The sequence below is a fragment of the Acinetobacter sp. WCHA39 genome, from assembly GCF_002165385.1.
Taxonomy (GTDB): Bacteria; Pseudomonadota; Gammaproteobacteria; order Pseudomonadales; family Moraxellaceae; genus Acinetobacter.
Genome location: NZ_NHRP01000023.1, coordinates 1 through 50,064, shown reverse-complemented (window position 1 = coordinate 50,064; position 50,064 = coordinate 1). Strand labels below are relative to the sequence as shown.

47 protein-coding genes and 2 pseudogenes are annotated in these 50,064 nt (G+C 39.1%); 18 read left to right on the top strand and 31 right to left on the bottom strand.

Annotation, left to right across the window (positions count from 1 at the left end):
• Positions 1-89: 89 nt before the first annotated feature.
• Positions 90-791 (bottom strand): hypothetical protein, encoded by a 702-nt coding sequence (locus CDG56_RS12045; protein ID WP_087547997.1) that lies wholly within the window; start codon positions 789-791, stop codon positions 90-92.
• Positions 792-1,173: 382 nt separating this feature from the next.
• Positions 1,174-2,031 (bottom strand): hypothetical protein, encoded by an 858-nt coding sequence (locus CDG56_RS12040; RefSeq protein WP_087547996.1) that lies wholly within the window; start codon positions 2,029-2,031, stop codon positions 1,174-1,176.
• 136 nt (positions 2,032-2,167) lie between these two features.
• Here CDG56_RS12040 and CDG56_RS12035 point away from each other — a divergent pair, with 136 nt between their 5' ends.
• Positions 2,168-2,446 carry a pyocin activator PrtN family protein gene (locus CDG56_RS12035; RefSeq protein WP_004804403.1) on the top strand — a complete coding sequence of 93 codons (279 nt, stop codon included), beginning with the start codon at positions 2,168-2,170 and terminating at the stop codon, positions 2,444-2,446.
• On the opposite strand, the gene xerC is transcribed toward CDG56_RS12035, so the two are convergent.
• A complete protein-coding gene (gene xerC, locus CDG56_RS12030) occupies positions 2,433-3,572 on the bottom strand; it encodes a tyrosine recombinase XerC (RefSeq protein ID WP_004804402.1) in 1,140 nt (379 codons plus the stop codon). The genes CDG56_RS12035 and xerC overlap by 14 nt on opposite strands.
• Before the next feature lie 135 nt (positions 3,573-3,707).
• On the opposite strand from xerC, the gene dusA reads away from it, so the two are divergent.
• Positions 3,708-4,724 (top strand): tRNA dihydrouridine(20/20a) synthase DusA, encoded by a 1,017-nt coding sequence (gene dusA / locus CDG56_RS12025; RefSeq protein ID WP_087547995.1) that lies wholly within the window; start codon positions 3,708-3,710, stop codon positions 4,722-4,724.
• Positions 4,725-4,733: 9 nt separating this feature from the next.
• On the opposite strand, the gene CDG56_RS12020 is transcribed toward dusA, so the two are convergent.
• Positions 4,734-5,165 carry a GNAT family N-acetyltransferase gene (locus tag CDG56_RS12020; protein WP_087547994.1) on the bottom strand — a complete coding sequence of 144 codons (432 nt, stop codon included), beginning with the start codon at positions 5,163-5,165 and terminating at the stop codon, positions 4,734-4,736.
• Between the two features lie 335 nt (positions 5,166-5,500).
• On the opposite strand from CDG56_RS12020, the gene CDG56_RS12015 reads away from it, so the two are divergent.
• Positions 5,501-5,983 (top strand): CHAP domain-containing protein, encoded by a 483-nt coding sequence (locus tag CDG56_RS12015; RefSeq protein ID WP_087542852.1) that lies wholly within the window; start codon positions 5,501-5,503, stop codon positions 5,981-5,983.
• 30 nt (positions 5,984-6,013) lie between these two features.
• Here CDG56_RS12015 and CDG56_RS12010 read toward each other — a convergent pair whose 3' ends face one another.
• Positions 6,014-6,787, bottom strand: a complete 774-nt coding sequence (locus tag CDG56_RS12010) for a ThiF family adenylyltransferase (RefSeq protein ID WP_087547993.1) — start codon at positions 6,785-6,787, stop codon at positions 6,014-6,016.
• A gap of 147 nt (positions 6,788-6,934) precedes the next feature.
• Here CDG56_RS12010 and CDG56_RS17090 point away from each other — a divergent pair, with 147 nt between their 5' ends.
• The gene (locus CDG56_RS17090; RefSeq protein ID WP_171295157.1) at positions 6,935-7,090 is read left to right on the top strand and encodes a hypothetical protein; all 156 of its coding nucleotides are present in this window, start codon (positions 6,935-6,937) and stop codon (positions 7,088-7,090) included.
• Between the two features lie 22 nt (positions 7,091-7,112).
• Positions 7,113-7,418 (top strand): hypothetical protein, encoded by a 306-nt coding sequence (locus CDG56_RS12005; protein WP_087547992.1) that lies wholly within the window; start codon positions 7,113-7,115, stop codon positions 7,416-7,418.
• Here CDG56_RS12005 and CDG56_RS12000 read toward each other — a convergent pair.
• From CDG56_RS12000 to CDG56_RS11985, 4 genes are all read right to left on the bottom strand, one after another.
• A complete protein-coding gene (locus tag CDG56_RS12000) occupies positions 7,399-8,229 on the bottom strand; it encodes a TatD family hydrolase (protein ID WP_087547991.1) in 831 nt (276 codons plus the stop codon). The genes CDG56_RS12005 and CDG56_RS12000 overlap by 20 nt on opposite strands.
• On the bottom strand, positions 8,229-9,143 hold the full coding sequence (locus CDG56_RS11995) for an RsiV family protein (RefSeq protein ID WP_087547990.1): 915 nt from the start codon (positions 9,141-9,143) through the stop codon (positions 8,229-8,231). The genes CDG56_RS12000 and CDG56_RS11995 overlap by 1 nt, the downstream gene beginning before the upstream one ends.
• 108 nt (positions 9,144-9,251) lie before the next feature.
• Positions 9,252-10,079, bottom strand: coding sequence for a hypothetical protein (locus CDG56_RS11990; RefSeq protein ID WP_087547989.1), 828 nt, complete (start codon positions 10,077-10,079; stop codon positions 9,252-9,254).
• Positions 10,080-10,147: 68 nt separating this feature from the next.
• Positions 10,148-11,740: a peptide chain release factor 3 gene (locus tag CDG56_RS11985; RefSeq protein ID WP_087547988.1), complete on the bottom strand. Its 1,593-nt coding sequence runs from the start codon at positions 11,738-11,740 to the stop codon at positions 10,148-10,150.
• A 195-nt stretch (positions 11,741-11,935) separates the two neighbouring features.
• Here CDG56_RS11985 and CDG56_RS17335 point away from each other — a divergent pair.
• Positions 11,936-12,277 (top strand): annotated as a pseudogene (locus CDG56_RS17335) (transposase); the annotation flags it as partial.
• A 143-nt stretch (positions 12,278-12,420) separates the two neighbouring features.
• Complete coding sequence (locus tag CDG56_RS11975) at positions 12,421-14,760, top strand: TonB-dependent receptor (RefSeq protein WP_087547987.1); 2,340 nt, start codon at positions 12,421-12,423, stop codon at positions 14,758-14,760.
• Between the two features lie 94 nt (positions 14,761-14,854).
• Here CDG56_RS11975 and arsH read toward each other — a convergent pair whose 3' ends face one another.
• The 5 genes from arsH to arsC are packed head-to-tail and all read right to left on the bottom strand — an operon-like array spanning position 14,855 to position 17,876.
• Entirely contained in the window at positions 14,855-15,559 is a 705-nt protein-coding gene (gene arsH, locus CDG56_RS11970; RefSeq protein WP_087547986.1) for an arsenical resistance protein ArsH, read from the bottom strand.
• A gap of 5 nt (positions 15,560-15,564) precedes the next feature.
• Complete coding sequence (arsB, locus tag CDG56_RS11965) at positions 15,565-16,605, bottom strand: ACR3 family arsenite efflux transporter (protein ID WP_087547985.1); 1,041 nt, start codon at positions 16,603-16,605, stop codon at positions 15,565-15,567.
• A 7-nt stretch (positions 16,606-16,612) separates the two neighbouring features.
• Positions 16,613-17,086 carry an arsenate reductase ArsC gene (locus CDG56_RS11960; RefSeq protein ID WP_004955597.1) on the bottom strand — a complete coding sequence of 158 codons (474 nt, stop codon included), beginning with the start codon at positions 17,084-17,086 and terminating at the stop codon, positions 16,613-16,615.
• A gap of 7 nt (positions 17,087-17,093) precedes the next feature.
• A complete protein-coding gene (locus CDG56_RS11955) occupies positions 17,094-17,414 on the bottom strand; it encodes a metalloregulator ArsR/SmtB family transcription factor (RefSeq protein ID WP_004955595.1) in 321 nt (106 codons plus the stop codon).
• A 27-nt stretch (positions 17,415-17,441) separates the two neighbouring features.
• The gene (arsC, locus tag CDG56_RS11950) at positions 17,442-17,876 is read right to left on the bottom strand and encodes an arsenate reductase (glutaredoxin) (protein WP_143225714.1); all 435 of its coding nucleotides are present in this window, start codon (positions 17,874-17,876) and stop codon (positions 17,442-17,444) included.
• A 261-nt stretch (positions 17,877-18,137) separates the two neighbouring features.
• Between arsC and CDG56_RS11945 the strand changes: the two genes are divergently transcribed.
• Positions 18,138-19,286: an alpha/beta fold hydrolase gene (locus CDG56_RS11945; RefSeq protein WP_087542902.1), complete on the top strand. Its 1,149-nt coding sequence runs from the start codon at positions 18,138-18,140 to the stop codon at positions 19,284-19,286.
• Between the two features lie 109 nt (positions 19,287-19,395).
• Here CDG56_RS11945 and CDG56_RS11940 read toward each other — a convergent pair whose 3' ends face one another.
• The 4 genes from CDG56_RS11940 to CDG56_RS11925 form a co-directional block, all read right to left on the bottom strand.
• A complete protein-coding gene (locus tag CDG56_RS11940) occupies positions 19,396-21,456 on the bottom strand; it encodes an EAL domain-containing protein (protein ID WP_087547983.1) in 2,061 nt (686 codons plus the stop codon).
• Between the two features lie 581 nt (positions 21,457-22,037).
• Positions 22,038-23,054: a ketol-acid reductoisomerase gene (gene ilvC, locus CDG56_RS11935; protein WP_087536356.1), complete on the bottom strand. Its 1,017-nt coding sequence runs from the start codon at positions 23,052-23,054 to the stop codon at positions 22,038-22,040.
• A gap of 104 nt (positions 23,055-23,158) precedes the next feature.
• Positions 23,159-23,650 (bottom strand): acetolactate synthase small subunit, encoded by a 492-nt coding sequence (gene ilvN, locus CDG56_RS11930; protein WP_005162601.1) that lies wholly within the window; start codon positions 23,648-23,650, stop codon positions 23,159-23,161.
• Positions 23,647-25,374, bottom strand: a complete 1,728-nt coding sequence (locus CDG56_RS11925) for an acetolactate synthase 3 large subunit (protein ID WP_005162602.1) — start codon at positions 25,372-25,374, stop codon at positions 23,647-23,649. Before CDG56_RS11925 ends, ilvN begins: the two co-directional genes overlap by 4 nt.
• A gap of 506 nt (positions 25,375-25,880) precedes the next feature.
• Here CDG56_RS11925 and CDG56_RS11920 point away from each other — a divergent pair.
• From CDG56_RS11920 to CDG56_RS11875, 10 genes are all read left to right on the top strand, one after another.
• Positions 25,881-26,252 carry a DUF4124 domain-containing protein gene (locus tag CDG56_RS11920; protein WP_087547982.1) on the top strand — a complete coding sequence of 124 codons (372 nt, stop codon included), beginning with the start codon at positions 25,881-25,883 and terminating at the stop codon, positions 26,250-26,252.
• Positions 26,253-26,328: 76 nt separating this feature from the next.
• On the top strand, positions 26,329-26,793 hold the full coding sequence (locus tag CDG56_RS17590) for a DUF4124 domain-containing protein (RefSeq protein ID WP_087547981.1): 465 nt from the start codon (positions 26,329-26,331) through the stop codon (positions 26,791-26,793).
• Positions 26,794-26,927: 134 nt separating this feature from the next.
• Positions 26,928-29,552, top strand: coding sequence for a leucine--tRNA ligase (gene leuS, locus CDG56_RS11910; RefSeq protein ID WP_087547980.1), 2,625 nt, complete (start codon positions 26,928-26,930; stop codon positions 29,550-29,552).
• Between the two features lie 88 nt (positions 29,553-29,640).
• A complete protein-coding gene (lptE, locus tag CDG56_RS11905; protein WP_087547979.1) occupies positions 29,641-30,150 on the top strand; it encodes an LPS assembly lipoprotein LptE in 510 nt (169 codons plus the stop codon).
• A gap of 9 nt (positions 30,151-30,159) precedes the next feature.
• Positions 30,160-31,155 carry a DNA polymerase III subunit delta gene (gene holA / locus CDG56_RS11900; protein ID WP_087547978.1) on the top strand — a complete coding sequence of 332 codons (996 nt, stop codon included), beginning with the start codon at positions 30,160-30,162 and terminating at the stop codon, positions 31,153-31,155.
• 24 nt (positions 31,156-31,179) lie between these two features.
• Positions 31,180-32,010: an SIR2 family NAD-dependent protein deacylase gene (locus tag CDG56_RS11895; RefSeq protein ID WP_087547977.1), complete on the top strand. Its 831-nt coding sequence runs from the start codon at positions 31,180-31,182 to the stop codon at positions 32,008-32,010.
• A gap of 107 nt (positions 32,011-32,117) precedes the next feature.
• Positions 32,118-33,452, top strand: coding sequence for a MacA family efflux pump subunit (locus tag CDG56_RS11890; RefSeq protein WP_087547976.1), 1,335 nt, complete (start codon positions 32,118-32,120; stop codon positions 33,450-33,452).
• Position 33,453: 1 nt separating this feature from the next.
• On the top strand, positions 33,454-35,445 hold the full coding sequence (locus CDG56_RS11885) for a MacB family efflux pump subunit (protein WP_087547975.1): 1,992 nt from the start codon (positions 33,454-33,456) through the stop codon (positions 35,443-35,445).
• Between the two features lie 11 nt (positions 35,446-35,456).
• Positions 35,457-36,857 (top strand): efflux transporter outer membrane subunit, encoded by a 1,401-nt coding sequence (locus tag CDG56_RS11880; protein WP_087547974.1) that lies wholly within the window; start codon positions 35,457-35,459, stop codon positions 36,855-36,857.
• Positions 36,858-37,030: 173 nt separating this feature from the next.
• Positions 37,031-37,879 carry a DUF4062 domain-containing protein gene (locus CDG56_RS11875; RefSeq protein ID WP_087547973.1) on the top strand — a complete coding sequence of 283 codons (849 nt, stop codon included), beginning with the start codon at positions 37,031-37,033 and terminating at the stop codon, positions 37,877-37,879.
• A 241-nt stretch (positions 37,880-38,120) separates the two neighbouring features.
• On the opposite strand, the gene CDG56_RS11870 is transcribed toward CDG56_RS11875, so the two are convergent.
• The 13 genes and pseudogenes from CDG56_RS11870 to CDG56_RS11805 all read right to left on the bottom strand — a co-directional run bounded on the left by CDG56_RS11870 (position 38,121) and on the right by CDG56_RS11805 (position 49,891).
• Positions 38,121-38,924: an enoyl-ACP reductase gene (locus CDG56_RS11870; RefSeq protein ID WP_018677656.1), complete on the bottom strand. Its 804-nt coding sequence runs from the start codon at positions 38,922-38,924 to the stop codon at positions 38,121-38,123.
• A 141-nt stretch (positions 38,925-39,065) separates the two neighbouring features.
• Positions 39,066-39,800 carry a Bax inhibitor-1/YccA family membrane protein gene (locus tag CDG56_RS11865; RefSeq protein WP_004659062.1) on the bottom strand — a complete coding sequence of 245 codons (735 nt, stop codon included), beginning with the start codon at positions 39,798-39,800 and terminating at the stop codon, positions 39,066-39,068.
• A 363-nt stretch (positions 39,801-40,163) separates the two neighbouring features.
• Positions 40,164-40,442, bottom strand: coding sequence for a hypothetical protein (locus CDG56_RS11860; protein ID WP_005162636.1), 279 nt, complete (start codon positions 40,440-40,442; stop codon positions 40,164-40,166).
• A 112-nt stretch (positions 40,443-40,554) separates the two neighbouring features.
• Positions 40,555-41,058 carry a DUF6586 family protein gene (locus CDG56_RS11855; RefSeq protein ID WP_004659066.1) on the bottom strand — a complete coding sequence of 168 codons (504 nt, stop codon included), beginning with the start codon at positions 41,056-41,058 and terminating at the stop codon, positions 40,555-40,557.
• Positions 41,059-41,130: 72 nt separating this feature from the next.
• Positions 41,131-41,412 (bottom strand): annotated as a pseudogene (locus tag CDG56_RS17165) (ASCH domain-containing protein).
• 6 nt (positions 41,413-41,418) lie between these two features.
• On the bottom strand, positions 41,419-41,664 hold the full coding sequence (locus CDG56_RS11845; protein ID WP_087547998.1) for an RNA recognition motif domain-containing protein: 246 nt from the start codon (positions 41,662-41,664) through the stop codon (positions 41,419-41,421).
• A 56-nt stretch (positions 41,665-41,720) separates the two neighbouring features.
• Positions 41,721-43,700 carry an ATP-dependent helicase gene (locus CDG56_RS11840; RefSeq protein ID WP_087547972.1) on the bottom strand — a complete coding sequence of 660 codons (1,980 nt, stop codon included), beginning with the start codon at positions 43,698-43,700 and terminating at the stop codon, positions 41,721-41,723.
• A 118-nt stretch (positions 43,701-43,818) separates the two neighbouring features.
• On the bottom strand, positions 43,819-44,391 hold the full coding sequence (locus CDG56_RS11835; protein WP_087536340.1) for an HdeD family acid-resistance protein: 573 nt from the start codon (positions 44,389-44,391) through the stop codon (positions 43,819-43,821).
• A 177-nt stretch (positions 44,392-44,568) separates the two neighbouring features.
• The gene (locus tag CDG56_RS11825; protein WP_087536339.1) at positions 44,569-45,327 is read right to left on the bottom strand and encodes a hypothetical protein; all 759 of its coding nucleotides are present in this window, start codon (positions 45,325-45,327) and stop codon (positions 44,569-44,571) included.
• An 88-nt stretch (positions 45,328-45,415) separates the two neighbouring features.
• Complete coding sequence (topA, locus tag CDG56_RS11820; protein WP_087547971.1) at positions 45,416-48,055, bottom strand: type I DNA topoisomerase; 2,640 nt, start codon at positions 48,053-48,055, stop codon at positions 45,416-45,418.
• 33 nt (positions 48,056-48,088) lie between these two features.
• Positions 48,089-48,538, bottom strand: a complete 450-nt coding sequence (locus CDG56_RS11815; protein ID WP_087547970.1) for a hypothetical protein — start codon at positions 48,536-48,538, stop codon at positions 48,089-48,091.
• 65 nt (positions 48,539-48,603) lie between these two features.
• On the bottom strand, positions 48,604-49,584 hold the full coding sequence (locus tag CDG56_RS17085; RefSeq protein WP_171295156.1) for a PIN domain-containing protein: 981 nt from the start codon (positions 49,582-49,584) through the stop codon (positions 48,604-48,606).
• Positions 49,585-49,645: 61 nt separating this feature from the next.
• Complete coding sequence (locus CDG56_RS11805; RefSeq protein ID WP_087547969.1) at positions 49,646-49,891, bottom strand: SlyX family protein; 246 nt, start codon at positions 49,889-49,891, stop codon at positions 49,646-49,648.
• Positions 49,892-50,064: the final 173 nt, after the last annotated feature.

Genomic DNA, 50,064 nt, shown 5'->3' with positions numbered 1-50,064 from the left:
CTAGGCAAAAAGGTTCCATTTTTGCCCATTGGGCATCAGTAAGTATGTATCTATCCATAGTACTATTATAAATTAATTAGTAGCCTTTGTTAATTCTCAACAAGCCCTAGGTAATCCTGTTGATTAGAGGAAGATTCGTAAAGCCCGATATCCAAACAAAGGATGTATAACTTTCCTAACCGTTCAATTGCATTATTAAAATATTTAAAATCCTCTACCTCTGTCTTAGACAGGCTAAATTTATAGTCAACAGATTTATCTTTTCTTATTTCTGGCTGCAAAACCTCATGTATAGAGAAATAGCTTCTGATCAGACTCTCATCAAGTCTGGTTTGTACACTAAGATCTCTATCATCAATAAAAACTTGCTTATGCCAACAGTAATCATTGAACAGCTTAGCCAAATTACTCTCTTTCTTTTCTTCAAACCCAACTTTCGAAAATACATCTGTTGAATATTCAATAACTTTCCTTAGAGCAGGTATTTCTAAACCATTCCATTCTGGTAAAAGCTGCGACTTATAGCATAGGTTGAGTATTGCTTGATTGATGCGTTCCCTGTTTGAGGAAGCCATTCTTTCATACGTCTCCCATGTTGCTATTTTCCCAAACTTAAGCGTCGAAAGCCAAGCATCGTAGTTCTGTATCATCTCTATTGTTTCCAAAAACAATGGAGATTGGTCACACATTCCTTCCAGTTGGATATCTTTATAATTTTTCTTATATCTAATCCTTAGCAATAAAAATAAATCTTCTTTTTCTATCTTTACTAAATTATGATTATAAGACATGAAAACCCCATATTTTGTTACTTTCAAAGCATTAGCTATAGATATTATTCAGTAATTTTTATCATAAAATTCATATTTTAAAAATTAAAAAATCATAAAATTATTCACAATTTCAAAGCGAGCATTAGTTCCAAAAATTGAGCACAACTGTTCAATTATTTGGACTAAGAGGAAATACTGTTTGAAGATTTTTAAGGTAAGCTGCCTAACTCTTTGCGAGTCAGAACAGATTCCTAATTAAGAATGATTAAAAAGTACAAAGCGATCTAAGTGACTTTATGTGAAGAATCTCTGAGGAATAAACGAGCTATCCAATTATTTATGCTGGACTAAAAGCAGCGCTCAAGTAAGCGCCCCTCCTTCAAAGGTATAACGTTTAACTCTATTTTTTTGAGATTAAAATTTCTTGCAATAAATCATGATTTTTTCTTAACTCGTGGATAATTGTTTCGTCCATGTAGTCAGTATTGTTATATGGCATATTGTAACCAAATTTCTTTAACATAACTGAAGGTTGTTCCGAGTTTAGAATACTTCTCAAATTTCCAATTTCTTCTCGTAATTCTTTTACTTGCTTAGCTTTTTTTTCAGATAAAACTTTACGTCGCTTGTAACCTTCGCTTAATACTTCTATCAAATCCTCTTCTTTTTCCTTAATTAATGCTCTCACCCAATCAACATCAAATTTTTCATATTCTTTTATCAATATTGGATTTATTGCAGCTACTGCCTGATTCAAGCTCTTCCATTTATGACCATTTAAGGCACATTGCCCACGTAAAACTCTATATAAAATTTCACGCCTAGGTAATAATTTTTTATCGTAGCGTGCTCTTACAGCACGAATTGCACCAACTTTTCTTTCTAATCTAGCATTACGACAACAATGATAAGCACCCATTACTTCTACATATGCCATTAAAAGTTCAGAAAATCGTTTCTTACATTCCCTTATAGATAAACTACTTTTTTCACTTTTCAATAAATCTATTTTTATAAAAAAATCATATATTTGACTTGGTTTAAAACTAGGGTCATTTGGAAACTGTGAGATTACTGTCACTCTAAGTGGATTCTTTAAGAAATCATTTTGCTGCATTCTCAATATGATGTTATCTCTAGCTGCTACATATGAGGGATGCGTAATATCAGCCTCAAAATCACAATCATACCAATACTTAAATGTAATAAGTATTTCTTGTTCTAAATCATTCAGGTCTGGAACAATGTCAAAATCCACTAAATATTGATCCTTTAAATAACAGTATATTAAATAGCATGATACGCAAATTATATATTATATAAGCATCACTCTACTTTTTAAATTCCATTAAATCTACAGTGAGCACATCAACCGAAATGATAGAAATCAAATCATGAATGGCACTGCTCTACAACTTTCCACATCTGATTACTTATTTATGCGCTACCGCAGCACAACAGTTAAACTAGATGACGTAGTCAAGGATTACTACCCTCATCTCAGTAAAGTAAAAATGTTAGAAAAAGCAAGAAATCAGGATTTCCCATTTTCTTGCTTCCGACTAGATAAGAGCCAAAAAGCTCCGTACTTTGTCCATATCAAAGATCTAGCTCATATCCTAGATCTACAATATAAATATGCTAATCAAGACCATGTTACTATTCACCAATGAGGGGTAACATTTCATCTAACTCTATTGTCTTTTTCCTTTTTTTCACTGATACATACCTTTCCAAACTTCCCCACGAATCATGCAGGCTTACTTGCTGAATCTGGGGAATGGTAAACCCTTGTTCCGCAAGACGTGTACATCCCTCGTGCCTTAAATCATGAAATCGTAAATCTTCAATACCCAGTAATTTACAGGCATTTCTAAACTCGCCCCCTATGGTTCTAGGGCTAAGTGGTATCAATAAATCCTTATCGTATCCCCTTTTAAGCATACGTTTCCTGACATCTTTACGCTGCAAAAGCTCAATCATCTTTTGACAGGGTTCAAGTACATTAAACTCTTTATGATTTCCTTTGGAGCCCTTGGGATTCTTTAGGTCTCTGACTTTCCAAACTTCATTATCCACATCATGATCAGCCAAGAGCATCTCTGTGATTTCTGCCTCACGTCGGCATGAAAATATAGCAAACCACATGATCAAGTGCATGGGATAACTATATACAGGGTTCTGCCATTTTCGATAAAAGTACTCGGTCAGTTTTTTTAACTCCGCCGTGGTCGGCAATCTGTCACGCTTACCACTGGAGGAAATTTGCCTTGTTTTTCTTAATTGAGCTGTAGCCTTATCAAAACCAGCCAAATCCACATTCACATCCCACATGACCGAAGCATGGGACAACACACCACGAATATGTAATAGCTCATGTTGTAAGGTGCTAGTTGCAATTGGCTTTAAATCCAGTTTGTCATACCCATTCTTGCGTAAAGCAACATGATCAGAAATATCTGCTGGTTTTATTTTTGTGATAATATGCTGCGCTATTGGAAATTTCTGAATTAGGCGAAGACAGTAGGTTTTAGTACGACCATATTCATTGCCAACTTCATCAAGATATTTCTCTATGGCATTGGCTAAAGTGATGTTGGTCACATCCGATCTGCCTAATAAAATCTCTGGATTTTCTTCGATTTCCTCTTCACGCATTGCTAACCATTTTTGGGCAAGTCGCATTGAACTAAACGTTTTACTCTCTTTGAAATTTGCAAGGCCTTTACGGCTTATTCTAATTTCAGCACGAAAACGTATTGTTCCATCCGCCAATTTGCGTTGTGAAATTGTTCCCATAATTTACGCCTTATCTCTTTTCCAAGACCATAATGGCGTAATTTGGCGTAAATTTCAAAAATAATGGTGCGAAATGAGGCGTAAAAAATCGAAATAGTCCAAAATACGCAACACTGTAAAGGTATGTTTTTTAATATGAATATCAACAAAACCATTGAAAGCACTAAAGAACCTCGCATCAGTGTTGCACCCATGATGGATTGGACCACAAAAGACTATCGTTTCTTTGCTCGCTTATTTAATCCCAATGTCGTGCTGTATACCGAGATGGTCACTACAGGCGCGATTATTTACGGTGGTGCTAATCGGCATCTCGATTTCAATCAGCAAGAGCATCCGATTGTGCTACAACTCGGCGGCTCAAATCCACAAGAACTTGCTACCTGCACCAAAATGGCCGAAGACTGGGGTTATAACGAAGTTAATCTCAATGTCGGCTGTCCAAGTGATCGCGTGCAAAACAATAAAATTGGGGCTTGCTTAATGGCCGAACCCAATTTAGTTGCAGAATGTATTCATAGTATGCAAAAAGTAGTATCGATTCCTGTAACTGTAAAGCATCGTATCGGGATCGATGACATGCAATCTTACGAAGAAATGCTGCATTTTGTTGATACGGTGGCATCAACAGGCTGCACACATTTTATTGTACATGCACGTATTGCGATCTTGCAGGGCTTATCGCCGAAAGAGAATCGCGAAGTTCCACCATTACGCTATGAAGATGTCTATCGCTTAAAGCAAGAACGCCCACATCTAACCATTGAGATTAATGGCGGTATCAAGACCTTTGAAGAAACACAACAACATTTACAGCATGTTGATGGAGTCATGATTGGTCGTGAGGCATATCATAATCCGTACTTATTGGCGGAGATGGGTGAACTTTGGAATTTGGAAGCACCTAATCGTTTTGAGATCATGCAGCACATGATGCCTTATATTCATCAACGCGTTGCTGAAGGTGCTCCCCTTTCCATTATCACTCGCCATATTCTAGGTTTATTTCAAAATCTACCAGGCGCACGTAAATGGCGTCAGGCCCTCAGTGGTGGAAATGCCAAAACGATTGCTGATATTGAAAATGCAATCATCAATATCCAAACAGCGATGCAACGTACTGAAGATTACGTTCGAGAACATCAAAGTTAATTTGATGTTCTACGCATAACGTTTACACATCGGAATATAGCGTAATCCGCCATTTTCAATCACTGTTGAAGTGACTGTAAATCCGAAATTTTCATAAATGGGCTGCGCATAACAACTAGAATTCACAGTAATTTTTGAATGTTGCTGAGAAAGTTTATCTTCTAAAAACATCCAAAGCTGACGACCGATTCCTTGCTGTTGTGAATTCTGATTAACAAAAAAATGAATCAAATGAGAAGGTTGTTTATAAGCAATCACACCAATAATGGACAACTCCTCCTCGAAAACAAAATATTCAATGCTTTGCATTTCAAGTAATTTCTTAATCATATCTTGGCTGAATTTTGCTTCACCCTCTACATTCAGTGCAAAATCTTTTATATATGGCTGAATTAACTCTACTATTTGCTTGATATCTGTTGCTTTTGCTGGACGTATCACTTGTTATTTTTTCGATTTTTCACTTTAATAAACAATAGTTTATTATTTTGAAAATCACAAAGCTTTGTTTCTTTGAATCAGTGCTTGCGTATATTTTCCAATCAAAAAAGAAATATAATCTTACAAATCATTTTATTCAAACTAATTAACAACTAAATTCATGATAATAAAAAGATTATTTATGTGATTTTTACGCTAATTTCCTCACAACACCCTCAAAAAGTTACGTTATTACATTGCAAATAAGTTTTTTTAAGATTTATCGCTTAATATCTGCGAGCCACGGAATTTGGCGACCGTTTCAAAGTTGTTTTAGGATTGGTTGAGATTGAACTATGATTTATGATGCACCCTCATTAGATTCGATGATGCATGCACAGACTCAAAATGCAGTCATTATGCTCAGAGAAACTCCCGCAGATATTACACCACCATACGCATTATCCAAGAATTCGCAGCAAATTAACTTACAGAAGTTTTCAGATAAACTTTCTCGTGTTTCCTCATTTCATAGTTCAGCAAAGTGCGCCAAATCAATTCGCATCGCATTACAAACAGCGGGCGCAAAAATTGCACAATATCCTATAGCTGCCTCAGATTGGGGTGGAACGCTACAAAAGATTGGCTATAAGCAAATTGACCCTGCTTTTGATAACCCAATGCCAGGTGATATTTATATTATTCATCGCACCAAAAAACATGTGTATGGTCATATTGCTGGTTTTACAGGCTCACAATGGGTTTCTGATTTTAAGCAGACTAGCTATGACGTTTATAAAGACAAAAACGTCACTTATACTTATTACCGTCTTGGTTAATAAAAGACTGAATCAAAGCCTAAACGAAGATTATGTTTTAGGCTTTTTAGCATCTAATTTTTTCAGCACTTCAGCCACCGCCACCATCGCAAAGCTTGAAGTCACCACCACCGCAGAACCATAGCCACCACAGCGCAGACCCGCACTTGGACATACATCTGCACTGGAAAATGGATTATCAATCGAATACACGCAAGTGATTCCAAATTTCTCTTTTGGTTTTTTACAAATACCTTTTGAACGCAGTTGCGTGCGTAACTTTGCCAACATTGGATCTTGTTCGGTCTTGGACAAATCTGCCACGCGAATCTTCAGTGGGTCGAGTTTGCCACCCGCACCACCTGAAACAATCAACGGAATTTTGTTAAAACGACAATGTAGCATCAAGGCAAGTTTAGCTTTGACGTCATCAATACAATCCAAAACAATTCTTGGCACTGGGTTTAGAATCTCTTTAACATTATCAGGCGTCAGATAATCATCAATCACGTTTACTTTCATGCGTGGATTGATTTGGCGACAACGCTCCGCCATCACTTCAATTTTTTCTTGTCCGAGTGTTGAGCTCATCGCTGGCAATTGACGGTTAATATTTGATGCTGCTACCACATCCATATCGACCAAAGTCAATTCACCAATCCCTGTACGTGCCAGTGCCTCAACCGCCCAACTGCCAACACCACCAATCCCAATCACCATGACATGACTGTGTTCATAATGCGAAAATGCACGATCTCCATAAATTTTGGCCACACCAGCAAAACGGCGGTCATATTCGTCATTTGGAATTAATAAGTCGGTCATCATTACAAGCAACAGGGAGTATTTTCACAATATTATAGCAAGAGTTTATTTGAGTGTAATGAAAGAATATTTTTTCAACTTCATTCATTGTAAGATATAAAACAACATGCTATATACTATAAAAACAAGAGCTTACTAGATATAGACATGATGTCATTACAACAAGATTTTTTAAGATTTACTGACTGGAAAAATGAGTTCTCTGGTGAGGAGTTTGATCAATTTCTTGCCGAATTTGATCTACATCATCCTGAATTTTTACAATGGATTGAACAACATCAAGCGGCTTTGTTGTATAAATAAATTTCATCCCCATACATGTTAGATGAATACAGAATCAAAAAGCCGATACAAAACAACGAACTGGTCTGAGTACAATCAGGCTTTAAATTATTTAGCACAAAATGATTTTTCTCAAAAAGCCATTGATATCCGAAATTTATTTATTAGTTTAGCATTAAATATGGTGGGCAATTATTGTGTTGCACATAATCTAAAAAAGAGATTTCCACTATGGCAAAATACTCGCTATCTAAATGAAAATTTCAATTTAAAACAACGAGTCGACTTATTAGATACTATTTTCAATGCCGATGATTTAGCCATTCACCTTAAATACCCTTATGATTAACGGACAGATTTAAAGCATGTAAACTATTCTCCCATAGCCTTTGAGCTAATTTTTCAGATTCCATATTGAGAACTTGGCTTACCCCTCCTAATACATAAGGTAAATTCACAGGCGTATTGCGGGTGCGATGCTCGGTCGAAGTTTGGCAACACAACGGCGTCATATCTGGACAATCTGTTTCAATCACCAAATTTTCACTGCCAATCGCCTGCACTACTTGATGCAGTTTTTTGGCATTTGGATTGGTGATTTGTCCTGTCACCCCAATTTTAAAGCCCAGTTTAACCAATGCCTTGGCTTCTTCGACTCCACCACTAAACGCATGGGCAATGCCACCCAATTTGAATTTTTGTGCTTTTAAAATGGCAAGGGTTTCTGCATGTGCCTTACGGATATGTAATAACACTGGTTTTTGATATTGTGTTGCCAATACAAGTTGCTCAATAAAATAATATTGTTGCTTGGCAAACATTTCGGGCTGTTTATGTTGTTTTAAAAAAGTATCTAAACCAATTTCACCTATAGCCACACAGTCATGCTGTTCTAAGACTTGCTCAAGCCGCTGTAAATGTTCTGGCTGATGTTGTTCGATATAAAAAGGATGCAAGCCTGGGGCAAGATAAGAGCTTGGCACATTTTCCCAATATTGTAATTGTTGATGAGTTTGAATCAGGTCATCGAATCGGGATTCAACAAAACCAATCAACACCAAAGCATCGACCCCAACCCGTTTTGCTTGCTCAGCCAGATGTTGCCGATCAAGATCAAAATCGGCAACATCAAAATGGGTATGGGTATCGAACAGTTGCATTAACTTTGACTTGGCGTACTTGCAGCAGGAGTAGATGCTGCTGGCGTATCAATTTTTGGTAGATATTCAGGTTTTAAAACACCCTGCAATTCAGTAAATGGAATCACTAACCGCGGCAAACCGACGACATAAGGACCAATCTCATATTCACCATACTGTAGAATTAACCCCTGCTCACCCAATAAGAAATTATCGGTGACTTGGAATGGCCAAGCCTGTTCATATTCTTTCGGATCTGTTGCGAGTTTTGAATCGACAATCCACGCTTTAAATGCGTCATGCGCCAATTTGTCTAGAGTTGCTTTTTGCTTCGGTAATAATAGGTCATGCAATTGAATCTGTTTTTGGTTCGCTAAATCAAAGTTATAGTAACGTTGAGAGGTTGAACCATGTGCTCCACCCAAATAACTGCTGCTATTTAACACTACAGTTGCTAGCTTGCCTTTCGATTGTAAAATTTTAGGCTTAATCATCAAACTGATCTGATGACTACTACTGAGCGCTTTTAACTCTTCATCAATCTTAACAAACGCATTAGCATAGGCTTGTGCCTGAGCATCTAAACCTATTTTTTGCTCAGTCGTTTTTGCTGTAGATGCTGCTGAAGCATCAGCATCAACGACATCGAGCATTTTACTCAGTTGATCGAGAATCTGTTGATCCAGTAACTGGTCAATGAACGGGAAATTACTTTGTAATCGTTCAACGCTAAAATCTGGACAGGTATTGCCTTTACATTCAGGTAAATTTACCTGCAATTTCACGGTTTCATCACGCAGAATTGGCTCAGCAGTTTGCTGTACCACTGGCGGATCTGTCGGTTTATCCTGTGATTCTTTCGGCTCTGATTTCGGCTGGCAAGCAGCAAGCAAAATGGCACCTGCAAGAATGCTATATTTATAAAATGCTTTCATTTAAAACCTATCAGTATTGTTATTACACAAGATTTTTAAATGCTATCGAAGTTAAAGCAAAACCGCTATAAGCGCATGCAATTTCTATACGAAACTCAAGCAAGTAGATTAAAACATTTGCTGATAAATTTCAGGTTGTAGCATCCGTTTGCTTTGTTCGGTCGTTAAATAAATATCTAACTGCGGTGCATCTTTACTTATTTCATTGGCACGATAATGCAAGCCGATTCCTTCCCCATCGAAGAACCAATCTGCCTGCCCCCAATACAGTTTTTTAGGAACTTGTTTCTTCACTTCTGTACTTTGTTTTTCAATCCATTGTTGATAATGTGCTTGAATAATATTATTTAATTCATTTTGCTGATTTTTCTGTATCACATCGAGTACGGTTAGATTTTTTTGTAACTTACGATCAGCAACGAAAAAGTAAAATCTGTCTTTAACCGCAATATCTTCTTGCTGTGTATCAACGCCAATTTGCAACAACACATACTGATTACGCTGTGAAGCAATACGTGTCGTTAAGCGCAGCTCATACGCTTTATTTTTAGAATACTTATCTTGCCATTCATCTGACTTTTTCACATAAGCATTCACGGCGTGCTGTAAGGTTAAATTCTTGTTCTGCTCAATTTGTTGTTGAATCACATTGGCCTGATTTTTTGCAATCCATGTGTTAAGCCACGCATCTTGGGTTTTAATGGTTTGAATATCGACATCAATACAGTTCTTCTTTTCACAGAACGGTAAGGCATAATCCGCTTTAGCTTCTTGCATATTGAGGTATGGTAGGACTTCAGCTTTTTCAGTATGCGTTGATATTTGATTTTTGTTTTGAGCTGTATCCGTCTCATTTTTTTTAGGATAATCGCATGCCGTTAAAGCCATCATTCCAATCATTATACTGACAGCAAAAAGTGGTTTTAAAGTATTCATCTCATCCTCCTTTTTTAGATCGTTCAATTAAAAACAGCCTCTAATTTAGAAGCTGTTTTTGTATATTTTTAGTGTTCTCGCGTGTTACGGAACTGAATATCTGGCCAGCGTTCTTGCATTAACTGCAAGTTTACACGGCTTGGCGCAAGATAAGTCAGATGACCGCCGCCATCTACCGATAACTGATCATGCGCTTTTTTCTTGAACTCATTCAGAATTTTTTCATCATCACAATGAACCCAACGTACCGTATGAACACTGACAGGCTCATAAATACAGTCAACTTTATATTCTTCTTTCAAACGATAAGCGACCACATCAAACTGTAACACACCGACTGCACCAACGATCAAGTCATTACTAATTTGAGGCATAAATACCTGTGTTGCACCTTCTTCAGATAATTCTTTCAAACCTTTTTGCAATTGCTTAGATTTAAGAGGATCACGTAAACGAACTCGGCGGAACATTTCAGGTGCAAAGTGTGGAATACCCGTGAAATGAAGTTTTTCACCGCTGGTAAATGTATCACCGATCTGGATGGTACCGTGGTTATGCAAACCAATAATGTCTCCAGGCCAAGCTTCTTCCAAATGTTCGCGTTCGCCCGCAAGGAAGGTTAATGCATCGCTAATACGTACATCTTTACCGATACGCACATGATTCATTTTCAAACCTTTTTCATATTTACCTGAGCAAATACGCATAAAGGCAATACGGTCACGATGTTTCGGATCCATATTGGCTTGAATTTTAAAAACAAAACCAGTGAAACCCTCTTCATTGGCATCTACTGTACGTTCTTGTGTTGGATGTGCTTTCGGTTCTGGTGCCCAATTGATAAATGCATCAAGCACATGATCTACTGCAAAGTTTCCTAAAGCAGTACCAAAAAGTACAGGCGTTTGTTTACCTTGTAAAAATAATTCACGATCAAGTGGTTCATTGGCCATTTGAACTAACTCAAGTGATTCTTCAAAAGAAGCCCAAGCTAACTCACCCACTTTTTCACGAATATCAGCATGATCATAACCATCACGCACCTCAATGTCCGTAATCGTCGAGCCAAAACCTGCTTTATAAACATATAACTTGTTTTCAAGTAGATTATAAACCCCTGCAAAGTCACGCCCCATACCTAGAGGCCATGTAATTGGGACACAGCGAATATTTAAAACATTTTCAATTTCGTCAAGCAATTCTAGAGGCTCGCGAATTTCACGGTCCATTTTGTTAACGAAGGAAATGATCGGTGTGTCACGCATACGACACACTTCCATTAATTTAATCGTACGTTCTTCGACACCCTTAGCACCATCGATGACCATTAATGCAGAATCCACTGCGGTCAAAGTACGATAGGTATCTTCCGAGAAGTCTTCATGTCCTGGTGTGTCCAGTAAGTTAATCGTATGGTTTTTATAAGGGAACTGCATCACAGACGTGGTAATCGAGATTCCACGTTCTTTTTCCATTTCCATCCAGTCAGATGTCGCTGCACGATCCGACTTACGACTTTTAACCATTCCAGCAACCTGAATAGCTTTACCCCATAACAGAAGTTTTTCGGTCATCGTGGTTTTACCCGCATCGGGGTGGGAAATGATCGCAAAGGTACGTCGTTGGGCAACCTGTGCCGCTAATTCGTCTTTAAAACTCATGAGAAAAATCTTCAATATGTACACAGTTACGTACACATGACTCGATATGTACCATAACTGAAAAGTGAGAATTCGAAATTGGCGCAATTGTAGCAGATTTAGTGAACTTGTTTATTGATTGTTGATAAGTACCAAGTTATCCACACAAAGCTTTATTTGTTAACAACCGAATTGAAATTGAACTATAAACAGACTTATGACACCAAGCAATGCCGTCAGGCCATTGCAGATCGGCAAGCACATGCGGTGATTCCAACTAGAAAAAATACGAAACCATGGAAAGATATAAAGACCAGCTCGCTAGAGCGAAACGAATGACTTCGAACAGTTAAACATTTAGGCAGGACACTATGGAAAAAATGATCAAACTATCATCGCCGAAGTTTGCTAGAAACCAAGATGCACTGCATCAAACTATTGGGTGATAGGCTTAGTGCAAGGCATTTTCATAACCAAGTCAATGAGATTCATGCACGTGTGGCAGTATTAAATAAATTTACGGAGTTGGGGCGACCTCACACCCAAGTAGTCACTTAAATTTGGATAACTTGGGACAAGTTTAGTCTTTGAATGTTTGTGCAACAAAGCCCCTATCCGACAAATAATTCAGTTATAAATTGAAATTATGATTAAGAATCATTATTATTCTCAAAATTTTTCTCATATCTGTGTGAACGATTATGTCTTTTATCAAATCACGTAAGAAATTAGTATCTTCCGCAATCGCATCTTCACTCTCCGTGATTGCAGTACCAGCCATCGCTCAAGATCAGCCAGTACAACTCCCAACAATTCATACCCAAGCAGAACAAGAACAAGGTCTTAAAGTAGACCAATCCTCAAATAGCAAATTTGTCGTTCCTCTTTTAGATACACCAAAATCTGTTTCTGTTATTTCAAAGCAGCTTATTGCAGATACTCAAGTTACAAGTCTTTCTGATGCTTTACGTACGATTCCTGGTATTACTTTAGGTGCTGGTGAAGGTGGTAATCCAAACGGCGACCGCCCTTTCATTCGTGGCTATAACTCAGAAAGCTCAATGTATGTAGATGGCATTCGTAACTCAACATCACAAAACCGTGAGATGTTTGCAGTTGAACAAGTTGAAGTTACAAAGGGTTCTGCCTCTGCTTTAGGTGGTGCAGGTACTTCTGGCGGTAGCATTAACATGATTTCTAAAGTAGCTAAAAAAGGTGATGCTTTAGAAGGCTCGATCTCAGGAGGTACAGATAATTATGCACGTATTACCTTAGACGGAAACAAAGATTTTAATAATGGTGTCGCAGCTCGTGTGGTGGTCATGGGTCATCAAAACGAAAAAGCGGGACAACATGATGGTGCTGAATATAAACGTGCAGGTATTGCACCAAGTATTACCTTTGGTTTAGATACAGCAACTCGCGGTACCTTGAGTTATTACTACCTTAAAACCGATGATATTCCAGATTCTGGTATTCCATATAACAATCCATTTTCTTCAAATGCTGATCCTAAAAAAGATTTTACTCATTTGAATGGGAATGGCAAACCAATTGATGTTCAACAAGGCAGTTACTATGGTTGGAAAGATCGTGATTTCCAAAAACAAGAAAATCAGTTTGGTACATTCAAATTAGAGCATGATTTAACCGACAACCTAACGCTGAGTAATACAGCTGTTTACACAAAATCTAAGAATGATTATCTGTGGACTAATCCAGATGATTCTAAGGGTAATTTCTATAACAAGACTACGGGTGCTTTAGATGGCTCAGTTTGGAGACGTACGAACTCTCGTGTTGCAGATACGGACGGCTTTACAGATCAACTTGCTCTAACAGGTAAGTTTGATACAGGTGCATTTAAACACCGTTTTAATACAGGTGTTGAGTATAGCGATCAAAAAACTGATCGTACTCAATATATTTTAAACGGCTTAGATTCAACAGGAAGCGCAAATAATACGTGTAACGCTACTGCAATTGCTTCTGGTTGGTGCACGTCAGTGCAGAATCCAAGTAATGTTCCGTGGACAGATCATATAAGTACTGATGGTGCTGATCGTTACAATATTCGTAGCAAAAACCAATCTGTTTATTTCCTAGATAATATCGAGTTAAGCCCACAATGGCTTTTGGACTTAGGTGTTCGTTGGGATAAATTTGAAACTAAACAAACCATGACTTATGGTGCACGCAATAATGCCGTGACAGGTCTAAATAATACAAAAATCACAGCTAAAGCTGGTGATCAAGTTACTATTGAAAACAACAAAGATTTCTTTAACTACCAAGCTGGTTTAACCTTTAAACCAGTGGAAAATGGTTCTATCTATGTCAGCTATGCAACTTCAGCAAATCCTGTGGGCGTAGACGGTGGTGATGGTTCAGAAGGGATTACTGCTGCAATTAAAAACCTAAAACCTGAAGAAGTTAAAACATATGAATTAGGAACAAAGTGGGATGTTCTTAATGATAAATTAAACCTCACAGCAGCAATTTTCCGTACTGAAAAAACCAATACTCGTGCTACAGCTGAAGATGGCACCACTAAAAATATCGGCGAAACACGCGTTGATGGTATTGAGCTTGGCGTAAACGGAAATATTACTGAAAAATGGGCTGTTTCTGCGGGTTACACCTATTTAGACAGCGAACTTGTCGATGGTGGTTACACCAATGTAGGTAGTACGACAGCCCCTGTTTACCAAGCAAATCCAAGTAATGGTAATCAAGTACAAAACGTTGCAAAAAATAGCGCTACGCTTTGGACGACATACCAAGTCTTACCAGATTTAACATTGGGTGCTGGTGCTGTCGCAATGGATAAAGTCTATGGTAATGCCACGAATACCAAGTGGGTTCCAGGTTATGTTCGCTATGATGCAATGGCACGTTATAACGTGAATAAAAATGTTGATTTACAGCTTAATGTAAACAACTTATCTGATAAGCGTTATTTCACTAAAGCATATTCATCACACTATGCAACTGAAGCGGAAGGTCGCAGTGCGGTATTGTCTGTGAACTTCAAGTACTAAAATATAAAAAATCCATGGTTTAACGATGGATTTTAATAAAAAACAGCCTCGTCACGAGGCTGTTTTTTATTGTCTTAAGGAAAAGCGATAGACACTATAGATTACGTCGATTGACGCGCTTTGACAGTTCTTCAGCGGACTCTTTCCGTTCAGAATAACGGTCTGTTAAATACTTGCTCTGCCCTCGCGTCAACAGTGTGAATTTATATAATTCTTCCATCACATCTACGATACGATCATAGTAAGACGATGCTTTCATACGACCATCTTCTTCAAACTCTAAAAATGCTTTTGGAATTGAAGACTGATTTGGGATGGTAATCATGCGCATCCAACGACCAAGTATGCGCATTTGATTTACACTGTTAAATGACTGAGAGCCACCACTAACTTGCATCAATGCCAAAGTCTTACCTTGGGTTGCACGAATCGCACCACCTGCCAGTGGAATCCAATCAATTTGCGATTTAAAGATGGAACTCATCGAACCATGGCGTTCAGGCGAACACCACACCATGCCCTCTGACCACGCCAACAATTCATGTAGCTCTTTGACTTTTGGGTGTTCCATATCCGCATCTTCAGGTAAGGGCAAACCTTTAGGATGAAAGATTTTTACTTCAGCACCAAACTGCTCCAAGATACGCCCTGCTTCCATCACGGCTAAACGACTATAGGAACGTTCACGATTCGAACCGTACAACAATAAAATACGTGGTGCATGATCCAAGGCTTGCGCCTGCACTTTTTCTAAAGTGGGTTGATCAAGTAAATTCATATCTATATTTGGAAGAGTCATCACAATTACACCGATTTAAAATACTTTTTTCTGAGCCATAAAGACACACTAACCAAAGCAATCAGCACAGGCACTTCCACCAATGGACCAATCACTGTGGTAAATGCCACAGGCGAAGCTAAACCAAAGGTTGCAATAGCGACCGCTAATGCCAATTCAAAGTTATTCCCAGCAGCAGTAAAGGAAATTGCGGTGGTTTTCGGATAGTTATTGCCCATCCACTTGCTCATAAAAAAGCTCATGAAGAACATCACAACAAAGTAAATCGTCAGTGGAATCGCTATACGAATCACATCGAAAGGCAAGCTCACGACATCAGCACCTTTAAGGCTAAACATCGCCACAATGGTGAACAGCAACGCCAACAAACTTAAAGGACTGATCTTCGGCAAAAAGACATTTTGATACCACGCGAGACCTTTGGCTTTCACTAAAATCAATCGTGTCATGAAACCAAGAAAAAATGGAAGACCCAAGTAAACTAACACCGCATGGGTAATCGTCCAAAAATCTACATGAATGACTTGTCCTGCAATACCAAAATACGGTGGTAAGAAAGTTAGGAATAACCACGCATAAGTACTGAAGAATAAAATTTGGAAGATACTATTAAATGCAACAAGTGCTGCTACATATTGGTTATCACCACAGGCTAAACCATTCCAAACTAAAACCATTGCAATACAACGTGCTAAACCGATCAAAATCAGTCCAGTCATGTATTCAGGATAATTATGTAAAAACACAATTGCGAGTACAAACATTAATACTGGAGCAATCAACCAGTTTTGCACCAAAGATAAAGTTAAAGTTTTTTTATCTTTGAACACTTCTGGTAAAGCAGCATAATCCACTTTTGCCAAAGGTGGATACATCATCAAAATCAAACCAATCGCGATAGGAATATTGACCGAGTCGACACTCATTTTATCGAGCGTTACTGACGCCTGAGGGAAAAATACACCGATGGCTATTCCTAGTGCCATGGCAATAAAAATCCAAAGCGTAAGATTACGATCTAGAAAAGATAAGCTTTGTTGAGCCATGATGTTCTCATTCAATCTCAGAAATTTTATTGATCGCAGCAATTAACTCTGGACGAGTCATACTTTCAGTATCCATTGCAAATAAAGCATCTAAACGGCGATTGATATGATCAACAGTCACTTGGAAGGCCTTTAATTTTTCTTCTTTCGGCAAGTCTAAATGCGAAGGATCTGCTAAACCCCAATGTGCTTTGATCGCTCCACCTAAATAAAGAGGACAAGCTTCTTGTGCTGCAGAATCACATACGGTAATTACCACATCAGGTTGATATTGTTCACAGTCATCAATCGTTTTGCTCCACAAACCCTCAGTTGATAGATTTAAGTTTTCTAAAGTCTCGATCGTCAAAGGATGAACTTGGCCAGATGGCTTACTTCCTGCACTATATGCTTTCCAACCTGCTGGTGCACGATGATTAAATAACACCTCTGACAAAATGCTACGGCAACTATTTCCAGTACATAAAAATAGAAATTTCATATTCAAATTACTCACAATAACTTTTTAGAGATAAAGACGATAAATCCTGACTTGTTGACGATGAACCGTTGACTAAAAGAGCCAAAATATCATGGCACCATATCGGCAGTTCTGGATTGATGCTGTAATACACCCACTGACTTTGTCTTCGATCTTGTAGTAAGCCAGATGACCTTAATAAGGCTAAATGTCTCGAAATTTTTGGTTGGCTCAAGTTTAATTTTTCAGTCAAATCACAAACACATAGTTCTTTATTTTCCGCCACCAAAGTGACAATACTGAGACGTGTTTCATCAGACAAACACTTAAAGAAATTCACTCGATCCATTTCCAACCTCAAATACTGAATTATTATTTAATTAACACGCTGACCATTTTCATCAATCACCTGTTCACCATCCTCTTTGGAAAAAGCACCTTGTTGTGCAACTGGTAAAATATCCAGTACCAACTCCGATGGTCTGCATAAACGAGTACCCTGACTCGTCACAACAAAAGGACGATTAATTAAAATAGGATGTTCAAGCATGAATTCGATTAATTCATGATCTGTCCAAGTTTCACGATCCAAATCAAGTTCACGATAAGGATCAACATTCGTACGGATCACAGCCCTTACAGACAAACCAGCATCACTAATCAATTGAATAAGTTCAGATTTTGAAGGAGGATTCAGTAAATATTCAATCACGATAGGTTCAATACCTGTATTGCGAATTAATCCGAGTGTATTTCGAGATGTACCACATGCAGGATTGTGATAAATCGTAATTTGTTGTTGAGTAGACATAATGAGTACAAACATTTTGAATTAATGATAGTAATCTTATATATGAATATTCATATATGCGCAATACCATATATTAAGGTTGATAAGCTCGCTTACGTATACGCCCCAACTGCCTAAATAAGTATTTTTGAGCAATTTACGACCATGCAATATTCTAAATTGATCATTTTCAAAAATAAGTTAAGCAGATGAGTCAGTGAGCAAATGCTTTTTTTCTTCTAATATGCGGCTACACAGTTGTAACCATAGAGTTCTTGGACGATGACTCAATTGCCTAAATTTAAAAATACCTTTGTTAACGCTAAAACAGCCCAATCAATCTTAAAAACGCGTGCGGGTAAGCAAGCTGCACAAGTATTTTCAAATGCGGCAGATCGTTTCTTGAGGGGACATCAACTGGCATTGTCAGGAAAGACACCTTTTGAAGTCGTTTATGAACGTGAAATTATTAGCTTACGGTTTTACAAGTCAGACGTAGAATCGGGTGAAAATAAACACCGTGTGCCACTGGTTATTATTCCCCCATTAGCAGCGAACACCTTAGTGTTCGATTTGTTTCCTGATCGTAGTCTCATTCGTTACTTTCAAAGCCAAGGTTTTGATGTATATATGATTGACTGGGGCACACCAAGCCTTAAACAAGCTAAATATAATTTCGGTACATATATCAAAATCTTTATGCCCGACTTTATCAACAAAATTCGTGAACATAGCGGACAACAACAACTATCACTGTATGGTTGGAGTCTCGGTGGAGCGATCTCGCTTTGCTATACCTCATTATTTAAAGATAAAAATATTAAGAATCTAATGATTTTGGCATCACCAATTAACACTCATCAATCAGGTTATATTGGCAAGCTTTATCAAAAGTTAAACACGCCAGCACAATGGGTACGGACCAATACTAATTTCCGAATCCGTCAAATTCCGAGCCGCTATTTCCATATTCATGGTTGGCAAAATACGCTCGGATTTAAGCTCACAGATCCCGTGGGTAATTTTAAAAATTATTGGCAATTACTAAAAAATTTGAACGATCGGCAGTTTGTCATTAATCACGCAACATCAAGTTCGTTTGTTGACAATATGCTCGCCTATCCTGGGGGTGTAATGCGCGATATTATTTTACGCTTCTGGATTGATAACGAACTTTCGACAGGTCTCGTTAAATTCGGAGATCAAACGGCTGATTTTAAAGATATTGAATGTTCAGTACTTGCGATTGGTGGGGATACTGACATTATTGTGACTACAGAAGCTGTACGACCATTAATGGATTTGATCAGTAGCCAAGATAAAACCTTTGAAATTGTCTCTGGTGGTCATATGGGTTTGGTTTCAGGTAGCCAAGCACCACAAGCAGTTTGGCCTGTCGTAAGCGCATGGTTGCAACAGCGCTCAAATTAAGTGCTTACAATTGCTAAAATAGTCAAGGCTGTGAATCTCTTTTACTTGAAAAGATATGAGCAGCCTTTTTCGTGAATAGATGATATAGAAATCGTTAGGTCCAAATAAACTAAGCAAAGTTGTGATGATTCAACACTAAATTTTCAACATTTACAGGCATACCAAATAAATAACCTTGTAATTGATTACATCCTAAATTAGTTAAAATATCAGCTTGTTGCTGTGTTTCTACACCTTCAGCTGTGACGATTAAGCCTAACCTAGCGGCAAGGTGAATGATACTTTCTAGAATTGCCTCTTCTTTCGAGTTTGGTTGTAAATCTATGAGAAAACCGCGATCAATTTTAAGTTCATCAACAGGCAGATCTTTTAAATATAAAAAGCTTGAATAGCCAGTTCCAAAATCATCAATCGCAATCCGAATACCCAACTTACGCAAGCGTTCTAAAGTGCGAATACTTGAATCAATATGATGCATTGCTGTTGATTCAGTGATTTCTAAAATAAGATTGTGGGGCTGAATTTGATATTGTTCTAAGAGCTGTTCTAATACGTTAAAAAGTTTTTTATTTTCAAATTGTAATGCAGATAAGTTGACGGCAATTGGATAAAAAGGAGTATTACTTCGTTCCCATTTTTGAATCTGCTGACAAGCTTGCTCCAATGCCCAATATCCCATCGGAATAATCAAACCTGTTTTTTCTGCTCCCTCAATAAACATTTGAGGAGTCAACAAACCTAAGCTTGGATGCTTCCAACGAATGAGCGCTTCAATACCACAAACTTTATAATTCGCAGTAAATTTAGGCTGATAAAATAAAACAAATTGCTGCTCATCTACAGCTTTATACAAATCATTAATTAATTTGGATTGGCTACGAACATCTTGCTGATCTGTTGTAGAGTGGAAAACAGTAAAGGTATTTCTACCCTGCTCTTTAGATGCCAACATTGCTACATCTGCATTAATTAATAAATCCTGAAGATTCGTACCATGCTCAGGATACATCGCAATTCCCAAACTTGCAGAAATATTAATTTCTTTTGTCGCGATCAGATATGCCTCTTGAATAAAATGCAGAACTTCTTCTGCCAGCAACATCGCTTGATTAACATCAGTATTTTCAGAGATCAATACAAACTCGTCACCACCAATACGAAATAGCTTATGGCTTGAACTTAATTTTTCATGTAACCGATTGGCCATTTGAATTAAAAGTTGATCACCAATATGGTGTCCAAAAGCATCATTTACCGATTTAAAGCGATCTAAATCTACATATAAAAATGCTGCTTTTTCTTCTCGTAAGCGATGATGGCTGAAGATTACTTCCGCATAATCTGTCAAATATAATCGATTCGGCAACTTTGTTAATGAATCATGTAGTGACTGAGTTGCTAATTCTTTATTTATTCTAACTAATTGTTGATTACGCTCCTCTAGTCGGGCTTCTAAAACTGCGATGGCAAAACCAGCAACAAATACCAAACTGGTAATAAAAATAATGCTAAACAATAAAACGGCTTGCTCTGTATGTGCTGAGCCAAGTGCTTCCGCAAATCCTGTATCAAAATAAGTGGCTGCCATACCCGTGTAATGCATACCTACGATACTAAAAGCCATCAATATTGCAACGACAGCCTTTAGTGCAGTTTTATATTTAACCGCGGTTTTATATTTAAAAACGAATAAACAGCTCAAACCAGAACCACATACAGCAATGAGTACTGAACAAATCACGAGTAATGGATCATATCTCAATTGATGGTGTTCAACTGAAAGCGCCAACATCCCCGTGTAATGCATTCCAGATATCCCTAGCCCTAAGAATAATGCACCTAAGATCAGACGTGGCATAGGTAAAGTAGGTCTAGTCGTTAGCCAAACAGCAAATACCGAGGCAGTTGCGCCTATCAAATATGAAAGCACAGTCAAACTAATATCAAAATGATAGCCTTCAGGCAAATGGCTCGCGAGCATTCCAATAAAATGCATTGCCCATATTGCCAAGCCTAAAGTCAACCCACTCGTTACTAAAATGCTTTTCTCCAACTTTTTATAAGCAGCTTTAAAAACGAGTTCTTCCATTGAAACTGCAGCATAACAAGTCGCTACTGCAACCAAAATGGAAGCGATGACCCATGTGCTATCGTAATTAACGTTAACCATAAAGGACTTCCATGATTATTCAGTGCTTTTTTTATTTATTGAGCGAATTGCTCAAAATCATAACGATCATTAACACTCAAAAAAGATACAAATGGTGTATTCATAAACTTTCCTTAACAATAACATCATCTAGTATAAGTTCAAGTCTTTTTCATTTTATAAATCAATAGGATAAAAACACATATTCATTTCAAACAAATGAAAATTCTTGTTTTTTTTACTGCAATTTTAAAAGCAACCAACAATTATAAAAGATGCACTACCTTTAATAAATGCTCTAAACATGTATATAGTATGCCTTTTTATCATGCTGTTTGCTATAATTCTGTTATTAAAAAAGACTAAGAATATGAAGTTTTTTATATTGAAAGCAAATAAGTGACTACACTCCTTATCAGGTAATTTATTTTTTATACTCTCAGTAACATCTTAAAAATTCTGCTTACTTCCATACGAGTCGTGAGAATTAACTTAACAACCTAAACGGCAAGATTAGGCTATCATCACAAGGTACAGCACTTTAAGTGATGCAATAAAAAAGCCCTTGTATAAACAAGGGCTTTTAAAGATTAAACTAAAACTTAGTTCTTCTCTTTGTCTACGATTTTGTTCGCTTGAATCCAAGGCATCATCGCACGTAACTTGTTACCTGTTACTTCGATACCATGCGCAGCATTTTGACGACGACGAGCAGTCATAGATGGGTAGTTTAATGCACCTTCTTGAATGAACATTTTCGCATATTCACCAGATTGGATACGTTTCAATGCATTACGCATTGCTTCACGAGATTGTTCGTTGATTACTTCAGTACCAGTTACATATTCGCCGTATTCAGCGTTGTTAGATACAGAGTAGTTCATGTCCGCAATACCGCCTTCGAACATTAAGTCAACGATCAATTTAAGCTCGTGTAGACATTCGAAGTACGCCATTTCTGGAGCATAACCAGCTTCAACAAGAGTCTCGAAGCCCATTTTAACAAGTTCAACAGCACCACCACAAAGAACTGCTTGCTCACCGAAAAGGTCAGTTTCAGTTTCTTCACGGAATGAAGTTTCGATGATACCAGTACGACCACCGCCTACACCTGAAGCGTAAGAAAGCGCAACGTTACGTGCATTACCAGAAGCATCTTGGTGTACAGCGATTAGATCTGGAACACCTGAACCACGTTGGTATTCAGAACGTACTGTATGACCAGGTGCTTTAGGTGCAACCATGATTACGTCTAAGTCAGCACGTGGAACAACTTGGTTATAAAGAATAGAGAAACCGTGAGCAAATGCTAAAGTCGCACCTTGCTTGATGTTTGGCTCAATTACATCACGATAAAGTTGAGATTGGAACTCATCTGGAGTCAAAATCATCACTAAGTCAGCTTGAGCAACAGCCGCTGGAACTTCAGATACTTTAAGACCTGAATTTTCAGCTTTTTTCCAAGATGCTGAACCAGCACGTAAACCAACAGTTACGTCAACGCCAGAATCTTTCAAGTTAAGTGCATGAGCATGACCTTGTGAACCATAACCAATGATTGCAACTTTTTTGCCTTGGATGATTGATAAGTCACAGTCTTTATCGTAAAAAATTTGCATCTGTTTTCTCCGCTAAAATTTTTGTCATTTCCCTTGTCATACAAGGATAGATTCTTTGAAACTTCCCAATTCTTGCATTTCTATATGAAGAATTGGGGAAGCGATTAAATACTTAAAACTTTTTCACCACGTGCAATACCAGACACACCAGAACGTACAACTTCTAGAATGGTATTTTCAGCAAGTGCATCAATAAAACCATCAATCTTTTCAGTTGTACCTGCGATCTGAATCGTATAAGTGGTTGGTGTTACATCAACGATTTGGGCACGGAAAATATCAGCTGTACGCTTAATTTCCGCACGAGCAGCACCTAAAGCTTTCACTTTAATCAACATAAGCTCGCGCTCAATATGTGCACCTTCTGACAAATCAACCACCTTAACCACTTCAACTAATTTATTCAGTTGTTTTGTGATCTGCTCGATTTTGTGATCATCACCATAAGTTGTCAGCGTCAAACGAGATAAAGTTTCATCTTCAGTTGGCGCAACGTTTAAAGTCTCAATGTTGTAACCACGTTGAGAGAATAAACCGACCAAACGAGAAAGCGCGCCTGCTTCATTTTCTACAAGTACGGAGATAATGTGTCTCATGCAGTGCGCTCCCCTTTACCTAACCACATATCTTTCATCGACTGACCTGCAATCAACATTGGATAAACATGTTCTGTACGATCAACCATGACATTAATGAATACACATTTATCATTAATCGCCATCGCTTCTGCAAGCTTAGATTCCAATTCATCTGCATGATTGATTTGAATACCTACGTGACCATAAGCTTCCATCAATTTTGCAAAATCAGGTAAAGAATCTACATAAGAGCTTGAATGACGCCCTTCATAGTTCATGTCTTGCCACTGCTTCACCATGCCTAAAGCTTGGTTATTTAAGCAAAGAATTTTCACATTTAAGCCATATTGCTTACATGTTGATAATTCTTGGATACACATCTGAATTGATGCTTCACCTGTAATACACACGACTTGTTGATCTGGGAATGCCAGCTTGGCTGCCATCGCATACGGCAGGCCAACGCCCATTGTTCCCAAACCACCTGAGTTGATCCATTGACGCGGGCGCTTGTATTTGTAGTACAAGGCACCAAACATCTGGTGCTGACCTACGTCAGACGTAATGATCGCTTCACCATTGGTCACACGATCAAGCGCTTCCACCACTTGTTGTGGTTTCATTTCACCATTTTGAGCCGCTTCATAGCGTAAGCCATGAACTTTACGCCACTCATTAATCTGAGACCACCATTCAGCAATTGCTTCCGGATTTGGCTTGGACACATTCATCTGTTTCAACTGTACCAACATTTCCTGAAGGACAGGTTCAACCGCACCCACAATTGGAATATGCGCCATGATGGTTTTTGAAATGGTCGCTGGGTCAATATCAATATGAATGACTTTGGCATTTTGACAGAACTTGGCTGGATTGTTGGTCACACGGTCATCAAAACGTGCGCCAATCGCCAAAATCACATCGGCATTATGCATTGCCATATTGGCTTCATAAGTACCATGCATCCCTAACATACCCACAAATTGTGGATCATTACCTGGGAAAGCACCTAAGCCCATCAAGGTATTGGTCACTGGATAACCCAATAGATGTGCAAGTTCAGTCAACAATGCCGAAGCATTGCCCTGAACAACACCACCACCTGTATAAATCATTGGGCGTTTAGCAGTGATCAGTTCATCAATGGCTTTACGAATTTGACCTGAATGTCCACGTGAAGGCGGTTGATATGAACGCATCTTCACTTTTTCAGGATATTCGTAGGCAAATTTTTCTGCTGGATTGGTGGCATCCTTAGGAATATCAACAACCACTGGGCCTGGACGACCAGAAGAGGCAATATAAAATGCTTTCTTAATAATGGCAGGAATTTCGCTGGCGTGACGCACTTGGAAACTGTGCTTTACGATTGGACGAGAAATACCAACCATATCTGTTTCTTGGAATGCATCTTCACCAATTAGGTGACTTGCAACTTGCCCTGACAAAATCACCATTGGGATTGAGTCCATATAGGCCGTTGCAATAGGAGTAACAGTATTTGTTGCACCTGGACCAGAAGTAACAAGAACAACACCTGTTTTACCAGTTACGCGCGAGTATGCATCTGCCATATGACCAGCAGCTTGCTCATGACGTACAAGGTAATGATTAATTTTGTCTTGTTGAAAAAGCGCATCATAAATATGTAAAACTGCGCCGCCTGGATAACCAAAAACATGCTCTACGCCTTCGTCCGCAAGCGCACGAACGAGCATTTCACCACCAGATAAAAGTTCCAACGTGATTCACCCTAGTGTTAGTACAATTTATGGGAGACATAAATTGTATTTTCATTCATTAACTTATGCACTTTTCTAAGTGTGCGTATTCTACTCGTTTTTGCTGCAATAGGAAAAATTTTCTGACTCATCAGCCGTATAAGCTGTTATTACATCTCGAATCAAAACATGTTGGGATAAACATATTTCAAAAAATCATTCTCTCGGCTAGAAAGAATGTCCATTGCAAACCATGACATTTATTCGAAGGGTGATCAAATAAGCGCATATAAAACTAAGCAAGCATTTTTGTTGCTTTCATACACAAAGTCAAGAATAAAGAAAAGGTTTTTTTAGAATAATTTTTAGCTGTTGTTTTTTTAATCTCTCAGTTCAAGGTAATTTATCGATCCAAATGCCCATTTATCAAAAAACTATTTTCTTTTTATACAAAAATAGGCATTGTGATTGGCTAATTCAAACATTTTGATCGAATATAGACGGAATTCTTTTGGGGAGATCAAATTATGAAACCATCATATTTAAAAACAAGCCTATACGCTGTCGCAACTACGACTCTGCTTCTTTGTTCTAGCCAAAATTACGCTCAGCAATATTACAAATGGATAAATGCTAATGGTTCAACCCATTACACCACGACTCCTCCACCAAAAGGAGCAAAACGATTAGATAGAATTTCCACTTATGGGACTAGCACTCAAAATACAAACCCGCCGAAAGCACAGCAACCTCAAAATGAAAGTCAACCGTCTTCTGAAACACAATCACCTCAAAGCTTTGGTCAACCTTCAACGAATGTAGCTTCTCAAACTCCAGCTACTACTGCACCTGTTCAAACTCAAACTACAGCACCAGTTAGAGTAAAACCAAATCTTTAGATTCTTTTAATATAATTGAATAAAATGGTGACTCTAATATCACCACTTTATTCAATTTTTTAAAATACAAATATTTATGACAAAAACTCTTTTCCAACAACTCCTACATTTCTTTAACTTGTTATTTTTTATTATTCCTCTTAGCCATGCTCAGGATTTTTATAAATGGATCGACGCGAGTGGCTCAACTCATTATTCAGCAACACCTCCACCCTCAAGTGCGAAAAAGTTAGGCTCAGTATCCACATATATCAACAGTTTAGAACAAACTAAAAAACAACTTTCATATTATAAACCAGTTCAAAATCTCAATCAGCCACCATTTCCAGTAGCTCCAAAAGATAAATTTACAGCAAAAGAACGGACTGAAATTGAAGCAAAAGTACGAAAAGGAATGCAAGATTACTCTAAGGAGAAACGCACCAATCCTTATATAGACATGTTCGGTCCACTGACGGAACAAGATCTTAGATCCTCTTTAGAATCAGAATATCTCCAGAAAAAAGAGAAGTTAGCAAATTCAAGAGTATCAAATCGATAAAAGTATCTAATTTATAATTACTGATACTCAAAACCAGAAGATAAAATCTTGCTCTAAAAACTGACATTGCCCCCTATTTTGCGCTATGCTGTGCGGCAATCTTAACTTTAATTTTTGTTGTATCGCATATCCCTATGACGACTTCTCACATTGACTCCGAATATCAAGCAAGTGCCATTGAGCCTCAAGTTCAACAAGACTGGGACAATCGCAAAGTTTTTAAAGTTGCAGACACTGTAGAGGGCAAACATCGCTATATCCTGTCGATGTTCCCTTACCCAAGTGGCAAACTGCATATGGGGCATGTGCGTAACTACACCATTGGTGACGTGATCAGCCGTTTTTATCGTTTAAAAGGTGAAACGGTATTACAACCAATGGGTTGGGATGCATTTGGTTTGCCTGCTGAAAATGCAGCGATTGCGCACCAAGTTGCACCAGCAAAATGGACTTTTGAAAACATTGCGTATATGCGTGACCAATTAAAGAAATTAGGCTTATCCGTCGATTGGGATCGTGAGTTTGCGACCTGTACACCAGAGTACTACCACTGGGAACAATGGTTATTCGTACAACTTTATAAGAAAGGCTTGATCTATCGTAAGCTTTCAACCGTGAACTGGGACCCAGTAGACCAAACAGTGTTAGCCAACGAGCAAGTTGAAAATGGTCGTGGCTGGCGTTCAGGTGCATTGGTTGAAAAACGTGATATTCCAATGTACTACTTCCGCATCACCGACTATGCACAAGAATTATTAGACGATTTAGACACCTTAAAAGATGGTTGGCCACAACAGGTTTTGACCATGCAACGTAACTGGATCGGCCGTTCGACAGGGATGGAAATTACCTTCCCTTCTGCCAATACTGAAGTCTATGCAGATGGCCTAACCGTTTATACAACGCGTGCGGATACCTTAATGGGTGTGACTTATGTTGCGGTTGCAGCAGAACACCCTCTTGCGCTTAAAGCAGCGGAAAACAATCCTGAATTAGCTGCATTTATTGAAGAATGCCGTATGGGTTCAGTTGCAGAAGCGGACTTAGCCACGGCTGAAAAGAAAGGTATGGCAACAGGCTTATCTGTTAAGCACCCAGTCACAGGTGAAGAACTCCCTGTTTGGATTGCCAACTATGTATTGATGTCATACGGTTCAGGCGCTGTAATGGCAGTTCCTGCACATGACGAACGCGACTTTGAATTTGCCAATAAATTTAACTTGCCAATCAAGCAAGTCATCGATGCTAAAGGCACTGATGATGCTGAATACTCAGTTACTGAATGGCAAGAATGGTATGGTTCAAAAGAAGGTCAACTGGTCAATTCAGGCGAGTTTGATGGTTTGGCATTCCAAGCTGCATTCGATGCATTCCTTGCGAAATTAGAACCACAAGGTTTAGCAAATTCTAAAGTTCAATTCCGTTTACGTGACTGGGGTGTTTCTCGTCAACGTTACTGGGGTTGCCCAATTCCAATGATTAACTGTGATACTTGTGGTCAAGTCACAGTTCCTGAAGATCAACTTCCGGTTGTATTACCAACTGACGTTGTTCCAGATGGTTCAGGTAATCCACTAAATAAAATGCCTGAATTCTATGAAACGAAATGTCCTTGCTGTGGTGGCGATGCACGTCGTGAAACAGACACCTTGGACACCTTTGTAGAATCCTCTTGGTATTATGCTCGCTATGCATCTCCAGATTTTACTGGCGGTATGGTAAAACCTGAAGCGGCTCAAAGCTGGCTTCCTGTGAACCAGTATATCGGTGGTGTAGAGCACGCAATCCTGCACTTACTTTATGCACGTTTCTTCCATAAATTGATGCGTGATGAAGGCGTAGTACAAGGCAATGAACCATTTACTAACTTGCTCACCCAAGGCATGGTGTTGGCAGACACCTTCTACCGTGAAGCAGAGAGTGGCAAGAAAACTTGGTTTAACCCTGCTGACATCGAATTAGAGCGTGATGAGAAAGGTCGCATTCTATCTGCGAAATATTCGGGTGATGGTCAGGAAGTTGTGATCGGCGGACAAGAAAAAATGTCTAAGTCGAAAAACAATGGTATTGATCCACAGGCCATTATTGACCAGTACGGCGCAGATACCGCACGTGTCTTTATGATGTTCGCTGCACCACCTGATCAATCTTTAGAATGGTCAGATGCAGGTGTTGAAGGGGCGAACCGCTTCTTGAAACGTGTATGGCGTTTGGCTGCTGGTTTCTTGGAAAAAGACAATCAAGCGACTGCAATTGATACAGCAAACCTCTCGAAAGATGCGCAAGATTTACGTCGCAAAACCCATGAAACCATCCAGAAAGTGGGTGATGACATTGAACGCCGTCATGCGTTCAATACTTCTATTGCGGCATTAATGGAGTTATTGAATGCGACCAATAAGTTTGAAGCCAAAGATGACAATGATGTAGCTGTTGCACGTGAAGCAATTACAACTTTATTGACTTTACTTGCCCCATTTGCACCACATTTAAGTCAAACACTTTTAGCACAGTTTAGTATTGATATTAATACGACACTGTTCCCACAAGTGGATGAATCAGCGTTAACCCGTAATACGCAAACGATTGTTGTACAAGTGAATGGTAAACTGCGTGGTAAGTTATACGTCGCAGTCGATATCTCTAAAGATGAGTTATTGGCTTTGGCAAAAGCACTGCCAGAAGTTCAACAATTCTTAACTGGCCCAACCAAGAAAGAAATTGTAGTGCCAAATAAACTTGTTAATTTAGTTGTTTAATAATTCTTTCTAACCTCTCTTAAATATAAGAGAGGTTTTAATCCTCTACCAAAGAGGAATTAGAATAGATTTGATTAGAGGAATAAATATGCACTTAGCACAACGTTTAGCTGCTATCGTTTTAACTTTAGGTCTAAGTGCAGGCTTAGTTGGCTGTGGCTTTCATTTAAAGGGAAGCTATCCAACGGCAACACCATTGGTTTATAACAAACTAACTTTGGTTTTACCTGACAATACCGATGAACTCGAGAATCGTCTCAGCATCTATCTCAGTGCTACGGGCGTACAACTCAGTAATGCCAATGATGCCTATGTACTTCGTATGTTAGATTATACCCCTCGTCGCCAGTTATTGAATGGTAAATTGACTGAAGTACTATTACGTTTAACCGTGACTTTCCAAATTGAAGATCGTCAAGGCAATAAAATCACAGAACCACGCACACTCACTGCATCTCGCACGTACCAATATGATGTGGCAACTGTAAATACAGATAACCAACAAGAAGCGTATCTGAACCGTATCATTATTGATGATATTGCCCAGCAAATTACGCGTCAAATTGCAGCGAATCGTTTACCGAAAGCTCAACCATAATTACTTTTTATGAAGTTAGATTATGTTCAAGCATTAAAACGCATTACAGAAGCCCGTGGTGCATGGATCATTCATGGGCAAGAACCTTTGCTTGAGCAAAACTTACTTGATGGATTTCGTAAAAGTTGGCAACAGCATGAAGTTGAACGTCAGCGTTATGACATCAGTAGCGTCAATGATTGGAAAAATGTTTTTAATGCGCTGAATAGCTTATCGCTGTTTTCTCAGCAACTCGCCATTGAAGTACATGGCAATATCAAGCCTGATGCCAATGGCTTAAGACTGCTGAAAAACTATATTCAACAGAATGAACATAACTTATTGCTCATCGTTTTACCTAAACAAGACAGCAGCAGTTTAAAGTCTGCCTTTTTCCAAGTCGTGGAGGCCAATGGTGTTGTAGTTCCCTTAACAGCAACCTATCCACAAGACCGACAACGTATATTAAGTATTGAAGCCGATAAACTCGGAATCCAATTGAATAATGATGCATGGCAATGGCTAATGCAGCATCATGAACATAACCTGCTCGCAGCCAAAAACAGTTTGATGCGTGTTGCAGATACCTTTCCTGATATCAAACAAATCCAGATTGAACAACTCTATGCGTGTTTACAAGATCAATCACGCTATACCACCTATGATTTAAGTGATGCATTATTAACAGGAAATTTAGAGCAATCCGTTAAAATCTATCAGTATCTTCTTGCTGCTGGCGAACCAGATAGTTTGATCTTATGGACACTCAGCAAAGAAATGCGTCTACTCATGCAACTTTTTGAGCAGCCACAGAATGCATTGCAATTAGGGATTTGGAAAACTAAAGTTTCGCTTTATCAGCAAGCATTACGCCGCTTAAACCCTCGTCAGTTTTTAAAATGGCCTGAACTTTTATTAGCAATTGATGCTGCAATTAAAGGAATGTCTAAAGAAAACTCAGAACATCTGATGCTTCAAGCAATCAGTGAACTGTGTGGTACAACTTTATTTCCAAGCTTTTCTTAAAGATAAATAAAAAAGGATGACTTTATGTCATTGGATTTAACCACAATCCAGAAAGAACAAATCAAAGATATACTTTCGCATGCTGATGCTCTTATTATCAGCGCAGGTGCTGGCATGGGTGTTGACTCAGGTCTGCCCGACTTTCGAGGCAATCAAGGCATGTGGCGAGCTTATCCAGAACTCGGTAAACAACGTATCGACTTTACTGAAATAGCCAATCCAGCAGCATTTAAATTTCAGCCAAATTTAGCGTGGGGTTTTTATGGACATCGTTTGGCACTATATCGTCAAACCTTGCCGCATCAAGGCTTTCATTTACTCAAACAACTCGCTGAAAAATTAGCACTCCCCTACTTTGTATTTACTTCGAATGTTGATGGGCAATTTCAAAAAGCAGGTTTTGATCCAAACCAAATTTATGAGTGTCATGGCTCGATCCACCATCTTCAATGCTCAGAACCTTGCCAACTCACAACATGGTCAGCAAATGAATTAACGCCTGAGATTGATCATCAAAATTGTCAATGGTTAGGACAACTCCCACTATGCCCACATTGTGGCAAGTTATCCCGTCCAAATATTTTGATGTTTAATGATTATGCTTGGGTCAGCCAAAGACACACGCAACAAGCGAGACGCTTAGAAAATTTTTTAGAAGCCCACAATCAATCTATTGTCATTGAAATAGGTGCAGGCACAACCATTCCAACCGTTCGTTATTTCAGTGAACGCTTCGCACCAAAACTCATCCGAATCAATCCTCGTGAAGCAATACTTCCATCCAAGGGTGGAGTTTCAATCGCAGAAAATGCAGTCATTGGTATTCAAAATATTTATCAGATTCTAGTCGAGTAATTTCAATAAAATTTGATAATAATTATCATTATAGATTAAAAATATCCACGTTTTATCCTTATTTCGCTTTTATACTGGTTTGAGTTTCCAAATCTCGATCTGTTGCCATGCCCAAAACAAGTTCTAAAAAAATACCATTCAGTAAAATAATAATGATCGCTATCGGTGTCGCGATTATTGCAGCCGTTGCATGGTTTTTCTTTAAACCTAAAGATCAAGTACCACAATATATTAGTGCTGAAGTTTCCAAAGGTGATATTGAAGATTCAGTACTTGCAACGGGTGTACTTGAAGCAACCAAGATGGTCAGTGTGGGTGCTCAGGTTTCAGGTCAAGTGAAAAAAATGTATGTTCAGTTAGGCGATCAAGTCAAACAAGGTCAACTGATTGCACAAATTGATTCGATTCGCCAAGAAAACGAGTTAAAAACTGCCAAAGCGAATATTCAAAATCAACAGGCTCAATTGGCGGTACAACAAGCCAATTTAGCAAAAGTGGAAGCTGAATATAAACGCCAGCAGGCAATGTTTAGCCAAGATGCAACTTCACGTGCAGAACTTGAAACAGCACTAGCAAACTTTAAAACAGCACAAGCTCAAATTGCAGCAATCAATGCGCAAATTGAACAATCTCGTTTAACACTCGCAACTGCACAAGAGAATTTAGGTTATACCAGTATTATTGCACCAATGGATGGGACAGTGGTTGCCATTGTGACCGAAGAAGGTCAAACGGTGAATGCCAATCAAACCGCGCCAACGATTGTGAAATTGGCGAAATTAGATACGATGACAATTAAGGCTCAAATTTCTGAAGCCGATGTTATGAAAGTTGAAAAAGGTCAAACCGTTTACTTCACGACATTAGGTAATAGTGAAAAAAAACATTACGCACAGCTACGTCAAGTTGAGCCAGCACCAAACTCTATCAATACCGAAACAACCAATACCAGTTCATCATCATCAAGCACAGCCGTGTATTACAACGCTTTGTTTGATGTTCCAAATGAAGACGGTAAGTTACGTATTGATATGACTGCACAAGTCTATATTGTTTTGGCTGAAGCGAAAAATGTACTAACAATCCCTGCCGCTGCCATCCAAACTAAACGTTCAAACAAAAAAGAAAATGGCAATAATTCGGTTGCAACAGATAAATCAAAAAATGCAGATACTCAGAAAGCGCAGCATCCTAAACGCCTAGATTTGACTGAAGCTGAAAAAGCCTTAATTGCTCAAGGTAAAGCATCCACAGGCATGGTTCGTGTGTTACAAGCGGATGGAACTGCTCAACCTCAACCTGTGTTAATCGGCCTTAACAATCGCGTTACTGCACAAGTGCTGAGAGGTTTAAAACAAGGTGATCAAGTGGTGATTGCCGATGCAACTGATAGCTCAAACGAATCAGCAAAACGTAGCAATCAACGTCCAATGAGGATGTAATATGACCCAAGATCAAACGCATTCTTCACAGCCATTACTTGAGGTCAGTGACCTCACCCGTGAGTTCCCTGCGGGTGAAGGTACAGTACAAATTCTCAAAGGCATTGATTTAAAAATTTATGCAGGTGAGTTGGTTGCCATCGTTGGTCAATCTGGCTCTGGTAAATCCACCCTAATGAATATTCTGGGCTGTCTGGATAAGCCCAGCGCAGGAAGTTACAAGGTCAATGGTCGAGAAACCCGCCAACTAGAACCTGATGAACTTGCACAATTACGCCGTGAATATTTTGGTTTTATTTTCCAGCGTTATCACTTACTGGGTGATCTGAGTGCTTCTGGTAATGTTGAAGTCCCTGCCATTTACGCAGGCGTAGACAGCCAACTTCGCCAACAGCGTTCGGCTGAGCTACTCTCAGAACTCGGACTTGAAGAACGCTTACATCATCGACCAAGCCAGTTATCTGGTGGTCAGCAACAACGTGTTTCAATTGCCCGTGCATTGATGAATGGCGGTGATGTGATTCTTGCCGATGAGCCAACAGGTGCATTGGATAAGAATAGTGGTGTTGAAGTGATGCGTATTTTGCGTGAGCTGAATGCCAAAGGTCATACCATTATTCTGGTCACCCACGATCTGAATGTTGCCAAGAATGCGACTCGTATTATCGAGATCAGTGACGGTAATATTATTTCAGACCGTGCCAATGTGCCTGAAAATACCGATAACGATTTACAACACCAAACCCTGCAACGTACACCACAAAAGAAAACCTCAAGCTGGCGTTCTTTTTTTGACCGTCTCGGTGAAGCATTCTGCATGGCACTGCTTGCCATGAATGCCCACCGTATGCGGACTTTCTTGACTATGCTTGGGATTATTATCGGGATCGCATCCGTGGTCTCGGTGGTTGCACTTGGGAATGGCTCACAGAAGCAAATTCTAGAAAATATCAGTAGTCTCGGCACCAATACCATTACCGTGTATCAGGGGCGTGGTTTTGGTGATAACTCGCGTGCTTCACAAGTCAAAACACTGGTGCCTGCCGATGCCGATGCACTGGCGGAACAACCCTATGTGGATGGAGTCAGTCCCTCTGCCAACACCAGCGTCACCTTGCGTTATAAGGATACCGAAGCATCGGCAACTGTAAATGGTGTCAGTGCAGATTTCTTCTATGTCCGTGGCATGAACTTTAAATCAGGACAGCCTTTTGACAAAAACAGTGTTACTCAGCGTGCCCAAGATGTGGTGATTGATACCAATACGGAGAAAACCTTCTTTGCAGATGGGACCAATCCTGTCGGTCAAGTACTGCTATTAGGCAGTGTACCCAGTCGTATTATTGGCGTGATTGATGCTCAACAAGGTTTTATGGGCAACTCTGACAGTTTGAATGTTTACTTGCCTTATTCGACAGTCATGAGCCGTATGTTAGGTCAGTCTAATGTGCGTAGCATTATTGTTCGTATTAAAGATGAATATCCAAGTAGTGCCGCTGAAAATGCCATTTTGACTCTACTTGAACAACGTCACGGCGCGCAGGACGTGTTTACCCAAAACTCCGACAGTATTCGTGAAACCATTCAGCAAACCACTGCAACCATGACCTTACTGATTTCCGCAATCGCGGTGATCTCTTTGGTCGTTGGTGGTATTGGGGTTATGAACATTATGTTGGTTTCTGTGACCGAGCGGACTCAAGAAATTGGCGTACGTATGGCGGTTGGTGCTCGACAAAGTGACATTTTGCAGCAATTCCTGATTGAAGCAATTCTGGTCTGTTTATTGGGCGGTATACTCGGTGTACTACTCTCTTTAGGGATTGGTCAAATCATCGGACACTTTGCCAAAGGCATCATTGAAATGAGTTATTCGACCACCTCGATTGTAGCGGCCTTTGTCTGCTCAAGCATGATTGGTATTGTATTTGGCTTCTTACCAGCAAGAAATGCGGCACAACTCGATCCAGTTGCTGCTTTAGCGAGAGAATAAGGAATTTGAGTATGTCTTTTCAATTCACAAAATTAGGACTCGCACTGGTACTCACTGGCTCCTTGGCTGGCTGTTCTGCTGTGGTGAAAACCCCCTATAACGCCCCAACAGTCCAAGTGCCACAACAGTTCCAGTACGATGCACAAAAAAGTAAAAGCATCAATTTAACTGATCAATGGTGGACTTTATTTAATGATGCCCAACTGAATCAGTTGGTCGATCAGGTTCTCGCTAAAAATAGCGATTTAACTGTTGCCGGAATCACCCTTAAACAGGCTCGTTTACAGGCAGGTTTGGCTGAAAATAAACAAGGGATTCGAACCAGTTCGAGTGTTTCTGCAGCTCATAACTATGACCTCCGTTCAGGCGATGGTTCTGACCGTGGGTTATCGACCAGTGTTGGCGTTAGCTATGAACTCGATTTATTTGGTAAGCTCGCCAATCAAACAGAAGCCAGTCGTTGGGAAGCTCTTGCAAGCGCACAGGACTTACAAGCAACCGCGCAAAGTTTGGTTGCCACCACAGCCAAACTATATTGGCAATTGGGTTATTTAAATGAGCGATATAACACCATCCAACAGAATTTAGCTTCTACACAGAAAATTTATGAATTAGTGCAATCACAATACAAAGCAGGTGCGGTTTCAGGTTTAGATTTAACTCAAGCAGAACAATCGGTTCAAAGCCAAAAAGCCAGTTTGAGTCAGATTGAACAACAACGTGTAGAAACACGTACTGCGATTGCTGTATTGCTACATGAACCTGTTCAACACCTGAATATTCAAGAGCCTACACAACTACCTCGCAATGCTCTTCCGAATATCGCGATCGGACTCCCTGCCGATATTTTATCGCGTCGTCCAGACTTACAAGCTTCTGAATTACGCCTACGCAAAACCTTAGCCAATAAAGATGCAACCAAAGCCAGTTATTATCCATCGATTAATTTGACGGGAAATCTAGGTTCTTCTAGCACCTCTTTAACACAACTGTTAAAGAACCCTGCTTTAACTTTAGGTGCAAGCCTGAGCCTACCTTTTCTTCAATATAATGATATGAAGAAAGATATTGCGATTAGTGACCTTGAGTATGAAAAAGCGATTATTCAATATCGGCAAACCTTATACCAAGCTTTTGCTGATGTCGAAAATGCATTATCAAATCGCACTCAACTGAATCAGCAAGTACAACTGCAACAACGCAATGTCGAACTTGCGAATAAGACCGAGCGACTAACCGAAGTTCGTTATCGTAACGGTGCAATCGCATTAAAGAACTTACTAGATGCACAAGAAACCACACGTAATGCCAAACTCAGCTTAGTTGAAACCAAGCAGAATCAATACAATGCTTATGTGACTTTAATGCAGGCTTTGGGCGGAAGTCCTGTTAAAGAACTACCAAAACAATAGCACTCTGGGTATTATTATTTTACTCACTTAAAGTTTTTAGCTCATTTTTAATGAGCTGAGAACTTTTTATTTTACCCATCAAATTTATGCATTGACGTAAATTTTGCTGTTTTATATGCTGATAAAATAAGATAAAAATCCAATTATTTATATTTATAAAGAGAGTTAAAACCATGAGTTACGAAGCTAAAGTATTCAACGTAATGATAGCTTCTCCAGGAGATGTTGCATCTGAAAGAACAATCATTCGTGACGTGATATACGAATGGAATGCTGTTCACTCAAAATTACGAAATATTGTTTTATTGCCTGTTGGATGGGAATCTCATTCATCTCCTGAGATGGGAGCATCTCCTCAAGAAATCATAAATAACCAAGTTTTAGATAAATGTGACTTTCTTGTTGGTGTTTTCTGGACTCGTATTGGAACACCTACCACAGATTATGCTAGCGGCACAGTTGAGGAAATCGAGAAACATATTGCCACTGATAAACCAGCAATGCTTTATTTTTCCAGTCAGCCTGTTGTAATGGACACTGTTGACTCAGATCAATATGCTGAATTAAGTAAGTTTAAAAAATATTGTCAATCTCGTGGATTGTATGAAAGTTATGATAGCCAATCTGACTTCAAAGACAAATTCTATCGCCATCTTCAACTTAAAGTTAATGAACATTCTTTATTTCAAGATGAAGTAAGCGGCTCATTACCACATCAAATTGAAGTAGTGAAATCCAAAACTCCACTTCCTAGTTTATCAAATGAAGCTCGTATTTTACTTAAAGAAGCCAGTCTTGATCGTAATGGTTCTATTATGTCTTTAAGCTATATAGGTGGTGACAATATTCAAACTAATGGTAAAAGTTTGATTTCATCACAACATCCGAGAGAGGTTGCTCGTTGGAAATCAGCTATTCAAGAACTAGTAGATGAACATTTAATTGAAGATCGTGGTTATAAAGGTGAAGTATTTAGAATCACTAATCTTGGTTATCAAATCGCAGATATGATCGAATTGTAAATATAATCAACGTTAGCTGACTTGTAGCATCAAATGTCAGAGTAATCCATAAATGTCTGGAGCAATTGCTTCAAATTAAATTAAAACAGTATTTTTACTCCGACTAAAATTGTTAGATATAATCTCAAAATAATGCTGTAGAAACGCCTCTCAGGATGGAACTACTACTCTAAAACCTAGTTATGCTCTAAAAAATAAAGCCGCTATAAAGCGGCTTTATCAAATGATTTGAATAAATGAATTATTCATCATCCATCATTGATTGGCTCATACCAACAGTATTAAAGCCACCATCAACATACATGATTTCACCAGTAATACCTGAAGCCCATGGTGAGCAAAGGAACAATGCTGCGTTGCCCACTTCTTCAATCGTTACATTACGTTGTAATGGAGCGATTTTTTCATTGGCATCTAACATTTTACGGAATGATTTGATACCAGACGCAGCCAAAGTACGGATTGGGCCCGCAGAGATCGCATTTACACGAATTCCCTCTTTACCCAAGCTTAATGCTAAATAACGCACACCCGCTTCTAACGATGCTTTTGCCATCCCCATCACGTTATAGTTTGGCATCACACGCTCAGAACCCTGATAAGTCAAGGTTAATAAACAACCTTTACGTGCTTGTAATAAAGGTTTAGCCGCACGAGCCATCGCGACAAAACTATACGCACTAATGTCATGTGCAATTTTAAAACCGTCACGGTCAGTCACGTCGGTAAAGTCACCATCTAGCGTATGTGCAGGTGCAAAACCAATCGAATGCACAACACCATCTAAACCATCCCAGTGTTTTGCCAACTCAACAAAAGTATTGTCAATTTCTGCATCAATCGCTACATCACAAGGGAAAACGAGAGTTGAACCAAACTGTGCTGCAAAGTCATCAACACGCTTTTTTAGCTTTTCATTTGGATAAGTAAATGCTAACTCTGCGCCTTCACGGTGTAATGCTGCCGCAATACCGAAAGCAATTGATAATTTACTTGCAATACCAGCGATTAAAAAACGCTTACCAGCTAAAAGTCCTTGTGACATCTTATTCTCACTCGAAAAATTTTCACCACATTATGCCAACATTCCTGATTTTTCGGAATTGCATAATCCACCTTTTTTACAATCTTGCATAAAAAAATCGCCTTCATATGAAGACGATTTATGTTTTATATCAATTCAAATTTAATCATCACCTTGAATTAGGCTTAACAAACGCATAAATGAATAGTACATCCACACTAAAGTCGCAAGTAAAGCAATCGCACATACCCATTCAAATGCTTTAGGAGCGCGTTGTGCTGCTGCATTTTCAATAAGATCAAAATCCAAAATTAAGTTCAGTGAAGCAATTACAGCAACAAATGCAGCAAAACCAATACCTAACCAATTGCTTTCAAAAATATAAGGAATACTTGAACCAAAGATCAAACGTAAAACGATCTGCACAACAAAAACTAAAGCAATCGCAATAGAAGCTGAAATTACAATTGCCTTAAATTTTTCAGTCGCACGAATAATTTGGAATTTATATAACGCAAATAAAACCAAGGTTGTAACAAAGGTCGCAAGCAAAGCTTGTAAAGGAACACCTGGAAACTTCAGTTGAAAAATAAAAGAAATACCGCCTAAAAATGCACCTTCAAATAACGCATAAGGAATTGCTAAAGCTGGTGCAGTATTTGATTTGAAAGTGGTAATCAAAGCTAAAATTAAGCTCCCAATAATTCCAACAATTGTTGCAGCATAGGCAATTGAAAGATTAGCTGTGATTGCACAATAGAAAAATAGTGCCATTCCCAATACAGCTGCAATCACTGTCAATAATACTGACTTCTGAATAGCACCTTGAATGGTCATTGGCTCAGTTATATCAGTATAGGTTTCCACCCGAGTTAAAATTGGATTATTACTTTGCATGTAAACTCTCTTTTTATAGTAAGCAAATAAAAATTGAGTTTATGATATTTTTTATTCAATCCCAATATTTTTTACATTTAATAAAGCTTTAATTTTTTTGCAATTTATTGATAGCTAATCCATTAAAAATATATGAAACAAAGTATTTGATTGCAAAATTAAAGCACATTTTATGGCTATAACTTTCATTCCGTAGCGAGAACCATAAGCTTATATTTACAGTCTAGATCTCTTTATACCAACTGAATCAATTGTAATAAAATCTGTATTCATCTAAGTAACATAAGCAATAAAAAAAGGAGTCGCATTTTAGGACTCCTTTTTAAATCATTTTTTAGATTAGAGTGAAATATTACAGTTCTTTTAGCTAAAGTGCTGTGGTTGCTCATCAATAACTTCTGCTTGTAACTGATTCATCTGTTTTTCCAACAAACCAAATAAAGCGGCTTGGATCATATGCTGTGCAACGGTTGGTGTCTGATCACCCAAAATCTTTTTAACATCTTCACTAAATTGAATTTTAACCAAAGGCTCTGCTTCCGAACCAGCATTACGCAAGGCAAGCTCTCCACCTTCAAGTTGAACTAACTCGAGAACGGCTTCTTGGCTACCAAATAACTCTTTTAACTGTTGCATTGACATACAATTACTCCATGTTTCTACATGGTGGCAAAGCGCCACTGCACTTTGCAATCTCACGTCTTATTTATATAAGTGCTATTCACTCATATTTCAAGTCTATGTTGTACTCGAATTAAAACTCAACCATTTCATTGCGAAAACCATCAATCAAATGGCTTAACTCTCTATGCCATTCTCGTAATATTTTTGCATCGGGTAACCATGCTTGAGGACTTTGAGTCACCTTAATAATCAAATTCGATGAGGTCTCATTTTCAGGCTCTGGTGCTGTTGGCTCGGGTGCGTACTGACATAAACGATACGCACGTTTGAGTTCTGCAATAAAACCATCTTTAGCAAGTTGCTGTAATACTGAAACTTCTGGTGAGACTTGTCCTTTAACTGCCATCTGTTCTTCAATCGACTTAAACGTCGGTTGCAAATCATTTAAACGATAATAGCGCACCAATTCTTGTAAAAACGCTAAAATTGCCCCGTGTAAATGAAATACTGCTGCCTCACGATATGCCTGCGCTTGTTGAATATGTTCAGTTTGCTCAGCTTGTTGACATGCAAGTCGGGCAAAATACAATTTTTGATTGGTACGATCAGCATGGTAGCGAGCAACACGAGACATAATAAATCCCTTTTTCAGTTCATTTAAATCAAGACTGATTGTAAAGCGAATTGATGCTGAAACAAATAGCACTCACAACATCAATTCAATACGATAAAGTTTTCGCTTGGCAATGACTTGAATCGGTGGATCAATCGGACGAATATTGCGATTGCCCCAAGCCAAATATCCTTCAGCCCAATACGTTGCACAAGCTGCATCATTCAAAAGAAAGTGTTGATTCTCTACAATCATCAAATCTTTCAGTGGCAACATTCGAGGTTGCTATGAGCGAAGCTCAAGCGTTTTAATTTTCTTGGCTATTCGTTCAGCATTTGGTGCAACCATTGATAAAGCAGTATATTGCTTTAACATTGATAATTAAGCTTTATCATCCGCAGCTTTGACACGAATGCCTTGGCTTTTTACTTTCAAGGTGTTTAAACCTTTAATTGCTTTAATCGCTTCACGTGGATCTGGCATTTCAACAAAACCGAAACCTTTCGATTTACCCGTTGCTTCGTCTTTGACCACGACACAAGACTCAACTTTTCCATATGCTTTAAATAAGTCGAGAATCTCCGCATCAGTCACATTACGGTCTAAATTACGAACTAAAATTTTCATGCTAAAACCTAAAAGATGATTCATTGTAGAATCAAAAGAATTTGAATCTGCCTAGTTTAATCGAAATCAATCCCAAAACCTAAATTGATTGCAGCCGTACGAGAATGATTGCTTTGGCCGTAGGCACGTGGAATATCCCGATGAATCTGAACATCGACTAAATGTTGAGGTAAATCATTGAGGAAGTAACTTTCTATTTTTCTTCCTAACTCATCATATTGATCTTGTGACCATAAATTTAAATTCTGTTTGGTTAAAATCAACTCATTTTCTGCACGCGTCAATGCGACATACAAAACACGTCTCTCCTCTTCGACATCGTTAAAATCACCCTGCGCCCGTGCATGTGGATATTGATTGGGAGATACATGTGGAACATAACAGACTTTTTGTTCAGCACCCTTAGCTGAATGGATGGTAATCAACGTTACTAAATCCTGGTCAGGTGTTTTATCAATTTCTGAAACAGAAATTGGATCAAGTACATATTCCTCTAAGAACTCCCCAAGAGCACTGTGTTTACGTGCCAATTGCTTGACCAAATCAAAGTCTTTAACACGGCGTGACCAATCTTTCGTTTTATAATTATTTTCCAGCTGTTCATTTAGCGCATCCAGTGCAAGGCCTATACAAGCTTCAACATGCTGCTGCAATACATCGAGCTGCATCAAAATTAAAATCGCCTGTTGCGGTACTTTGCCATGTCGCTCTAAACGTTGGCAACGGGCTTCGATATCAGGTAATTGAATCAGCTCTTGTGCCAACTTACTGGCACCCACATCGCCCACGCCATCCCAAAGCGTCAGGAAACGCATCCAGGCCAAATCATCTTGTGGGTTAACGCTGACCCGAAGTAAGCTCAATACATCTTTAACATGTGCAGACTCAAGCAGTTTTACCCCACCAATAAAACGATAAGGGATATTGGCTGCAATTAAAGCACCTTCCAAATAACGCCCACTAAAACCTGAGCGCAGCAACACCATATGTTCTGTCCAAGCAGCACCTTGCATATGACGACGATTCAAATCTTGAATAATCCAATTGGCTTCTTCAAACTCATTACTCAAGATATGCAGTTGTGGCTTTAAACCTTTACCTCGATAGGCCTGTAGATGCTTGTCATATTCAATTTGGCTCTGCTCCAGCAGCCAATTGGATAAATCTAAAATGCCTTGGGTCGAACGATAATTCATCTCCAAAGTCAACACTTCGGCATCGGGTACACGTTCTTTAAAATGATGAATATTTTCAAAATCTGCACCACGAAAGCCATAAATGGATTGTGCATCATCCCCGACACAAAACAGTTTCACCTTGCCAACTAAAGGCTGAAGCAAAGCCCATTGCAGTGGATTAGTATCCTGCATTTCATCGACCAATAAGGCGGAACAAAAACCAGTGACCCATTGCACTAGCTCTGGTGAACTTTGCAGATGTACGGCAACAATAGATAGGATGTCATCATAATCCAGAAAGTTACGCTCCTGCTTACGCTGCTCGTAGGCTTTCATTAAATCTGCAATTTTGGCTTTATACTCAAGCGCTTGGGGTAGCTGCTCAACTAAAGCATCCGATAGTTTGGTTTTGGTATTACGAGCATAGGAATAGAGATCACACAATTCGGCCGCTTTCGGCAATACATTGCCCTTGTCTTTACCCCGTAACAGACGGAACATCAGCAATTGATCATCCCGATCAATAATACTGAACTGGGTTAGACCAAACGCACGTGGATTACGACGTAGTAAATACATACAAAAAGTATGAAAGGTTGATGCGCGTAAACCTTTGGCCTGTGCGCCCATATGCTGCTCAACCCGTGTCACAATTTCACTTGCTGAACGTCGGGTAAAAGTTAGAATCTGAATTTGTTGTGCTGGCAAACCTTGATCAATTAAGTATGCTGCTCTTGCCACAATGGTTTTGGTTTTACCACAACCTGCTCCAGCCAAGACCAGACAATTTTGTGCTGTCGTTGTAGCTGCTTGTTTTTGTTGTGGATTCAGTTCATCAATTAGCTTGGCAAGCGTCATACAATCGGTCAATTAAAAGCGAAATGCTATTTTAGCAGACTCAAGCCATTGAAATGTTTCTCACTACAAAAACAAAAAGAGCATGTGTATTACATGCTCTTAGTTTTAACTTGATCGTTTAAATTGTAGTTGAGCTATGTGGTAACTGCTTAATTGCACCAGCAAAAGTCAGGTAATTAATGCCTTGGAATAGAATATCAATCGCAAGGAACATCCCCAATACCCAGAACGGTGAATCAGGTGATGACAAAATCAGAATCCCAGTTAATAGGGTTAATATGCCTGAAAACAGCACCCATCCCCAGCCTGAAATTGGTCTAAGGATAAAGGCGTTCACGGTACGGATAATCCCTGCAATAATTAAGGCAATCGCCAAGAAACTGGTGAGTACCACCGCAGTAATCACGGGTGTAGTAAACGCAAAGTAACCTGCTGCCAGATACAGCACACCAAACAAGGCCCACAACCAACGTGTCCCCCCTTTAAACACCATAAATGCGGCAACAAAATGCAAGATACCACCCAACATCATCAACACACCGAACAGCAATACCGCAGATAGTGTTGCAAAGGGTAAAGCCGCTAAAAGAACAAGGCCAAAAATAACCAATAATACGCCCAATAACAGATACCATTTACGATCAGCATGTAGCTGATTGCGAATTAGATCGTTACCCACTGTTTTCATCATGATTTACTCTTTTATCATCAATATTATATCTCTATATTGATCGCGTTTTTCACCGAATTCTGTATAAGGCATGTTGAGAATTAATGACGGAATGTCAGAAAATGGATGTTTACTTTGATCTTTTTAAGTTGTGTCATTGTTTTTAAAGATATGGATAAGTCGAAACTTATCCACAATTTACTTGATCCAGCCAATTTCCTGCGCGGTCAGCACACTAATCACGGTTTGTTCCAAGTCATTTGGCATTTTACTTTTATGCTCTGAAAGTGGGATACGCCCTCCCATGATTTCCGCCTCAGTTTGTGGATACAAAGGTTGCTTATCCGCCTGTGCATAACCAATCGGGAAAATAGGTTCACCATTGTTCAAATTATATTTATCGGTCGCGCCAAAACCGTGCAATAACTCATGCACTAACACTACATTATTTTGCTGTGTCTGTTTAGCTGAGGCAAACAGATTGACTGAACCAATTCGTCCACGTTCCAGCGCAGTTGAGTGCTTGAGTTCCCGATTTTGCTTCGGATCATAGAAATTCAGATATAGAGTTAAACTTGGTGAACCATCAATCGATTGATGCTGCTTCCATGCATAAAAGCGAAACTTTAGGCTCCATAGAATATTATCCAGAATACTTGGCTGCTCAGACATCTTCGGTGGTGCTTGTTGCAATTCCCTTCCGATTTGAACCATAAAGTAGCTGCTTTGCCCTCGATATTGCTGGCTATTTTTTTCTAGATACTGCTTCACCTCAGCAAAATCATCTTGCTGCAATGTTTGAATATACTGCTGTGTTGTAGGCAACCCATCGGCATTAATCGGATGCAACAATACATTAATCGGCTGATTCCAATCCTGATTTTGATCACGATAAGCATTGATCGCAACAATCAATAATACTAGTAGTAAACAAGCGACTCGAATATTTTTCCACATGCATTTCACCCTAATCAAAATTAATTTTTCTTTTTATTTGTTCAATAAAAAATGCCAGCAATCGCCAGCATTTTTTAAACTTTAATGTTTAAGCTTCTACCCATTTCCCATCTTGGAACACCAGACTCCACTTGGTCTGCTTGCCCTCAGTAGTTTCAGAACCCACATATTGTGCCTGATTCTTACGGCTGAATTTCACCACCGTTGGATTGCCTTCAGGATCAACATCTGGTGCTTCTAACAAGAACTGATACTTCGGATCAAGTTGATCTGCAACACTACGTAGCTCGGCCACTTTCGGTGCACGCGTTTCACGAATTTTCGGAAATTTGCTGGCTGCTAAGAACAGACCTGCCGCACCATCACGTAACACGAAGAAATCATCATGCTTGGCTGAACGTAAGTGTTCCATTTTGATTGGATCAACACGCGGTGGCGCAGGCTGACCACTCTTTAATACCTTACGAGTATTGTCACAGCTTGAGCAGGCAAAGTAAGGACCAAAACGACCTGTCTTTAACTGCATTTCACCATCACATTTATCACATGGAATGGTTGGACCGTCATAGCCCTTGATTTTGAATTCGCCTTCCTCGACTTCGTAACCATCACAATCTGGGTTATTACCACAGACATGCAATTTACGACCACCATCGACTACATAACTGTCCATTGCTGTACCGCATTTAGGACAACGGTGTTTCGACATCAAATCAGCAGTTTCAGCACCATCATCATCCGACAATGCCGCCAAAGACTCGACTGGTGTTAAGTTGAGTGTGCCTTTACAACGCTCTTTCGGTGGCAGGTTATAACCTGAACATCCTAAGAATACACCTGTTGTTCCAGTACGAACTTGCATTGGACGCGAACATTCAGGACAAGATACATCCGCCACTTCGACTGGCTGATTACGGCGCATGCCGCTTTCACCCTGCGCATTGGTTAAACGTTTCTTAAAATCACCGTAGAAGGTATCTAGTAACTCTTTCCAATTACGCTCACCCATTGCGACACGGTCTAATTGACCTTCTAAATCTGCGGTAAAGGCGTAATTCATCAAGTTATTAAAACTTTCATCCAAACGGTCTGTAACGATCTCCCCCATTTTCTCTGCAAAGAGACGACGGTTTTCCAGTTTTACATAACCACGTTCTTGAATCGTTGAAATAATTGCAGCATAAGTCGATGGACGACCAATCCCTTTTTTCTCTAATTCTTTCACCAAAGATGCTTCAGTAAAGCGTGCAGGTGGCTTGGTAAAATGCTGGCTCGGATCAAGTTTTTCTAACGTAAGGACTTCACCCACTTTTACCGCAGGCAATAAAATATCATCATCAGATTTATTGGCACCACGAACACGGGTAAAACCATCAAATACCAGTGTACGGCCTTTTGCCTTTAACTCAACATTTGATGCTTCAACAGTCAAGGTTGAAGATAAATATTCTGCTGGTGTCATTTGACAGGCAACAAATTGACGCCAAATCAAATCATATAAACGCTGTGCATCACGCTCTACGCCCGCCAGTTTATCGCCAGTCAAACCAACATCTGATGGACGAATCGCTTCATGCGCTTCTTGCGCGCCTGCTTTATTGCCATAACGATTTGGCTTGGCAGGAACGTATTTTTCACCAAAATTTTGCTGAATATGATTACGCACCATATTCACCGCGTCATCGCTCAAGAAAGTTGAGTCGGTACGCATATAGGTAATAAAACCACCTTCATACAAACGCTGTGCCAGCATCATGGTTTTCTTCACAGAGAAACCTAAACGCGTACTCGCCGCTTGTTGTAAGGTTGAAGTAATATACGGTGCACTCGGATTAACTTTGGTTGGTTTGTCTTCACGCAACGCAACTTTATATTCAGCATCTTTCAAAACACTTAATAGTGCATCTGTTTCAGCTTTATTTTTAAGCTTAAGTGTTTTACCTGCTTGCTTAACCGCTTCTAAGCGAATGTCTTCTTTCTTGGAAATGGTATCTGCAAAAACTTGCCAGTATTCTTCTGGAATAAATGCACGGATTTCACGTTCACGTTCAACTACTAGTTTTACAGCAACTGACTGCACACGTCCTGCCGATAAACCACGGGCAATCTTTTCCCAGAGCAATGGCGAGACCATAAAGCCCACCACACGGTCGAGGAAACGACGTGCTTGCTGAGCATTCACACGGTTTAAATCAAGTCGTGTTGGCTGTTTAAATGCTTCTTGAATGGCATTCTTGGTAATTTCGTTAAAGACCACACGATGGTAGCGACTATCATCCCCACCAATCACTTCTCTTAAATGCCAAGCAATCGCTTCACCTTCTCTATCCAAGTCCGTTGCGAGATAGATAGCATCTGCATCTTTGGCGAGTTTTTTTAGTTCGGCAACCACATTTTCTTTGCCTGGCAGCACTTCGTAATGTGCAATCCAGTCATGCTCGGGATCGACACCCATACGATTAATCAGTGCGGACTGGGCTTTTTCGGCTTTCTGTTCATCGGTCAGTTTGGTACGAGTTGCGGGCTTCTTTTCAGTGGATTTCGCCCCGCCTCCTGTCGGTAAATCACGCACATGACCCACCGATGACTTCACCACATATTGTGAACCCAAATATTTATTAATTGTTTTCGCTTTTGCAGGCGACTCCACAATCACTAAGGCACGTTTCTTTGCAGCAGGTGTAGGAGCTGCTGTGCTTTCTGAAGCAGAGCGTGGAGTATTCGCCATAATAAATCGTTTTTCCTATAATTAATCAAATAATTAGCGCTGAGCTAATTCATGTAAATATGCTTTCATTGCTTCAAGCTGAGTGGCTCTTAAATCAGTTTCTTCATCCCAATATAGCCCGACACAGTTTGCCTGCATATCAATAGCATAAACTCCTGTTAATGCAATGGGTAAATCATTAAATTTCTGATCACCCTGCACAACCTGAAGCTTGCCATCAACCACGCGCGCGCGCATGAGTGCCAAACGTGCATCTGGAATCAATACACTATAATAAGCTACCATGCTGGCACGCTTTTCCGATGCCATTGGAATCTTTGTCCACTCAGGCGCAACGATGAGTCGTGGGTGTAATCCCATTTTGCGAGCTTGGTCGCGCATTAAACCGAGTGCTTTTTCTCTTGGACTCACACGTAAACCAAAAATAGAGCCAAGTACAAACAGTACAATCGCAACCGTGATCCAAATTCCAATATTACTCATAAAGCCGCCCAAAACTTCCTTTTATTAGCGTTACATAAGTTGAATCAAAAAGGCAAGTTCCAAATTTAAGGCATCAACAATCTTGGACTATATTCAATCTCTCTCTGATTCACTTTTAACCATTGGTTATGTTCTAAACGATTCAATAAGTCTTCAGCATTTTGTTCAGGAAAATTTTGTTTTAAGAGCAAAGTAAAGCCTGCCACATATTTAGGACGTAAGTGTGCAGCAACATTTAATCTTCTCGCTAAAGTTAAACGAATATTTTCCAAATCAAATGAAGCATGGTCTTTCTGAATGATTGGCAATAACATTTGGTTTTGCCCAACTTGCTCTTTTTTCTTTTCATTCTCAATCATTTCTGGCAGAACCAAGTTCGCCCATACCATTAGATTTTTTTCAAAATAAATGACTTTTAAATCATCCTTTTGAATAATTTTATAATTCATCAATAAACTAAAGATTAAATTTTCATCAATCTGTTCTCCTTGTACTTTTGTTCGAATTGTATTTTTTAAACTCTCAATTTTTGTTGGTTTATTGGTTGGAATTTTTGCTAAATATTCACAGAATTTTTTAAAAACAACCAAATGTGGACGTTGAGAAAATTGTTCGACATCAGGAATGACTGTTGTAGGTTCTTCAAGTGAAACTGGTTTTAATATTTCTCTTGACTGTTCAATCACTGTTTTTAATTGTGTTGCCTGAAAACCCATAACTTTCAGTAAATCAACAACATATTCTAAAGCCCCATCATTAGACATAACATCAAAACAAGTATTTTTCTTATCCATTTGAATTGAAAGTTGCCCTGCTAAAAATGCTAATCCAAAATCGGCAGCATCTTTACCAACTTTAGGCATTTTAATAATAACTAATTTCTTTTCTACAACAAAAGGGGAAAACTTAATCAGTGCATCTAAACTTAAAGTCACAGGTGATTTTGCGTAAACTAAATATACACAAGCATAAGTTTTCAATAAGTGTAATAGCTCTTTTTCAGTTTTATGAATATTCTCAATATCCAAAAGCAAAATTTTTTTCACTTGTATCCTTAAAATATAAATTCCCCCAATTTCATCACTCTAGCCTGTCATGTCTATCTTTTCAATAATGCGGTGGTTTGTTACTCATTGGATCAAACGGTGCAATTCCTTCTGACAAATCTGATGCTTCAACACGTTGGTACAACAACTGCATCTGTTTTTTTAAATCAGCGATTTCCATCGTCTGAATGGTGAGCTGTTGATTTAATTGTTCAACTAAATCGTCTAAAAATGCAATTCGGACTTGCAAATCTTCAATGGGTGCGGACAATGATGCGTGATCATCAAATTTTTGTGGTTTAGTCATTTCAGACCTCATCTGAACTCTTAGGAAACATTATGGCCTACATTACTTTAAGGGATGTCCATCTCGCATTTGGCGGACCTGCCCTAAGAGGTGGTCCCACTTGTTTGAACAACTAAAAGCGTATTTATAAGTGATATTCCGCTCTAGTTAAGCCACCTTGTTTTGTTGGGGTA

What these genes read in the sequence shown, in the direction of transcription:
- CDG56_RS11960 (WP_004955597.1), bottom strand. Translation starts at nt 17,086, where the DNA reads ATGAAATTTCTATTTTTATGTACTGGAAATAGTTGCCGTAGCATTTTG.
- holA (WP_087547978.1), top strand. Translation starts at nt 30,160, where the DNA reads ATGAAGTTAGATTATGTTCAAGCATTAAAACGCATTACAGAAGCCCGT.
- CDG56_RS11835 (WP_087536340.1), bottom strand. Translation starts at nt 44,391, where the DNA reads ATGATGAAAACAGTGGGTAACGATCTAATTCGCAATCAGCTACATGCT.
- CDG56_RS11865 (WP_004659062.1), bottom strand. Translation starts at nt 39,800, where the DNA reads ATGCAAAGTAATAATCCAATTTTAACTCGGGTGGAAACCTATACTGAT.
- CDG56_RS12035 (WP_004804403.1), top strand. Translation starts at nt 2,168, where the DNA reads ATGAATGGCACTGCTCTACAACTTTCCACATCTGATTACTTATTTATG.
- CDG56_RS11855 (WP_004659066.1), bottom strand. Translation starts at nt 41,058, where the DNA reads ATGTCTCGTGTTGCTCGCTACCATGCTGATCGTACCAATCAAAAATTG.
- ilvN (WP_005162601.1), bottom strand. Translation starts at nt 23,650, where the DNA reads ATGAGACACATTATCTCCGTACTTGTAGAAAATGAAGCAGGCGCGCTT.
- dusA (WP_087547995.1), top strand. Translation starts at nt 3,708, where the DNA reads ATGAATATCAACAAAACCATTGAAAGCACTAAAGAACCTCGCATCAGT.
- CDG56_RS11920 (WP_087547982.1), top strand. Translation starts at nt 25,881, where the DNA reads ATGAAACCATCATATTTAAAAACAAGCCTATACGCTGTCGCAACTACG.
- leuS (WP_087547980.1), top strand. Translation starts at nt 26,928, where the DNA reads ATGACGACTTCTCACATTGACTCCGAATATCAAGCAAGTGCCATTGAG.
- CDG56_RS11895 (WP_087547977.1), top strand. Translation starts at nt 31,180, where the DNA reads ATGTCATTGGATTTAACCACAATCCAGAAAGAACAAATCAAAGATATA.
- arsB (WP_087547985.1), bottom strand. Translation starts at nt 16,605, where the DNA reads ATGGCTCAACAAAGCTTATCTTTTCTAGATCGTAATCTTACGCTTTGG.
- CDG56_RS11955 (WP_004955595.1), bottom strand. Translation starts at nt 17,414, where the DNA reads ATGGATCGAGTGAATTTCTTTAAGTGTTTGTCTGATGAAACACGTCTC.
- CDG56_RS12000 (WP_087547991.1), bottom strand. Translation starts at nt 8,229, where the DNA reads ATGCAACTGTTCGATACCCATACCCATTTTGATGTTGCCGATTTTGAT.
- CDG56_RS11985 (WP_087547988.1), bottom strand. Translation starts at nt 11,740, where the DNA reads ATGAGTTTTAAAGACGAATTAGCGGCACAGGTTGCCCAACGACGTACC.
- CDG56_RS12005 (WP_087547992.1), top strand. Translation starts at nt 7,113, where the DNA reads ATGAATACAGAATCAAAAAGCCGATACAAAACAACGAACTGGTCTGAG.
- CDG56_RS12010 (WP_087547993.1), bottom strand. Translation starts at nt 6,787, where the DNA reads ATGACCGACTTATTAATTCCAAATGACGAATATGACCGCCGTTTTGCT.
- CDG56_RS11840 (WP_087547972.1), bottom strand. Translation starts at nt 43,700, where the DNA reads ATGACGCTTGCCAAGCTAATTGATGAACTGAATCCACAACAAAAACAA.
- CDG56_RS12015 (WP_087542852.1), top strand. Translation starts at nt 5,501, where the DNA reads ATGATTTATGATGCACCCTCATTAGATTCGATGATGCATGCACAGACT.
- CDG56_RS12045 (WP_087547997.1), bottom strand. Translation starts at nt 791, where the DNA reads ATGTCTTATAATCATAATTTAGTAAAGATAGAAAAAGAAGATTTATTT.
- CDG56_RS11995 (WP_087547990.1), bottom strand. Translation starts at nt 9,143, where the DNA reads ATGAAAGCATTTTATAAATATAGCATTCTTGCAGGTGCCATTTTGCTT.
- arsC (WP_143225714.1), bottom strand. Translation starts at nt 17,876, where the DNA reads ATGTCTACTCAACAACAAATTACGATTTATCACAATCCTGCATGTGGT.
- lptE (WP_087547979.1), top strand. Translation starts at nt 29,641, where the DNA reads ATGCACTTAGCACAACGTTTAGCTGCTATCGTTTTAACTTTAGGTCTA.
- CDG56_RS11805 (WP_087547969.1), bottom strand. Translation starts at nt 49,891, where the DNA reads ATGACTAAACCACAAAAATTTGATGATCACGCATCATTGTCCGCACCC.
- CDG56_RS11860 (WP_005162636.1), bottom strand. Translation starts at nt 40,442, where the DNA reads ATGTCAATGCAACAGTTAAAAGAGTTATTTGGTAGCCAAGAAGCCGTT.
- xerC (WP_004804402.1), bottom strand. Translation starts at nt 3,572, where the DNA reads ATGGGAACAATTTCACAACGCAAATTGGCGGATGGAACAATACGTTTT.
- arsH (WP_087547986.1), bottom strand. Translation starts at nt 15,559, where the DNA reads ATGACTCTTCCAAATATAGATATGAATTTACTTGATCAACCCACTTTA.
- CDG56_RS11885 (WP_087547975.1), top strand. Translation starts at nt 33,454, where the DNA reads ATGACCCAAGATCAAACGCATTCTTCACAGCCATTACTTGAGGTCAGT.
- CDG56_RS11940 (WP_087547983.1), bottom strand. Translation starts at nt 21,456, where the DNA reads ATGGTTAACGTTAATTACGATAGCACATGGGTCATCGCTTCCATTTTG.
- CDG56_RS17590 (WP_087547981.1), top strand. Translation starts at nt 26,329, where the DNA reads ATGACAAAAACTCTTTTCCAACAACTCCTACATTTCTTTAACTTGTTA.
- CDG56_RS11845 (WP_087547998.1), bottom strand. Translation starts at nt 41,664, where the DNA reads ATGAAAATTTTAGTTCGTAATTTAGACCGTAATGTGACTGATGCGGAG.
- ilvC (WP_087536356.1), bottom strand. Translation starts at nt 23,054, where the DNA reads ATGCAAATTTTTTACGATAAAGACTGTGACTTATCAATCATCCAAGGC.
- CDG56_RS11880 (WP_087547974.1), top strand. Translation starts at nt 35,457, where the DNA reads ATGTCTTTTCAATTCACAAAATTAGGACTCGCACTGGTACTCACTGGC.
- topA (WP_087547971.1), bottom strand. Translation starts at nt 48,055, where the DNA reads ATGGCGAATACTCCACGCTCTGCTTCAGAAAGCACAGCAGCTCCTACA.
- CDG56_RS11870 (WP_018677656.1), bottom strand. Translation starts at nt 38,924, where the DNA reads ATGTCACAAGGACTTTTAGCTGGTAAGCGTTTTTTAATCGCTGGTATT.
- CDG56_RS11875 (WP_087547973.1), top strand. Translation starts at nt 37,031, where the DNA reads ATGAGTTACGAAGCTAAAGTATTCAACGTAATGATAGCTTCTCCAGGA.
- CDG56_RS11990 (WP_087547989.1), bottom strand. Translation starts at nt 10,079, where the DNA reads ATGAATACTTTAAAACCACTTTTTGCTGTCAGTATAATGATTGGAATG.
- CDG56_RS11825 (WP_087536339.1), bottom strand. Translation starts at nt 45,327, where the DNA reads ATGTGGAAAAATATTCGAGTCGCTTGTTTACTACTAGTATTATTGATT.
- CDG56_RS11975 (WP_087547987.1), top strand. Translation starts at nt 12,421, where the DNA reads ATGTCTTTTATCAAATCACGTAAGAAATTAGTATCTTCCGCAATCGCA.
- CDG56_RS11890 (WP_087547976.1), top strand. Translation starts at nt 32,118, where the DNA reads ATGCCCAAAACAAGTTCTAAAAAAATACCATTCAGTAAAATAATAATG.
- CDG56_RS11945 (WP_087542902.1), top strand. Translation starts at nt 18,138, where the DNA reads ATGACTCAATTGCCTAAATTTAAAAATACCTTTGTTAACGCTAAAACA.
- CDG56_RS17090 (WP_171295157.1), top strand. Translation starts at nt 6,935, where the DNA reads ATGATGTCATTACAACAAGATTTTTTAAGATTTACTGACTGGAAAAAT.
- CDG56_RS11815 (WP_087547970.1), bottom strand. Translation starts at nt 48,538, where the DNA reads ATGAGTAATATTGGAATTTGGATCACGGTTGCGATTGTACTGTTTGTA.